Origin of the sequence: Chitinophaga sp. Ak27 (assembly GCF_012726295.1) — a bacterium.
GTDB lineage: Bacteria > Bacteroidota > Bacteroidia > Chitinophagales > Chitinophagaceae > Chitinophaga.
Window position 1 is genome coordinate 865073 of sequence record NZ_JABAOB010000002.1, and the last position, 57671, is coordinate 922743.

At 49.3% G+C, this 57671-nt stretch carries 47 protein-coding genes (2 of these 47 running past the window's edge); 31 read left to right on the plus strand and 16 right to left on the minus strand.

The window, feature by feature from the left end; translation table 11 throughout:
* Positions 1-133, plus strand: the 3' end of a protein-coding gene (locus HGH90_RS11180; RefSeq protein ID WP_168762537.1) for a helix-turn-helix domain-containing protein. Its footprint begins 977 nt before the window's first position; only the last 133 of its 1110 coding nucleotides appear in the window; its start codon lies beyond the left edge, outside the window; it ends in the stop codon at positions 131-133.
* Positions 134-210: 77 nt separating this feature from the next.
* The gene (locus tag HGH90_RS11185; RefSeq protein ID WP_169191101.1) at positions 211-1392 is read left to right on the plus strand and encodes a serine hydrolase domain-containing protein; all 1182 of its coding nucleotides are present in this window, start codon (positions 211-213) and stop codon (positions 1390-1392) included.
* Positions 1393-1449: 57 nt separating this feature from the next.
* On the opposite strand, the gene msrB is transcribed toward HGH90_RS11185, so the two are convergent.
* The 4 genes from msrB to HGH90_RS11205 all read right to left on the minus strand — a co-directional run bounded on the left by msrB (position 1450) and on the right by HGH90_RS11205 (position 3668).
* Positions 1450-1965, minus strand: coding sequence for a peptide-methionine (R)-S-oxide reductase MsrB (gene msrB, locus HGH90_RS11190; protein ID WP_169191102.1), 516 nt, complete (start codon positions 1963-1965; stop codon positions 1450-1452).
* A 124-nt stretch (positions 1966-2089) separates the two neighbouring features.
* Positions 2090-2473 carry a DUF302 domain-containing protein gene (locus tag HGH90_RS11195; RefSeq protein ID WP_169191103.1) on the minus strand — a complete coding sequence of 128 codons (384 nt, stop codon included), beginning with the start codon at positions 2471-2473 and terminating at the stop codon, positions 2090-2092.
* Complete coding sequence (locus tag HGH90_RS11200) at positions 2460-3020, minus strand: carboxymuconolactone decarboxylase family protein (protein WP_169191104.1); 561 nt, start codon at positions 3018-3020, stop codon at positions 2460-2462. The genes HGH90_RS11195 and HGH90_RS11200 overlap by 14 nt, the downstream gene beginning before the upstream one ends.
* A gap of 75 nt (positions 3021-3095) precedes the next feature.
* Positions 3096-3668, minus strand: coding sequence for a TetR/AcrR family transcriptional regulator (locus HGH90_RS11205; RefSeq protein WP_169191105.1), 573 nt, complete (start codon positions 3666-3668; stop codon positions 3096-3098).
* A 108-nt stretch (positions 3669-3776) separates the two neighbouring features.
* Between HGH90_RS11205 and HGH90_RS11210 the strand changes: the two genes are divergently transcribed.
* The 3 genes from HGH90_RS11210 to HGH90_RS11220 all read left to right on the plus strand — a co-directional run bounded on the left by HGH90_RS11210 (position 3777) and on the right by HGH90_RS11220 (position 7284).
* Entirely contained in the window at positions 3777-4907 is a 1131-nt protein-coding gene (locus tag HGH90_RS11210) for a lactonase family protein (RefSeq protein ID WP_169191106.1), read from the plus strand.
* A gap of 168 nt (positions 4908-5075) precedes the next feature.
* Complete coding sequence (locus HGH90_RS11215; protein WP_169191107.1) at positions 5076-6149, plus strand: glycosyltransferase; 1074 nt, start codon at positions 5076-5078, stop codon at positions 6147-6149.
* A gap of 10 nt (positions 6150-6159) precedes the next feature.
* Entirely contained in the window at positions 6160-7284 is a 1125-nt protein-coding gene (locus HGH90_RS11220) for a glycosyltransferase family 4 protein (protein WP_168762545.1), read from the plus strand.
* On the opposite strand, the gene HGH90_RS11225 is transcribed toward HGH90_RS11220, so the two are convergent.
* Positions 7223-8275, minus strand: a complete 1053-nt coding sequence (locus HGH90_RS11225) for a glycosyltransferase family 2 protein (protein WP_168762546.1) — start codon at positions 8273-8275, stop codon at positions 7223-7225. The genes HGH90_RS11220 and HGH90_RS11225 overlap by 62 nt on opposite strands.
* A gap of 135 nt (positions 8276-8410) precedes the next feature.
* On the opposite strand from HGH90_RS11225, the gene HGH90_RS11230 reads away from it, so the two are divergent.
* Both HGH90_RS11230 and HGH90_RS11235 read left to right on the plus strand, forming a co-directional pair.
* The gene (locus HGH90_RS11230; protein ID WP_168762547.1) at positions 8411-9463 is read left to right on the plus strand and encodes a serine hydrolase domain-containing protein; all 1053 of its coding nucleotides are present in this window, start codon (positions 8411-8413) and stop codon (positions 9461-9463) included.
* Between the two features lie 18 nt (positions 9464-9481).
* Complete coding sequence (locus HGH90_RS11235; RefSeq protein ID WP_168762548.1) at positions 9482-10639, plus strand: SGNH/GDSL hydrolase family protein; 1158 nt, start codon at positions 9482-9484, stop codon at positions 10637-10639.
* Positions 10640-10648: 9 nt separating this feature from the next.
* Here HGH90_RS11235 and HGH90_RS11240 read toward each other — a convergent pair whose 3' ends face one another.
* Complete coding sequence (locus HGH90_RS11240) at positions 10649-11530, minus strand: AraC family transcriptional regulator (RefSeq protein WP_168762549.1); 882 nt, start codon at positions 11528-11530, stop codon at positions 10649-10651.
* 156 nt (positions 11531-11686) lie between these two features.
* Between HGH90_RS11240 and HGH90_RS11245 the strand changes: the two genes are divergently transcribed.
* The 4 genes from HGH90_RS11245 to HGH90_RS11260 are packed head-to-tail and all read left to right on the plus strand — an operon-like array spanning position 11687 to position 16654.
* Complete coding sequence (locus tag HGH90_RS11245; protein ID WP_168762550.1) at positions 11687-12433, plus strand: SDR family NAD(P)-dependent oxidoreductase; 747 nt, start codon at positions 11687-11689, stop codon at positions 12431-12433.
* A 15-nt stretch (positions 12434-12448) separates the two neighbouring features.
* Entirely contained in the window at positions 12449-13774 is a 1326-nt protein-coding gene (locus HGH90_RS11250; protein ID WP_168762551.1) for an alpha-L-fucosidase, read from the plus strand.
* Positions 13775-13781: 7 nt separating this feature from the next.
* Positions 13782-15023 (plus strand): enolase C-terminal domain-like protein, encoded by a 1242-nt coding sequence (locus HGH90_RS11255; protein WP_168762552.1) that lies wholly within the window; start codon positions 13782-13784, stop codon positions 15021-15023.
* Positions 15020-16654, plus strand: coding sequence for a sodium:solute symporter family transporter (locus HGH90_RS11260; RefSeq protein WP_168762553.1), 1635 nt, complete (start codon positions 15020-15022; stop codon positions 16652-16654). The genes HGH90_RS11255 and HGH90_RS11260 overlap by 4 nt, the downstream gene beginning before the upstream one ends.
* 50 nt (positions 16655-16704) lie before the next feature.
* Here HGH90_RS11260 and HGH90_RS11265 read toward each other — a convergent pair whose 3' ends face one another.
* The 9 genes from HGH90_RS11265 to HGH90_RS11305 form a co-directional block, all read right to left on the minus strand.
* On the minus strand, positions 16705-17517 hold the full coding sequence (locus HGH90_RS11265) for an enoyl-ACP reductase (RefSeq protein WP_168762554.1): 813 nt from the start codon (positions 17515-17517) through the stop codon (positions 16705-16707).
* Positions 17518-17628: 111 nt separating this feature from the next.
* Positions 17629-18306 (minus strand): DUF2625 domain-containing protein, encoded by a 678-nt coding sequence (locus HGH90_RS11270; RefSeq protein ID WP_168762555.1) that lies wholly within the window; start codon positions 18304-18306, stop codon positions 17629-17631.
* 130 nt (positions 18307-18436) lie between these two features.
* Positions 18437-19570, minus strand: coding sequence for a TlpA disulfide reductase family protein (locus tag HGH90_RS11275; protein ID WP_168762556.1), 1134 nt, complete (start codon positions 19568-19570; stop codon positions 18437-18439).
* Between the two features lie 17 nt (positions 19571-19587).
* Positions 19588-21102 carry a RagB/SusD family nutrient uptake outer membrane protein gene (locus tag HGH90_RS11280; protein WP_169191108.1) on the minus strand — a complete coding sequence of 505 codons (1515 nt, stop codon included), beginning with the start codon at positions 21100-21102 and terminating at the stop codon, positions 19588-19590.
* An 18-nt stretch (positions 21103-21120) separates the two neighbouring features.
* Positions 21121-24582, minus strand: coding sequence for a SusC/RagA family TonB-linked outer membrane protein (locus tag HGH90_RS11285; RefSeq protein ID WP_169191109.1), 3462 nt, complete (start codon positions 24580-24582; stop codon positions 21121-21123).
* Positions 24583-24918: 336 nt separating this feature from the next.
* A complete protein-coding gene (locus HGH90_RS11290; RefSeq protein WP_168762559.1) occupies positions 24919-26100 on the minus strand; it encodes a FecR family protein in 1182 nt (393 codons plus the stop codon).
* 82 nt (positions 26101-26182) lie between these two features.
* Positions 26183-26770, minus strand: a complete 588-nt coding sequence (locus HGH90_RS11295; protein WP_169191110.1) for an RNA polymerase sigma factor — start codon at positions 26768-26770, stop codon at positions 26183-26185.
* A gap of 224 nt (positions 26771-26994) precedes the next feature.
* Positions 26995-28704 (minus strand): GMC oxidoreductase, encoded by a 1710-nt coding sequence (locus tag HGH90_RS11300; protein ID WP_169191111.1) that lies wholly within the window; start codon positions 28702-28704, stop codon positions 26995-26997.
* A 12-nt stretch (positions 28705-28716) separates the two neighbouring features.
* On the minus strand, positions 28717-29268 hold the full coding sequence (locus tag HGH90_RS11305; RefSeq protein WP_168762562.1) for a gluconate 2-dehydrogenase subunit 3 family protein: 552 nt from the start codon (positions 29266-29268) through the stop codon (positions 28717-28719).
* A 305-nt stretch (positions 29269-29573) separates the two neighbouring features.
* Here HGH90_RS11305 and HGH90_RS11310 point away from each other — a divergent pair, with 305 nt between their 5' ends.
* The 18 genes from HGH90_RS11310 (at position 29574) to HGH90_RS11395 (ending at position 53075) form a co-directional block, all read left to right on the plus strand.
* Complete coding sequence (locus HGH90_RS11310) at positions 29574-30206, plus strand: GntR family transcriptional regulator (protein ID WP_168762563.1); 633 nt, start codon at positions 29574-29576, stop codon at positions 30204-30206.
* A 471-nt stretch (positions 30207-30677) separates the two neighbouring features.
* The gene (locus tag HGH90_RS11315; RefSeq protein WP_169191112.1) at positions 30678-33755 is read left to right on the plus strand and encodes a SusC/RagA family TonB-linked outer membrane protein; all 3078 of its coding nucleotides are present in this window, start codon (positions 30678-30680) and stop codon (positions 33753-33755) included.
* Positions 33756-33774: 19 nt separating this feature from the next.
* Entirely contained in the window at positions 33775-35238 is a 1464-nt protein-coding gene (locus HGH90_RS11320) for a RagB/SusD family nutrient uptake outer membrane protein (protein WP_168762565.1), read from the plus strand.
* A 114-nt stretch (positions 35239-35352) separates the two neighbouring features.
* On the plus strand, positions 35353-36525 hold the full coding sequence (locus tag HGH90_RS11325; RefSeq protein ID WP_169191113.1) for a glycosyl hydrolase family 28-related protein: 1173 nt from the start codon (positions 35353-35355) through the stop codon (positions 36523-36525).
* A 58-nt stretch (positions 36526-36583) separates the two neighbouring features.
* Positions 36584-37900 carry an aspartate aminotransferase family protein gene (locus HGH90_RS11330; RefSeq protein WP_169191114.1) on the plus strand — a complete coding sequence of 439 codons (1317 nt, stop codon included), beginning with the start codon at positions 36584-36586 and terminating at the stop codon, positions 37898-37900.
* On the plus strand, positions 37897-39075 hold the full coding sequence (gene dgoD / locus HGH90_RS11335) for a galactonate dehydratase (protein ID WP_168762568.1): 1179 nt from the start codon (positions 37897-37899) through the stop codon (positions 39073-39075). Before HGH90_RS11330 ends, dgoD begins: the two co-directional genes overlap by 4 nt.
* Before the next feature lie 16 nt (positions 39076-39091).
* Positions 39092-39859, plus strand: coding sequence for an SDR family NAD(P)-dependent oxidoreductase (locus HGH90_RS11340; RefSeq protein ID WP_168762569.1), 768 nt, complete (start codon positions 39092-39094; stop codon positions 39857-39859).
* Positions 39860-39877: 18 nt separating this feature from the next.
* The gene (locus HGH90_RS11345; RefSeq protein ID WP_169191115.1) at positions 39878-41266 is read left to right on the plus strand and encodes a hypothetical protein; all 1389 of its coding nucleotides are present in this window, start codon (positions 39878-39880) and stop codon (positions 41264-41266) included.
* On the plus strand, positions 41263-42834 hold the full coding sequence (locus HGH90_RS11350; protein WP_169191116.1) for an SLC5 family protein: 1572 nt from the start codon (positions 41263-41265) through the stop codon (positions 42832-42834). The genes HGH90_RS11345 and HGH90_RS11350 overlap by 4 nt, the downstream gene beginning before the upstream one ends.
* Before the next feature lie 49 nt (positions 42835-42883).
* Positions 42884-44125, plus strand: a complete 1242-nt coding sequence (locus tag HGH90_RS11355) for an Nramp family divalent metal transporter (protein ID WP_168762572.1) — start codon at positions 42884-42886, stop codon at positions 44123-44125.
* 7 nt (positions 44126-44132) lie between these two features.
* The gene (locus HGH90_RS11360; protein WP_211172621.1) at positions 44133-45707 is read left to right on the plus strand and encodes a PQQ-dependent sugar dehydrogenase; all 1575 of its coding nucleotides are present in this window, start codon (positions 44133-44135) and stop codon (positions 45705-45707) included.
* Positions 45708-45711: 4 nt separating this feature from the next.
* A complete protein-coding gene (locus HGH90_RS11365; RefSeq protein WP_169191117.1) occupies positions 45712-47079 on the plus strand; it encodes a putative oxidoreductase C-terminal domain-containing protein in 1368 nt (455 codons plus the stop codon).
* Between the two features lie 6 nt (positions 47080-47085).
* Entirely contained in the window at positions 47086-48120 is a 1035-nt protein-coding gene (locus HGH90_RS11370; protein ID WP_169191118.1) for a Gfo/Idh/MocA family protein, read from the plus strand.
* Between the two features lie 30 nt (positions 48121-48150).
* Positions 48151-49491, plus strand: coding sequence for a Gfo/Idh/MocA family protein (locus HGH90_RS11375; protein ID WP_168762575.1), 1341 nt, complete (start codon positions 48151-48153; stop codon positions 49489-49491).
* Positions 49492-49515: 24 nt separating this feature from the next.
* On the plus strand, positions 49516-49653 hold the full coding sequence (locus HGH90_RS11380; protein ID WP_211092877.1) for a hypothetical protein: 138 nt from the start codon (positions 49516-49518) through the stop codon (positions 49651-49653).
* Between the two features lie 128 nt (positions 49654-49781).
* Positions 49782-50798, plus strand: coding sequence for an NAD-dependent epimerase/dehydratase family protein (locus HGH90_RS11385; protein ID WP_168762576.1), 1017 nt, complete (start codon positions 49782-49784; stop codon positions 50796-50798).
* Between the two features lie 23 nt (positions 50799-50821).
* Complete coding sequence (locus HGH90_RS11390; RefSeq protein ID WP_169191119.1) at positions 50822-51895, plus strand: dihydrodipicolinate synthase family protein; 1074 nt, start codon at positions 50822-50824, stop codon at positions 51893-51895.
* Positions 51888-53075, plus strand: coding sequence for a M20 family metallopeptidase (locus HGH90_RS11395; protein ID WP_168762578.1), 1188 nt, complete (start codon positions 51888-51890; stop codon positions 53073-53075). Before HGH90_RS11390 ends, HGH90_RS11395 begins: the two co-directional genes overlap by 8 nt.
* A gap of 1415 nt (positions 53076-54490) precedes the next feature.
* Here the strand turns inward: HGH90_RS11395 and HGH90_RS11400 are convergent.
* Entirely contained in the window at positions 54491-55498 is a 1008-nt protein-coding gene (locus tag HGH90_RS11400; RefSeq protein ID WP_169191120.1) for an RNA ligase (ATP), read from the minus strand.
* Positions 55499-55598: 100 nt separating this feature from the next.
* On the opposite strand from HGH90_RS11400, the gene HGH90_RS11405 reads away from it, so the two are divergent.
* Together HGH90_RS11405 and HGH90_RS11410 are read left to right on the plus strand one after the other, a co-directional pair.
* Complete coding sequence (locus tag HGH90_RS11405) at positions 55599-56696, plus strand: glycosyltransferase family 2 protein (RefSeq protein ID WP_169191121.1); 1098 nt, start codon at positions 55599-55601, stop codon at positions 56694-56696.
* A 116-nt stretch (positions 56697-56812) separates the two neighbouring features.
* Positions 56813-57671, plus strand: partial view of an LLM class flavin-dependent oxidoreductase gene (locus HGH90_RS11410; protein ID WP_169191122.1) — the 5' portion only. The gene runs 149 nt beyond the window's last position; 859 of the gene's 1008 nt are visible here — the first part of the coding sequence; it begins with the start codon at positions 56813-56815; its stop codon lies beyond the right edge, outside the window.

A 57671-nucleotide genomic window follows, 5' to 3' on the forward strand; every position in this document is an offset into this window, starting at 1 on the left:
CGCCCAACTTACTTTTGCGGGCATCGCATACGACTGTGGCTTTTCTTCTCCCGCTACTTTCCAACGGGTATTTAAGCAGCTCACGGGGATGTCGCCCTCCGAGTTTCGAAAAAAGTCGCTGGAAATTTCTTAAATCCTTTGCTCAAATCCGGATATGAGTAGGTGAACAGCCCATAAACAGGGACTTTTACCGGAAAACGAATGATCCGTATGATTACTTGTTCTGATACCCTCCGGGGAAAAATCGTTCCGCTTTTAGGGATGATGGCTATTTGTTTGTTTGCCTGTCGCACATCAAAGACCGGTATTGCCCCAAAAAAAATTACCGCCGCCGACACCATATGGAATAGCATCCGGATGGCTGCTTTTGCTGAGCGGATGGAAACCTTGCGGCAGCGTTACCATATTCCCGGCCTTTCCCTGGGCATTGTCAATGCCGGGCAGCTGGCATGGAAGACGGGACTCGGATACGCCGACGTAACTACGAAATCAGTGCCCGATGAAAATACGGTTTACCAGGTGGCGTCCGTCACTAAAACATTTGGCTCCATTATCCTCCTGCAACAGGTGGAAGCCGGCAAGATAAGCTTGGATGATCCTATCAGTAAGTATGGTATTAACCTGGGAGCTCGCTGGGGAAGCGATCCCCACATCAAGCTGAAACACCTGCTTACGCATACGGCCATGGGTAATACGCTCAATAGTTTTAAGCCCGGCTATGTATTCCGTTACAACGGCGCGTGGTATAACCAGCTGCAGAAACCCATTGAAAAAGCATCAGGGCATACCTTTGGGGAACTGTTGATGCAACAGGTGATCACACCGCTGGGTTTAAAGAATACGGTACCCAGCACAGATGATAGCGCCAGCTTTGCCCTGACAGGCTATGATAAAGACAGCTTCCTGCATAGCGTAGCCCGGCCTTATGATTGGAAGCAAGGGCAGTTGGTGCCGGTTACCTTCAATTATGGCTTCGGGCCGGCGGCTGGTTTGATGAGCACCGTAGCCGATCTGGCAGTTTATTCTACTGCTATTGACCAGGGAAAGTTCCTGGGAGACAGTACCTGGCGGATGGCATTTACACGGTATGTTACACCAAGGGGTAAAAAGATACAATATGGACTGGGATGGTTTATAGGGAAGTACAAAGGGGTAAAGGTGGTATGGCATACCGGCTGGTGGACAGGTTATTCGGCATTGTTTGTGAAAGTGCCGGAGAAAGACCTGGCTTTCATTGTGCTGGCTAATTCGCAGGACCTGAGCCGGCCATTTTATCATATTGTTAGCCCGATGCCGATGCTAACGATGTTTAATCCGTTCCGGAATAATCTAAACCGGCATATATCTGCGTCCGGCTTTGCAAAGGCGTTCCTGGACCTTTTCCTGGATTAAAACAGGGAGTATATTTCACGCCAGGGCACCTTGTGTTCCTGGCGTGAAAATGAAATATTAATGCGCTCCCGGGTCCGGCTCAAAATCGAGCGAGATGGAGTTCATGCAAAATCGTTTATGGGTGGGCGGTGGTCCGTCATCGAAGATATGTCCCAGGTGTGAGCCACAACGTTCGCAAATTACTTCTGTTCGCTGCATGCCATAGGAATTGTCGGCCTTGTAAATGACGCTATTGGCTCTCAGTGGCTCGAAGAAGCTTGGCCAGCCGCAGGAGCTGGCAAACTTTGCATCTGACCGGAATAGAGGATTACCACATACGGCACAATAATACGAGCCTTTCACATCGCTATCCCAGTATTTCCCGGTAAAGGCGCGCTCGGTAGCAGCCTCTCTTGCCACAGCGTATAATTCCGGTGAAAGTATTTTCTTCCATTCTGCATTGGTGACATGCAGTTTCCGGGTGTCTGTCCGTGAATAAAAAGGATTGGGAGCGGCGGGCTGTTTGCTCTCGTTTTGGCTATGGCAGGCAATCTGGCTGGCCAGGATCAGTGTGAGCAGAAATAATGTTTTCATCGCTGTTATAAACTACACGTGAACAAATATGATGATACAAATTTACCGCTTTATCTCCTTATTTGAGCGGCGGTAGGGCGATTTATCCATCGCTTGCTTATTAGACGCAATAAATGAAAAATCCTTACAGCAGTTCTTTCAGCAAGGCTGTTACCCGTTGCGATAATTCGCTGCCCAGCGCTTCCAGGCCGCTATAGTCCTGCAGCTGCAGTACAGGGTCGCTGTAGGTCACCGCCGTAGTGTGGCCGTCTACTTCCCGCAGTACCAGTTTAAGGGGCACTTCTATGACAGCGTCCGGATCGGCCTGCAGCAGCTGCTGCATATAAGCCGGGTGGAAAAAGAGCAGTTGCCGGATAGGGCCAATGACGATCTGGTGACTGGCTAATATCGCCTGTGGATTGATTTCCTGCAGGAGCAAGAAGCCATTATTAACAATGGCTTTCCTGGCGGCAGTTAATACCTGCTCAAATGGCTGGTCGATGATGGTGTTGATTTTATCTGTTTTCATGGCTGTTGGTATTGGCAGGAGTAACTAAAGGCCAGTCTACTTCTGTACCGGCTACTACGTTGAGGTAGTTGGTGAAAATATTACGTATTACGTTGGCAATGATTTCCAGTATTTCGCCATCGGTATAGCCGGCATTGCGCAGCGGTGTTACATCGGCGGTAGATAAATCGCCGGGGTTGGCCAATAGCTTTTTGGTAAATGCCATGCCGGCAGCTACTTTAGGATCGGTAGCTGTCAGTGCCCGGGCTTCCCGGATATCGGCTTCTGACAAGCCTGCTTTGGCGCCGGTGAAGCTGTGGGCCGACAGGCAATAGGTACAACCATTTTTTTCTGCTGAGGCAATAGCAATTCTTTCCGCCATAGGGGCGCCCAGGCTGCCTTTGCGCAGGGAATTACTGAATTGGGTATAGGCCTCCAGTACAGCAGGGGAGTGCGCCATAACACTATACATATTTGGAATACGGCCCAGTTGACGGTTTACCTGTTCTAATACCCGGGTGGCTTCGTGGCTGGCTTCACTCAGTGGAAGCGCGGTGATGGTACTCATAGTATTTGCTTTTTTATTATAGACCAATTTGTCTATTATTAGTGAAAAAAATAACCCTTTGCAGGGTGGTAGCTGTTATTGTTTACTCAATAAATGTTTAATCGTTTTTTTAGCTGCTTTTACAGGCCATATGTCGCGGAAAACCTTGGTTTCTACAATCGCTCCTTCAAACAGCAGGTAAATGGTATCCGCCCAGGTATCTGCAGCCGGATGTCCTTCCACTCCTGGAATAGCCAGCAGTAATTGATGCAGATACCGGCGCAGTTTCCGTTTATGTTCGGCTACCTGCTGTTGCATCTCTTTATGACTATTCCCGATTTCTGCCAGCATATTGATGAAGCGGCATCCGCGAAAGTCCTGCCGGGGCAACTGTGTTTCCAGGAAATCGAATGGGGCCAGCAGCCTTTCCAATGGCGCTGTTTTTGCATCTACCACTGCTGTTACGGCCTGGAACCAGTCTTGCCGCGCAGCCTTCAGATAAGCCAATCCCAGCTCGTCTTTCGAGCCAAAGTGGCTGTATAGACTCGCTTTAGCCACCCCTGCTTCTTCCAGTACCTGGTTAATGCCGGTAGCATTGTACCCCTGCTCGTAAAACAAGCGCGCCGCAGTGGCTAAAATCTTCTCTTTTGGATTACCTGGCCTTGCCATAACAACACAAAGATAAAGACAAAAATAATAATAGACAAATTTGTCTATTATTATTTTTTAGAGAGATGAGTATCTTGTGGTCCACCTTCATGTCTAAAACATTTACCATTGGTACGTAAGTTATTTATTCTCGTTATCAGCACTATATTCAGCAGTTTTATTGCCAACGCCCAACAATACTACCTGTTTGTGGGCAGTTATAACCGCGACAGAGCCAAAGAAGGCGTATATGTATTCCGGTTCAATGAAAAAACCGGGGCCTTGGACCGGGTATCGGCCCTGGCTGGTATCCTCAATCCTTCGTTCCTGACGGTTGCCCCTGGAGGTCAATATATCTACACCTGCTCGGAAGCGCAAACGCCCAATGTAGGCGGCGTTACCAGCCTGGCGTTCGATAGCACCAGCGGCGTACTTACTTTGCTGAGCCGGCAAGATAGCGGGGGCGATAACCCTGCCTATGTAGGCGTAGATCCAAAGGGCAAATGGCTGGTTTGTGCCAACTACAGTGGTGGAAGCCTGGGCATTTTTCCGCTGAACGAAAATGGCCGCATTGCACCGGCTGCGCAAATTATTCCCTTTAAAGACAGCAGCGTCACCAAACGGCAAACATCCTCCCACATACACGCCGCCGTATTTTCGCCAGACGGGAAATATGCATTCTTTCCCGACCTGGGCGCCGATAAAATCAGGACCTACCAGCTGAAACCAAACGCGTCGCCGGTATTACAGCCAGCTACGCCCGCATATACGGCTACGGTCCCTGGCAGTGGGCCCCGGCATATCGTTTTTCATCAACGCCTGCCTTTTGCTTACTGCATCGAGGAAATGGGAGGGATGGTATCTGTATACCGCTACCACGAAGGGAAACTGGATCGCGTACAACGGGTGAGCGCCCACCTGGACGATAAGGCGGAGGACTATAATGCCGCTGATATTCATATTTCCCCCGATGGATTATTTCTCTATGCATCTACCCGCGAGGCAGCCAACACGATTTTCATTTACCGGGTTAACCAGCAGACTGGTCAACTGAAACAGGTAGGTAAAATATCCAGTGGTGGCATACACCCACGTAACTTTGCCATCGATCCGACTGGTAATTTTGTGTTGGTGGCCAATCAACGGTCCAATAACATTGTGGTGTTTAAAAGAGATCAGCAAACAGGATTGCTCACAGCAACAGGTACCACCGTTTCCCTGCCCAATCCTTCGTCTTTGCAGCTGCGGTTGTACCGCTAGTCACTGCCCGCTTTTAAGGGAAAATGACTTAGTTTTACAGCCTTATTTAAAAAACGATCACAACACTTGAAAAGGATACTCTATTTTTTTCCGTTGAATCCCGTTGAGAAAAAAGGGGGAAGTCAAACCCGTGCCCTGCACCTGCTAAAATATTTTAAAGCAAGGGGCATGAAGGTAGATTTTATTACGAAATCTGTTTGGGGACAATATACCCCCGAAACGGTGAAAGCCTTTGAAGACAGCGGTTTGGCAGAACATATATGGGTGCTGGACCGTAAACCGGTAAAAGGCAACCCTGTAAAATATTTCTTCACTTATAAGCTATGGCATATCTTATATGAAAGAAAACTGAAGCTGGTACCCGGATCTTTTCCCAATCATACTACCCTGAACCTGCGGCGACAGTTCGATGCCATTCTGCGTCGCCAGCAATACGATTATATCATTATCAGCTATGCTTACTGGGCAGATTTTATCCGCGATAACCCCTTGGTAGGGAATGCCGTTACCATTATCGATACGCATGACCTGTTGGCTTCCCAGCATCAGAACGACACCGGTTTTGATAAAGGCGCAGCCCTGGGCGACGAATTACGCAGACTGGCACAGTTTAACCAGGTATGGGCTATTTCACCTGAGGAAACTTATTTCTTCAGCCAGTTTCTCAAGGAAAAAGTGAAGTATATCCCAATGATTATGACTGTGCCGACGCCCGTGAAAGAAACAGTGGAAAAGGATTTTGACCTGATTTATGTGGCGTCGGATAATCCGCATAACCTCCGTTCGGCCGCCTGGTTCTTTAAAGAAGTATACCCGTTGCTGTCTACCAATATCAGGATATGTGCGATAGGGGTGATTACTGCGCATATCAGTAAAGATTATCCCAACGTTACACTGATTCCCTTTGTTGATGACCTGGATGAATATTATCGTCGTGCACGGGTGGCGCTGTGCCCTATGCTCACGGGAACTGGTGTAAAAGTAAAAGTGGTAGAGGCCATGTCGCACGGGTTACCGGTGATCTGTTCGGAACGTGGCCTGGATGGTCTCCCCGATAAAACCAGCAATGGTTGCCTCTCTGCCAACGATCCGCAAACATTTGCGGCGAATATACAGCGGGTATTATCAGATAAAGCATTATATGAACAGTTGAGCTGCCAGGGACAGGCTTATTTCCAACAGCACTTTTCTATAGAAAGCGGGTATCAGAAGCTCGACAAAGCCATGGGTATTGATCGCTAAAAGCAACAACATGAAGCCAAAGAAAGCCTGGTTAATATCGTTCAATGGTAAATCTTATGCCGGTGGCGTAGAGCGGGTGGTTTACTACCTCGATGAATATTTGCATAGCCGGGGTATCGAAACAAAACTGATCGATGAAGATTACCTCATTAACCACACTTTGTTTGGCCGGTTGTTTAACGGGTTGTTCAAATACCGGCATTTCAAAAAGCGCAAGGCTATTTACCTCGCGCGGTATACATCAGCCTTTCTTTGGTTAACGCGGCAACGCGGAAGAGTAGTGATTTCCCAGGGGGAGTCGGTGCCTTTTTTTCCAGCCGATGTGGCCTTTATACACGGGAGTTACCACTGCATGGAGGTAGCGTACGGGAGAACCGCACCAGGACTGAGCCGTATGGCCGCCTTACAGCAAAGGGCTTGTAAGATAGCCAGACAGATACTGGCCGTATCTGCCAAGGTAAAAGCAGACCTGGTACAGTACTACGAAACTGCCGCTGATAAAATTACGGTAGTCAATAATTGTGTGGATACCAGCAGGTTCCATCCTTTTGAAAAGCGGCAAACGGCTGTGCGTACACTCTTATATGTAGGCCGGATGGAAAGCGCAAAGGGAATGGATGTATTATTAAAACTGGCGCCGGTAATTGAACAATCGCAACACTGGCAGTTATTGATTGCCTGTAATAAATCGCCCAACAGTGCCTTATTTAACAGTTTTACCAAAACCACCGTGAAAGAAGGTCTGCTGATAGACAACATTGCAAGGGAAGCCTACGCGTTAGGCGATTTGCTGATATTGCCTTCTAAGTTTGAGGGATTTGAACTGGTAACACTTGAAGCGTTGTCCGTCGGTATACCTGTGGTGGGTAACCACGTAGGCGCTATCGGGGAATTGAAAGACCGGGGATTTCAGGGTGTTCACCTGTTGCCGGATATGTCGGTCACTGATGCTGGTACGTTAGCCTATTTCGATGAAATACTCGCTGCGTTTGAAAAAACAAACCAACCGGAAATATTACATAGGCAAGTAATGCAGGAATTTGGTATAGATCGCTATTTTGAAAAGCTCGATACTATTTTGCGGCCATTGTTTTTTCGTACCACCGGAAAAAGCGATGCGCCAGCCAGGGGCTGAGCATAGCACCGATGTTTAAAGCAACAATTCTCTTGCGATATGCCCGGTACAATCCCTTCCTGTCCATGGTAAGATCGTGTCGATGCTCCTTCAGCAGCGCAAAAAATATGGGCCAGGCCTCCTGGTGTTGTCCATTTCCTGCGACGTATATTTCCATATAGCCACCATATTGCAGTATACGGGTGTTATGATAGGCGTAATAATAGCGCCGGTATTTTTCAAAGATATTTTTTGAGAGAAGAAATTCCTTCATTAATAGGTCAGCACTGTAAAAGCTGGAAATCTTTTCTCCATTCACACGCTGTGAAGTGACGGAATGCTGGGACACTTGTTTTTCCCGGATGAAATAAGCATAAAAAGTATCCGCCAGGAATCTGATGTTGCGGGAAGCATATACCGCTTCCAGCACGAAAGGTGAATCTTCAAAAATAGATTGTCTGAAACGAATGAAATGATCTTCGATTAATGACCGGCGATATAATTTCCCCCAGGCAGCGGTATTGAGTTTGTCTTTCCGGTGCATGGCCTCACTGAAGAAGCTGGTAATAAAATCACTGTTGGTAAAACTCGCCGGCTCATAGGTCCAGGACTCCGCTTCCACGAGGGAATCGCCCTGCTGGTAAACATTTCGGAAGCCGAAACAAACAATATCCGCCGCATGTGTTTGGGCCTCGTTGACACAACTGGCTACCGTTTCCGGGTCTATCCAGTCATCACCATCTACAAAAAGCACATAATCGCCGTTGGCATGATCCAGCCCGTTATTCCGTGCAGGACCAGGCCCGGCATTTTCCTGCGAAAGAATTTTTATTACAGGGTATTGTTGTTGCAAAGATTGAAGTACAGCCAGGGAATTATCTGTTGAGCCGTCATTAACAAATATTAGTTCAGTAAAGGTATAGGTTTGATGTATAAGCGACTCCACGCAGCGCAGCAGGTAGGGCGCCACGTTATATACTGGAACTATAATACTTACTACTGGATTCGGCATATATGCTTTATTATCTGTCAATGGCCGGTAAAGATAGCTGTTTTCACCCCTGGAACAATAATATTTGCCCATCGCACGTTGGAAAAGCTACTATTTATTTATTAGTTTCACACTTACACTGTTATACACTGTTACATGAAAAGCATTACTATCTGTCTTTATGGCTGTTTAATCGCCCTATTGCTGGCCAGCTGCACCAAAAGCGAATCTCAAACCATGGTCGCACAAGGGTATGGAGATATCGATAAAGTATTGATGGATTCCGTGCCGGCCGTATTTGGCGGAAAGGCATATGTAGCCATTCATGTGGATGGTAAAACAGTATATGCCAGGGGATTTGGCGGATACGACGGGGGAACCCGCCAACTGATCGCCTCCTGCTCCAAATGGTTGTCGGCAGCCGTGTTAATGAGCCTGGTAGATGAAGGGAAAATTAAGCTGACAGATACCGTAGGCAAATTCCTGCCGATATTCACTACCTATCACAAAGGAAATATTACCATTGCCCAACTGTTTTCCCATACTTCCGGTTTCCCGGGCAACTCCACACAGGGTTACGAATCGAATGTGCTGATCACGCTCACGCAAGCGGCCGACCTGATCGCCAAAAATGTGGACTTGCTCAATCCTCCCGGCACCACCTTTTATTATGGCGGTGTAAGCATGCAGGTAGCCGGCCGTATCTGTGAAGTGGCTTCCGGTATGGACTGGAAAACGCTGGCAGCCAACAAAATATTTACGCCCTGTGGCATGACCAATACCGACTTCGGACTTACGGCCAACCCACAGATTGCTGGTGGCGCCCGCAGCACGCCCGACGACTATATGCGCTTCCTCGACATGCTGATGAACAAGGGTGTAACGGCCACGGGTACACGGATACTCAGTGAAGCCGCTATAGACGCCATGGAGCAGAGCCAGACAAGTAATGTGACCGTAGCATATTCGCCTTACCCGGCCTCCATCATCAATACCAGAAATATTTACGGCATCGGCAACTGGCGCGATGTAACCGGCCCTGGAGATGTACTGATAGAAAACAGCAGCCCAGGCGCTTTTGGCAGCCATCCCTGGGTCAACCGCGGTAAGAAAATGACCGGGTTCGTATTTACTTTCATTACCGGCAACGGATACCTGGTAACCATGCCTACCTGCCTCAAAGTGAGAAGCCTGGCCAGAAGCAAATAGATTTAATCCACATAAGTTATGATCAGAAAGTTTGTATGGCTGTTGCTGAGTATAGCCGTTACCGTTACTGCACAGGCGCAGGATAAGTACGTTACATTTTATGGCTCACTCAATAATGCCTGGTACCATATCCAACCCGGTAAGAAAGCCACCGTTACTTTCCTGGGCGGCTCTATCACCAATATGAACGGCTGGCGCTCTAAGGTATGCGATTACCTGGGCGCTGCTTATCCCAGCACCGCTTTTCGTTTTATTAATGCAGGTATCCCTTCCCTGGGTAGCCTGCCTCATGCTTTTCGCTTCGAAGATGATGTGCTGAAAAAAGGCACTACTGACCTGCTTTTTATAGAAGCAGCCGTTAACGACCGCGTAAACGGGACTAATGAACTTACGCAGCGCCGCGCTATGGAAGGCATTATCCGCCATGCGCTGGCAGCCAATCCGCAAATGAATATCGTACTGATGGCCTTTGTGGACGAAGATAAAATGGCCGATTACCACGCGGGGAAAGTGCCGGTGGAAGTGCAGGTACACGAGGACCTGGCTAAGCGGTATCACCTGCCATTTATCAACCTGGCCAAAGAAGTTACAGACCGTATCGACGCGCACGAGTTTACCTGGAAAGAAGACTTTAAAGACCTGCACCCATCGCCATTTGGACAAACGCTCTATTTTAATACGATCAAGCGCATGCTGGATACCGCTTTTAGCCGTCCTGTTCCAAAACGGTTGACCAGCGCTGTGATGCCCAAAGCCGCCGATCCGCTCAATTATGAGCGCGGCGGATACGTGGATATTCATGTCGCCACCAATAAGAATGGGTTTACGATCAATGAGTCCTGGGAACCGTCCGACAAAGTAGGTACCCGCGAAGGTTTTGTGAAAGTGCCTATGCTGGTATCTTCCGGTGCTCATGCATCGGTGGAATTTCCTTTCACCGGCCGTACCGTGGGAATTGGGATTGTTTCGGGGCCTGGTGCCGGCACTATCAGTTACAGCATCGACGGAGGTCCGGTACAGCAGAAAGATCTGCGCACCCAATGGAGCAAAAGCCTTTACCTGCCCTGGTTCCTCATCCTGGGAGATGATCTGAAGGCTGGCAAACACGTATTGAAGATCGTAACGGGCGATGCGGCGGAAGTAACCAGGATTGTACATTTCCTGGTCAATAGATAGGAGGGTACGCTAGTAACCCTCCGCCTGGATTTCTTTTTTATAATCCCTGGGTGTTTTCCCTTTTAGCCTTTTGAAGAAGCGATTAAAATGGGTGATATTGCGATACCCGCATTTGTCCGATAGTTCGGCCATCGATATTTCTTTCTCCTGTAATAGCCGGCAGGCATAACCAATTCGCAGCTCATTCACAAAATGGGTAAATGATTTTTGGGTGCGACTTTTGAAAAACCGGCAAAAGGAGTGTACGTTGATGCCCGCTACCGCCGCTATTTCCGACAGGGGTATATCTCTCCTGAAATGACGGAAAATGTACTGGAATACATCATTCATGCGGGACTGGTCTTTGTCGTTGTACAGGTTTACATAGTTGCTGCCAGCCAGTAACCGGTATGATTTGGTATCCATCATTTTTTGCAGCAGGGTCATAAAGGAGATGGTTTTTTGAAGCTCGCCTTCCTGCAGCATATTTTGCATCAGGGCCAGTATTTCCGCTTTGGCCCTGCCCTGGAACTGGATGCCCCGTTGGGCCTTTTTTAGCCAGTTTTTAACGGCCGTAACGTTCATAAAAGGCGCCAGGTGCTCGAGGAGCTGATCCGGCGAAATATAGAGCGCCAGCGACCTTGCCTGCAATTTATCTGTTCCTTCAAAATATTTTTGTTCGTTATGCCATACATGCGGTGTTCCTGAACCGACAAAAATCATTTCCCCGCTATCAAAATATTCGACGTTGTCGCCAATAATACGGCGTCCCGCACTCTCCACCACATATACCAGCTGGCATTCCTGGTGAAAATGGAACTCGGTAGAAAAGTATGGCTGCGTAATTTCTTTGATCAGAAATACTTTCTGTGCAAGGGCTTTATCGCCCGGTATAGCAAAAACTGGCTTCATATTGTCATGTAAAAATAGATAATTTAGATAATAAAGTCAAAATAGTGTTTATTTAAGTCAATTAGGCCGGGACAAGTTGCCGTTTCACACGCTAATTTTGAATCATCCGGCGGCGTATATTTAGTGCCTGTATTTTCCACTGCTATAATCGGAGTTATGATACTGAAGAATAAAATAATTGTGATCACCGGCGGTACGGCGGGTATCGGCGAAGCCTGTGTACAGGCCTATATCCGGGAAGGAGCTACCGTGGCGGTGATCGACAAAACACCGGCTACGCTGCCGGCACCCCATCTTTTCCTGCTGGCCAACCTAAACGAAGGCAGCGCTATTCAGCAGGCCATCACTACTATCCTGCAAACGTATGGCCGCATCGACGCCATCCACAACAATGCCGGTATTGCAAGCCCGTCGAAACCCCTGCATGAAACCACAGATGCAGAGTGGGAGCAGGTGATGAATGTGAATGTAAGAGGCATTTATTATACCACCCGCTATGGTATTGAAGCACTGAAAGCCTCCAGGGGCTGCATGCTCAACACCAGCAGTATGGTGGGCGAAATAGGGCAGGAAAATCATGCCGCCTACGCCGGCAGCAAAGGAGCGGTGAATGCCCTGACCAAAGCCATGGCACTAGATTATGCTAAAGACGGGGTTCGGGTAAACGCGGTGGCGCCCGCCGGCGTATGGACTCCTATGCTGCGGCAATGGAGCCAGGAACAAGCCAATCCAGGCGACATAGAACGGTATCTCAATAACATACATGCACTCGGCTATTGCCCGGAAGCACCGGTTATCGCCGACGTATGTGCGTTCCTGTTATCTGACAACGCGTGCTTTATTACCGGCGCCATTATGCCGGTAAGTGGCGGCGCAGAACTAGGTTATAAGCACTCACTATAAAATATCTTTTCAATAATGAAGAAAGTAATCACGTTATGTTTGCTGCTATGGGCGGCCGCTGGCCACGCGCAAACCAATGCACAACTGGACCCGAAAGTACTGACCACCAAAGCGGTGATGGACCAATTCATGAGTCTGCGTTTCGGTATGTTTATCCACTGGGGACCGGTAAGCCTGCGCGGCACTGAAATAGGCTGGTCCAGGCACGTCCAGGTACCGGCAGCTGATTACGATACCTTATACCGGGCATTTAATCCTACTGAATTTAACGCCGATGAATGGGTGAAAACCGCCAGTGATGCGGGTATGAAATACCTGACCATCACCGCAAAACATCACGATGGATTTTGCCTGTGGCCGTCTGCCTATACCAACTATAACATCATGGCTACCCCCTTTAAGAAAGATGTAGTAGGATTGCTGGCCAAAGCCTGTAAGAAATATCATATCAAATTCTGTATTTACTACTCTGTGCTGGATTGGCATCACCCCGATTATCCAATCGATAATCCAAATGATACGGTGAACGGTATCCGCAAAAACGCCCATATGGAAAAGTATGTGGCCTATATGAAAAACCAGCTGGCAGAGCTGATTAAAAAATATGATCCGTATATGCTGTGGTTCGATGGTCCCTGGGAAAAGCCCTGGACACCAGCAATGGCGCTCGATATGTACGCCTATCTCAAAACACAGAAAAAAGATATTATTATCAACAACCGCTTAGGTAAAGCTTTTTCCGGAACCGGGGCAGATGGTACGCCGCATTTCCTGGGGGATTATGATACCCCGGAACAACGTATCGGCGATCTGAACATGCACACGCCGTGGGAAACCTGTATGACTATCTGCGAACAATGGGCCTGGAAACCCAACGATAAAATGAAATCATTGGCTACCTGTATCCATACCCTGGCGAAGGTGGCCGGAGGCAATGGTAACCTGTTGTTCAATGTAGGCCCCCGTCCCGATGGTTTGATGGAGCCGGAACAGGTAGCGCGTTTGAAGGAAATGGGCAGCTGGCTGCGTCAATATGGTGCTGCCATTTACAATACCCATGGCGGTCCCTGGTATCCCAACCAGCATTTTGCAGCCACCCGTAGCGGCAATAAAATCTATGTACATGTGCTGGAGGCGCCAGGGCAAACCCTCAACCTGCCTGCTTTGCCGGATGTGAAAATTACCAAAGCCTACATCATGAAAGGGGCTGCGGTAGCCATACAGCAGTCCGCCCAGTATATTACGCTGACCTTGCCGGCGACCTTACCGGATACCAATGATACCGTGATTGTATTAGAAACAGATAAACCTTCGATGAGTATTGCCCCGATAAAAATATAGTGAACACATGATTCGAAAAATAGTTGTTAAAGACGCCCGGTTCCCGCTAACGAATGGAGCTGGCAGCGATGCTGTGCACCAGCAGCCCGTATATTCTTACACGGTGGCCTGTATATACGATGATAAAGGTAACTGCGGCACTGGGCTGGCCTTCACGCTGGGGGCAGGGAATGAGCTGGTATGCGCAGCAGCCAGGTTCTACGGAGAACAGTTAATTGGTAAGGAACTAAACGAAGTGATGGCCACCTTCGGCGACTGGTTTAAGCAACGGGCAGATGAACAGCAGTTCCGGTGGCTGGGGCCACACAAGGGAGTAGTACACCTGGCGCTGGCAGCGGTTACCAATGCCTGTTACGATTTATGGGCACGGCAGCAGCAGGTGCCTTTATGGAAGTTGCTGTTGGATCTGAGCCCTGAGCAGGTGGTTAACACCCTGGATCTTTCCTATCTGGAAGAGGTATTGCCCCGTGAAGAAGCGTTGACGCTGCTCACGGACATGCAGGCTTCACGGCAGGAACGGGAAAGGATTTTGCGTACAGGTTACCCGGCCTACGATACCTCGGCCGGCTGGTTTAATTATTCCGATGACCAGCTGGAAGCCAATTGCCGGCGCGCGCTAGACAACGGCTTTAAAGCGCTGAAGTTAAAGGTAGGCGCTAAAAATCCGGACACGGATATACGAAGAGCCCATATCGTAAGAAATACAGTGGGCGCGGATATCAAGGTAATGGTAGATGCCAACCAGCAATGGAATCTTCCGCAGGCCATTGCCATTGGCAAGCGGCTGGCGGATATAAATCCCTATTGGATAGAAGAACCTACGCATCCCGATGATGTGCTGGCCCATCAAACGCTGGCCGCGGCCTTGCAGCCATTGAAGCTGGCATTGGGAGAGCATGTACCCAATAAGGTGATATTTAAAAATTACCTGCAAACAGGGTGCGCCGGCTTTATACAGGTAGATGCCGTGCGGGTAGGGGGCGTGAGTGAGTTTATTACGGTCAGCCTCCTCTGCAAGAAGTATGGTGTGCCGGTAGTGCCGCACGTAGGTGATATGGGGCAGCTGCATCAGCACCTGGTATTGTTCAATCATATTGCCATGGGGCATGAAGCATTGTTCCTGGAGCATATTCCACATTTGCGGGCACATTTCGCAGAACCGGCCAACATCACCGGCGGGTTTTACCACACGCCAGAAAGGCCGGGTAGCAGCTGTGATCTGTTGGCACTTAATACGTTTGCCGGATGATTACCACTTTAGATACCATTATCACTATTGGCTACATTGCCTTTATCGTATGGCTGGGCTTCCGGGCGGGAATGGCAGGGAAGCAGGGCGGCAATGCAGCAGGAGAGTACTTTCTGGCGGGCAAATCGTTACGCTGGCCGGTGATTGGCATGGCGCTCTTTGCCACCAATATTTCCTGCCTGCACCTGGTTAGCCTGGCCCAGAGCGGGTTTGATACCGGCCTGATAACGGGCAACTATGAATGGATGTCGGCCTTTACGCTGATCCTGTTGGCGCTGTTTTTTATTCCTTTTTATATACGTTCCGGTATTGCTACATTGCCTGATTTCCTGGAGCGCCGCTATAACCGGGCCTGCCGCGATTGGCTGGCTATCGTGTCGGTGGTATCGGCAGTGGTTATTCACATTGCTTTTTCGTTCCTGGCCGGTGGTATTGTGCTGGAAACATTGTTCGGTATCAACATGTTTACCAGCATTATCGTGATTGCTATTATTACCGGCGCCTATACAATTATGGGCGGGCTAAGGGCAGTAGTGGTCACGGAGTCGGTACAAACCATAGTATTGCTGTCAGGCGCAGTGATTATTACGGTACTGTCGTGGTGGAAGGTAGGAGGCTGGCAGCCCGTACTACAGGTATTGCAACAAGACGACGGTATGGGAAAGTTATCGATGCTGCATGGTAGTAACGATCCCAGTGGTCTCCCCTGGTATGCCATCTTCCTGGGATACCCGGTGATTGGCATCTGGTATTGGTGTGCAGATCAAACCATTGTACAACGGGTACTGGGGGCCAGGGATGAAAATCATGCAAAGGCAGGCGCTTTGTTCTGCGGGTTTATCAAAATGTTGCCGGTATTTATTTTTATCCTTCCCGGACTGCTGGCCTATGTATTATACCGGCAGGGACAACTGGATCTGAGCGCCCTGAGGGCAGCAGATGGGGTGATGCATACGAAGGGGATTTATTCGCTGATGATTACGCAACTGGTGCCACCAGGATTGGTAGGTGTGCTGGTGGCGGCGCTGTTATCGGGACTGATGAGCCAGATTTCCGGCGCGCTTAATTCTATTGCAACGTTGGTAAGTTATGATTTGTATAAACGGTATCGCCCCGAGGCGGCCGATAAGCAACTGGTGAAAATAGGCCGCTGGGCGGCAGCAATAGCGCTGGCGTTATCGTTGGCATTGCTACCGCTGCTCAACAGGTATGAGAGCCTTTTTCATGGTATCAATGATGTGATTTCACATATTGCGCCGCCCATCACTTGCGTATTTTTGCTCGGTATCTTCTGGCGCAAGGCTTCGGCGAAGTCCGCGCAATATACCTTGTGGATCGGATCTGCCCTGGGAGCAGGCGTATATGCCGTGGGTAAATTAGTGCCGGGTGGATTTATCAGCCAGGTGCCGCCGCTGATGATGGCGTTTTATCTTTTTATAGCCTGTGCGGTTTGCCAGGTAGCGCTATCATTCCTGTTCCCTGTGCAGGAGACGGCCGGAAGCGAACGCCTGTATTGGAAAAGCCCGTTGGAGCCGCTGCAATTGAAAGGATGGCCCGGGTTGGCAGATTACCGCGTACAGTCGGTACTGTTACTATCGGTGATGGCTATACTATATTGGTGCTTCCGGTAAAATGCAAAAGAGGCGGATCAATTTGATCCGCCTCTCTTTTTGCTATATTTTTATTTGGACATCTGTGCAATCACAGCTTCTGTAACCCCGGTACTGGAGAAGCCTCCGTCGTGAAACAGGTTTTGCATGGTGACCATGCGCGTGTAGTCTGAAAATAAGCTCACAGCAAATTCCGCACACTGGTCGGCGCTGGCATTACCCAGTGGCGACATCTTTTCTGAATACGCCACAAAGCCGTCAAATCCGCCAATGCCTTGTCCGGCAGTCGTCATGGTGGGGGACTGTGAGATGGTATTAATGCGTACTTTTTTCTTCATGCCATATTGGTAGCCAAAGCTGCGGGTAATGCTTTCCAGCATCGCTTTGATATCCGCCATTTCATTGTAGTTGGGAAATGCCAGGTGTGCGGCGATAAAAGTCAGCGCCACCACCGATCCCCACTCATTGATGGCGTCGTGCTTCATAGCAGTTTGCAGGATCCGGTGGAGGCTCATCCCTGAAATATCCACCGACTTATGCATGTAGTCATAGTTCAGGTTCGTATAATCGTTGCCCTTACGAACGTTTACGCTCATCCCGATGGAGTGCAGGATGAAATCTACGCCACCGCCAAAGTGTTCTTTGGTTTTGGTAAATAGATTGTCGAGATCGTCCATGTTGGTAACATCCGCGGGAATTACGGGGGCATTGCATTGTTGCGCCAGTGCATTGATTTCCCCCATGCGGACGGCCACCGGTGCATTGGTTAACACGATTTCCGCACCTTCTGCCACGCAGCGAAGAGCTGTTTTCCAGGCAATGGATTTTTCATCCAGGGCGCCGAAAATAATTCCTTTTTTACCTTTTAATAAATTGTGGGACATGACCAGATTTTAGTGTACGAGATATAATTACTACAGGGTTTAAATGTAGCCTAATTATACTTGCAGGTATCGTGGCGCCACAAATTTTAACATTTTGTGAGAAGGGTGGGGTTAATGTCCCATTTGTTGCTTCAGGTTCATTTGTAGTTGCCATAGCTCTTCCACGGGGACTGCTTTTCTGCTGACAGCATTGATATCTTTTCCTTCTTTGGAAAACAGGAAGGGATAGCTGCTGAAAGCCTGCGTGCCGTTTATTTTTGCTACGTCATTTTCCCAGCCCTGCCAGCGGAATGCCTCATAGAAGCCTGCAATATCGCCGGTGCAGCAGAAGCTGATAAAGTCGCTGTAGCTGATTTCCATATTTTCCCATTCCAGCGTATCAGGGGCAAAGTAGAAAACGCTGCCAATGCCTTCCTGTGGCGCCAATGTACCGTTGTTAATCGCAAAGAATCCCCCGATTACATCATCGGCAATCAGCAGGAAGCCTGGTTGCTCACCGCTTTGGGTAAATGATTTGCCTTCATTCCACCCTGGCAGGGTGCGGTCCAGTTTTGCATGGCCGGAGCCCAATACCCTTATCCAGCCATGATCAACGAGTAGTCCCCCGGTTTCATAAATAATAGCGCCCATTGGTGAGCGGGTAGTTACCTGCGTTTGATATAAAGCCTGTTCGGCGCGGGCCTGTTCCTTCGGAAGAATGTCAATAGGATTGCTACCTGCGTTAATCCATTCCTGCACCAGGTCCCAGCCAGGTTCTTTCGTATTAATCAATTCATTCAGCGTTCTCATGGTTGCAAGTTAAATAAAAACCGGAAGTGGGATTTAAGCAGACGATCTTTTAATAGGGAAATAATAAAAAGGCCGGTCTAAAAAGACCAGCCTTAAAATTTATTTTTATAGTTTTTTTGTTAATCACCAATCACAATCCCAGCTCCTCCAGCTTCTTGTCCAATGCGTCGCCGCGCAGGTTCCTCGCTACAATTTTACCGGTGGGGTCCAGCAGGAAGTTTTGCGGAACGGCGCGTACGCCGTATAACTTCGCTACTTCGTTATCCCAGAATTTGAGGTCGGACACATGCGTCCAGGTAAGCTGGTCGGCGTGGATGGCTTTCAGCCAGGCGTCACGTCCGTTTGGTTGATCGAGCGATACACCCAGGATGGTGAATTGTTTGTCCTTGTATTTGTTGAAGGCGGCTACTACATGCGGATTTTCTGCGCGGCAGGGGCCACACCAGCTGGCCCAGAAATCCACCAGTACGTATTTGCCGCGGAAGTCGGCCAGGCTGATGGGCTTGCCCAGGGTATCGTTTTGGGTAAATGCCGGTGCGATAGCGCCGACAGCGGTTTGTTTCCAGCTATTGATAATACTGGCTACTTCTTTTCCTTTTTTGCTGTCTTTTACTGCCGGAGACAGACTATTAAAAGCGGTGGCTATTTCATCTATATCTTCCGGGACGGAGCCGGCGAAACTCTGCAATGCATCCAGGCTCACAGGCGATTTGGGGTTGCCGGTGATGAAGGTTTTGTAGATGTTCCTTTCAGCTGCACGGATGGCCTTACCTTTTTCATCATAAGATTTTTTGAAGGCTTCTGATTTGCGGGTTTCATCGCTGGCGGCAAGGTAGTCGGTCATGAGCTGGTCCCTTTGTTCGGTAGCGCTTTTCAGCTTTGCTTGTAAACGTTGCTGATCGTCGTTCAGGCGGGAGCCTTTCACTACTGCGTTGTATACGGAGTCTTTAGCGCTCAGCGTAATGGTGCCTTTCTCAAGGTATACTGCCAGCAAATCTGATTTGTACGACATCATCCTGGTGGGAGCCGTATGGCGCAGCACCAGCGTGGCTTTTACCGGATCGGTCACTTTGCCTTTGAATTCAAAAGCGCCCTGGGTTAAGGTGGCAGAATCCCTGACTGTTTCTCCGTTGGCACGGTAGGTAAGAAACAATTTAGCGGGTTCATTCAGCGTGCCTATTTTTCCTTTCAATATAAAGTTGCCTTCCTGGGCGAAAAGCGAAGCAGGCAATACGGCCAGCATAGCTACAAAGATGTGTTTCATATTGGATTTGTTTTTGATTAAAAGGGTCTTCCATCTAACGGGATGTTCCATTGTGGATTGAATTTTAGTACCACGTTTGATATTGTGAGTATAAAGTCTTTTGAATCTACCGTTCCGGTAAATGTTGCTGTTCCCAGCTTATGTTGTATGGTTTGTTTACTCCAGGGCTTACCTGTTTCGAGGCACAGTCTTTTCAGGTCGAGGAAACGTTTGAAAGAGCCCAGTGGTAGTTCTCTTCTTCTTTCATCCAGTACCTGTTGTATCACTTCTGCCTGTGAGCCTACGGTCAGCGGTGGCGTACCCGTTTTATAACGGTAGCGGCGCAGGGTATTGAGGTCGTCGATGGCGGCAGATAAACGATTGGTGCGGGCATATCCTTCGGCGCGCATCAGTAGTAGTTCTGGATAGGAGAACCCTGCTGTCATCGTTGATTTGGAGCCGCGATAGTATTGAATGCGGTTGCCGTCGTCGTAAACAACGCCGTTGTACGTGGTTTTATAACCGGGTGCTGTTAAAAAGAAATATTTAAAGCGAAGGTCATTGGCCTGGTCATACAAGGCAATCACTTCTTCTGAAGGGTAGGAGGAAGAGGACCTTCCCGCTCCCGCGTCGATGTTGCGATAGAATAGATTTTCGCGGCTGTTGGCGGCTGTCAGGAAATTATCCTGCGCCTTAATGGTGCTGTTGATCACATTGGTAGGATCTGTCCATGAGAAGCCGTTGTAATCGTATATCAACTTATCTGTGCCGCCTGCGCTGGCAGCGGTCCAGGCTAGGTTGGCATAGTATACCACGCTGTCATATTTTTGGGTAAACAGGTGATAGTATGCCAGCAGCGCCTGTGCAGCTACTTTGGTAGGGCGCGACGGCCAGTTGGTTACCTCCGGGATATGGCCTAATGCCGCATGTACATCTTTCGAAACAAGGGCAAATGCCTGTTCTTGTGTAGATAAATCCGGTAATGCAGCGCCTACATCGGAACTGGTGACATAGGGAATCGTTTTGGTATCGTTAGGCGAGCCCGGTTTATATACCGGGCCATATACCAGGGTGGTAATAAAATAAGACCATGCCCGGTTAACCAACGCCTGCGCCACTACCCGTTTGGCATACTGCTGGTTTTCTGCCGTGAGATTGGGAATACCACGAACGCCATCTATCACATTGTTGAAATAGGCCATGGAGCGATAAGTACCCCAATCCCAGAAATAGTCGGAGGTTGACGGGTTTTTATACGGTTGCCGGTATACATAGGCCCAGTAACGATCGATGTTGGGATGGTTGTTGGCCTTGTAGCTGATGTTACCGATCCCGTCGGAAAGCGACAGGTTATCTGTTAAATATCCCAGGTTGCAACCGGTGTTATTATCGAGAAAAACCCATTGGGCAATATTTGAATTATCCAGCAGGTGGTCAAAATCCGCCACTTCCGCAGGGATCAGTTTCCCTTTGGGTTTTACGTCCAGGAATTTGCTGCAGGAGGCGAGGCTGCCTGTGATGAAGGTGAATAGAATGAGTATCGACTGTTTCATGATCGCTGCAATTAAATGTTAAAGACTGAATGATAACCCTACGTAAAACTCCGGCCTCAAAGGCAGAGAGCTGAAACCCTGTTCTGTAAATGCGCCGGTGCCGCCGGTGAGATTCAGCTCAGAAGTTTCCGGATCCCGATGATCACTGTTGGCCGTGATCATAAACAAGTTCCTGCTCTGCAGGTAGATCCGCGTGCTGGTAAAACCAATCCGTTTCAGCAGGCTGGGATTGATGTCATAAGTGAGGGTAATATCCCGCAGCTTCATATAGCTGGCGCTTTCAACCAGTATGTCTGAATAAGGGAAATAAAACATATCCATATTCCAGTCGCTGAGTTTGGGATAAATTGTTTTTGCTTCATCGCCCGGTTGTCTCCATCTTTCAGACACATGTTTGTTAAGGATATTGGATCCGCTGAAAGCATCTCTTCTCAACACGTTGCCCAGCTTGGCGATGAACATAAACGACAGGTCAAAATTGCTGATGCGGAAGGAGTTGGTCATGCTGATCGCATATTTCGGGCGCAGGGTGCCGCTGTAAAACAAATCGCCTACGGCCACATTGCCGCCGCCGCTTTTTTCTCCTTTGGCAGTATAGAACTGTGATACACCGTTGTTATCTAATCCTGCGTAACGGTAGCTGTAGAGCGCATCCAACGGGTCGCCGGCTTTTTTGATGGCGCCATTGGTAATGGAAGATGCATACTGGTAAGTGACATTATAGGTAAGTACTTTATTGTTATTGTAACTGAAATTGATGAAGGTGTTCCATATCAATCCTTTCCTGCGGATCACATCTGCATCGATGGATATTTCATAGCCAGTGTTTCTCACTTCCCCGATATTTTTGGTGAGCGAACTAAAGCCTTTGGTAGGATCGATGGCATCTGCGGCAAGCAGGTCGCTGCTGTTACGGAGGTAATAGTCGGCCGTTAAATTGATACGCCTGTTCAGCAAGGAAAGATCTACGCCAAAGTTGGTACTTTTGGTTTTTTCCCAGCGAAGGGAGTTGTTAGGGGGAGAAGAAATACCATAAGATACGTCTCCCGTATAATTGGAGTAAGATCCCGGTGCGATGATGAGGAATGGTCCTGAGTTCAGTGAAATATTCCCGTTGATACCATAGGATGCGCGCAGGTCGAGCCGGTCGATCAGCGGCACGTGGAAGAATTTCTCTTCCGCGAGTTTATAGGTACCACCTGCAGACCACAAAGGTTTGTAGCGGTAACGGGGATCGGTACCAAAGAAATTGGTTTGATCGAGCCGGATGCTACCGCTTAAAATGAAGCGGTTGTCGTACTCATACGAGCCGTTGGCATACCAGGAAACAAAACGATTATCCTGGAAGCTGTAGCTGCCTATGCTGGCGGAGGGGCTGCTGGTGCCCAGTTTATCTGCCGTGTAGTTACCAGCATTATAATCGGCATAGTTAAAAGTAGAAAACGTACCTGCCTGGTCGTTATACCCAAAGCGGGTAGGCAGGTTGTTATTGTCTGCCGTATTCCTGCTGATTTCATTACCGGCGATCGCGGAAATGCGGTGGCGGGAAGCGACCAGCTTATTGAAATTCAGTTGGGTGCGGAACATATAACTCTGGTTGAAGTTGCGGCTTTCATTCACCACGGCTCCATCCGGGATATAGTGCTTGGAAGGGTTGGTAATGGAGGTATTGTCGTCGTACCAGAGCCGTACCCGGTAAGCGCTTTTATCATACAGGGTTCTGCCCAGCAGATCGCCGCGACTCCAGGAACCGCCGGCTTCTACGTTTAGTCCTTCCAGTAGTTTTATATTAACACTGCCGCCTAAACGGATTTGAAGGGTTTTGTTGGTCGTTGTTTCCAGGCCCAGGTCTTCCAGCGGGTTATAGTATAGTGGTTTCATGCCCGACATGGCGGCGTAGCGGTCTGCTTTTTTCTGATTCTTGAATGCTATGGTTTGCGGATCGCCGGTGGCAGGGTCCGCGATCAGGTCGTAAGGCTGTATTAGCGAGGTGTTGGTAAATGCCAGCATGTCCTGCCAGCCTCTTACCGGCGCAGAAGAAGTGGCATAGTTTACGTTGGTGAATAATCTTATTCCCACACGCTTGCCGGGGCGCCAGTCGTTTTTCATGTCAAAGATCAGGCGATTGTCGGAGTTGGCAACGGTATTGTTTTGATTGGAAATATATTTTACTGCGGCATTGAGCATGCTTTTCTCGCTGCCGCCCGACATGGAGATGTTGTGCTGCTGGGTGAACTGGTTCCGGAAGTAATACTTTTCCATCTGTCCGAGTCCGTCGTTATGCTTCAGCGCTTCCAGCTGTGCGTCGGCATCTTTGTCGGTTAGCCATCCCTGTGATTTAGCCAGGAGTAGATAGTTTACGCGCGAAAGGGTGCCATAATTGTTATAAGTGGTCAGTACGTCATTGGGGTCCTGGTTATAGAGTTCAATTTCGGCATCTACAAAATCGGCTGAAGAGGCCCTGTTGAGGTACTTTAGTTCGGGTTTGAGCGTGATGCCGGTAGAGCCTTTATATTCTACCTGTAGAGCGCCTTTTCTTCCCTGCCGGGTGGTAATAACGATTACACCGTTGGAGGAGCGGGCGCCGTAAATAGAAGCGGCTACAGCATCCTTTAATACGGTGATAGATTCTATATTATCGATGTTCAGTGATTCCAGTCCGGCGGAAGTGGGATAGCCATCTACTACGAGCAGGGGGGCACTGGCGGCGGTACCCAGCAGGGTGGATACACCACGTATTTCGAGGTTGCCTTCTTTAGTGAGCACTACGCCGGTGGCTTGTCCTTCGAGGGCTGATTTTACATCCGGTTTTAATTTAGCACGGAGACGATAAGGATCGATCGTGGAAAATGAGCCGGTGGCCCTTTCCCGGGAAATCATCTGGTAGCCGGTATTCACCACATCCACGCCGGTGAGTTTGTTGTTGGAGGCTTTTAGTTGTAAACTGATAACACCACTTTTTCCTACTACCACTTCCTGTTTTTCGAAGCCGATATAGGTAAATGACAGCACGGTATTTTCATCTTTTACCACTACCGTATACTCCCCGTTGTTATTGGTTTGTGTGCCTTTGGTGGTGCCTTTTACCACTACCGAAACACCGGCGAGGGGAATTCCGTTTTCATCTGTAATGCGGCCGGAAATCACTATTTGCGCCGGTAGAACGGGTGTTGCCGGCACCCCGGCAACTGCTCTCGTTACCGTGATGGTTTTGTCGTCGATAGCATATTCCAGTCCTTGTCCCATCAGGGATACATGCAGTAGTTCCTGGATGGTTACATTTTTCAGTTCCAGGGTCACGGGCCTGGTACTTTGCAGCGCATCGTAATTATAAAATACGATGTAACCGGTTTGCCGGTTGATGTTGGTAAATACCGTTGACAGCGGTGTGTTTTTCAAGGACATACTCACTCTTTGAGCCACGCCTTTGGCGCTGATTTGCAGTGCGCCAGCCATTAGTAATAAAGCAGATAACCTCATGATCCTCCAAATTTTGGTTGGCTGATAGTTTTTTTTCATTGAACCGGCATGTGCCGGTAAGTAAGATCTGCATTGGTGGTGCGGTTCTGATGTATTGATGTGCTGATGACCAGGTTTGCGCTGTGGCGCACAAAGGTTCCCTTCTCTGTTTTGGAACAAAGCAGTTAAAATCATACATTTGATTTCGGTGATAAAAATGAGTTTACACGAATAATTTATTGCCTGTAACCAGTGATGTTTGCCCATCACTGGTTTTTTAATGGCATTGGTTTTTAGCAGTACTTTCTCAATTCAATAATTGGTTGATTTAATGTGTTAAAAAATCGGGTGTTGATGCTATCGTAAAACGGTTATTTTTCTTCCTTCTATCTTAAATGCTACCTGGTTTTTCTCCAGGATATTCAGTACGCGCGACAAGGGCAGGCTGCGCTGCATACCGCCCCCAAAGCGCATAGCGGGTGGTGCGCCTTCATATACTACTTCAATATCGTACCACCGTTCCAGTTGTCGCATAACGGTGGTAATATCTGCGCGCTCAAAAATGAAGAAGCCATTTTTCCAGGCCACCGCTTCGGATATATCCACGTTGGTAACGGTGATATTGTTATCGGCCGGAATACGGGCCTGTTGCCCTGGTTGCAGTTTTTTTACCACCCCGTTCCTGCTCACGTTTACTGCGCCTTCGAGCAGCGTCACTGCCATGGCTTGTTCGTTGGTGTACGCCATCACATTGAAATGTGTGCCCAGTACAGCGATCTCCGTTCCGTTCACTTTCACGAGGAATGGTTTCCCGGGCATGGATGCTACTTCAAAATACCCTTCTCCCGTAAGTTCCACCAACCGGTTATGGCCGGTAAAAGCAGTAGGGAAATGCAGGGAGCTGGCCGCATTCAGCCACACTTTGCTACCATCGGGCAGTGTAAGCTGGTACTGCCCGCCCCGGGGCGTGGTGAGGGTATTATAAGTCACTGTCGCCGCCGCAGCCGCGGCTTTGTACAATACCTGTCCGTTTTGCAGTTTAATAATGCTGGTGCTGCCCTGTTTACCCAGCGTATCATTCTTGGCATCATCCAGCGTGATGGAGGAGCCATCCGATAGGATGAGGATGGCTTTATTACTACCGGGTGGCACATCATTTTTATACCGTATAGCTACAGCGGGCAGGGACTTCGCGGCGGGGGCAGGCTTCATCAGCCACCAGCCGGCGGTGACCAGTATTATACCCGTAACGGCAGCCGCCGCAGCCCACCACCAACGCGCCGTCAATGGCGCCTTTGACGTACCCACAAATGGCAGGGTAATATCCGACGCGGTAATGCTTTTCAGCAATTCGTTGCGGGCAGCGGTGTTTGTTTGCTCTTCAGCGGGCGCCTGCCACATCAGGTCGGTCAGTGCGGCCATAAACAGTTCCATGTTGCTGTCGTCTTTCAGCAAATCGTACAGTTCCTCCTGTTCTGCTACCGTTTCCTTACCGGAAAGCCGCTGTTGTAATAAAAAAATAATCCTTTGCTCCTGCATGCTGATAGGAATATATTTAACAGTATACCCATTAATAAGAATGAGCAGATGACATAAAGGACCTATCTGTTTGAAAAAAAATTTATTTACAGAGGAAGACCAGGTAAATCAGCGGGATAGTGTGACCATAGCGCCGCAGGTGTTCCCTGATGGCTTTCAGTGAAATTACCAGCGCATTTTTTACGGAATGGGGAGACAGGTCCAGGGCAGTGGCTATTTCCGGGATCTTCATGCCCTGGTTACGGCTCATCTGGAAAATGCGGCGGCGTTGCGGCGATAACAGCTGCACGGCCTCCTCAATGATCGCCTGCAATTCTTTCAGGCTTAGCTGGCGGGTAACGGTATCCGCTTCATTGCCGGTAACGGCAATAGCTTCACGTAAACGGTACTCTGTGGCTTCTTTGCGGAGATAGGTATAACATTCATTGGCGGCCACCTTATACAGCCATGCTTTGGGATGATCTATTTCCGCCAGCTTATCGCGGCTAAGCCATACCCGCAGGAAAGTGGCCTGTATTACTTCCTTGGCGCTTTCGGGCGACTTCACCATCTTCTGGATAAACGGTTCCAACGACTGCAGGGATGTATTAAACAGGACACCAAACGCTGTTTCATCGCCCTCAGAGATGCGTTGAAACAATGCTTTGTCAATATAGATATTATCGTACATTATACTCGCAGGCTACTGGACTAATGATATATGGCTGGTGGTATTCCTGCTAAAGTAGTAAAAATTCTGCACTGCGGCCAGCCCTAACGTACCGTATCCAATTATAATAACGGCCTGCGGATATGGATATTTACTAAAAATAGATAGCCCACCGTGGTGAGCTATCTATTTTAATTTTTTGCAGGAGACAGACCATTGTGTCATCCCAAAAATACCAGGTATGTTTATATTTCTCCCTTCTTCAGCTGTTGTACGGCATAATCCACCGCCCGGGCTGTGAGTGCCATATAAGTAAGTGATGGATTTTGAGTGGAAGTGGAGGTCATACAGGCGCCGTCTGTCACAAACACATTTTTACAGGCATGCATTTGATTCCATTTGTTGAGGATCGATGTTTTAGGATCCAGCCCCATACGGGCGCCGCCCATTTCATGTATATCCAGTCCGGGCGCCTGTTTGGAATCGCCAGTCTTGATATTGGTAAACCCTGCTTTGGTATACATTTCCGTCATTTGCTCGAAGAAGTCCTTCAGCATTTTTTCGTCGTTATCGTCGTAGTCTACGTCGATATTGATTTGAGGAATGCCCCATTCGTCTTTTTTATTAGCGTCCAGCGTCACGGTACTTTTTTCTTTCGGAATGGTTTCTCCCATCATGTGAGAGCCTACATACCAGGGACCTGTTTCAGGATTGAACAGTTGTTCTTTCAGGCTTTTGCCAAATCCATCGGTATTGGTATGCTGTCCGCGGCCGGTGTTAAAACCAGCAGCATATCCCCGCAAGAAGTCTGTTTCCTGTTTGTGTACATTACGGAACCGTGGGATGTAGGCGCTGGTAGGGCGCCGGCCATCGGTGGTGGAGTCTTTGAAACCTTCATATTGCGCGGAGATATGTCCGCGGTAGTTATGGAAAGCAAAGTATTTACCGAGAGTGCCGCTGTCGTTGCCCAAACCGTTAGGAAAGCGGTGAGAGGTAGAGTTTAGCAGGATCAGGTTGGTGTTTACGGCCGCCGCGTTCACGAAGATCACGTTGGCGTAATATTCCATCATCTCTTTGGTGTTGGTATCAATTACCCGAACGCCGGTGGCTTTTCCTTTTTGCTCGTCGTAAATAATGGAATGCACTACTGAAAACGGGCGAAGGGTGAGGTTGCCGGTTTTCTGCGCCCAGGGAATGGTGGAGGAGTTGCTGCTGAAATATCCTCCAAACGGGCATCCGCGCTGGCAAAGGTCCCGTTTCTGGCATTGTCCTCTGCCCTGGTCCAGGTGTATCTGTTGAGGCTGGGTCAGATGCGCACAACGTGCGTAAATCACCTGCCGGTCTTTATAGTTGTCTTTTACAAAATCCTTGAAATAGTTTTCTACGCAGCTAAGTTCCATAGGTGGCAGAAATTCTCCGTCGGGCAGGTGAGGGAGACCATCTTTATTGCCGGAGATGCCTACAAACTTTTCTACATAGCTGTACCAGGGGGCAATGTCTTTATAACGTATAGGCCAGTCCGTAGCAAAGCCGTCGCGCGCAGGGCCTTCGAAGTCAAAGTCGCTCCAACGCTGGGTTTGCCGTGCCCACATGAGCGATTTCCCGCCTACCTGGTAACCGCGGATCCAGTCGAATGGTTTGGGTTGTCCATAGGGGTGGTCGTTGTCTTTTACAAAGAAGTGCATGGCATCTTCTTTATAGGCGTAGCAGCGGCTGATCGACGGGTTGGCCTCTTTGATAACGGCCGGTATCTGTCCACGGTGTGGAAACTCCCAGGGAAACTGGCTGGTAGTAGGGTAGTCTTTTAAATGTTTAACATCCCGCCCTCTTTCGAGCACCAGTGTCTTTAATCCTTTTTCGGTAAATTCTTTTGCTGCCCATCCGCCACTGATGCCAGATCCGATGACGATGGCGTCGAATGTGCGGTTTTGCAGGCTGGTATTGTTATTACTCATGTTATTTAGTAGTTAGGCGGTCTTCCTGGCCGAGGGTTTAAATGGTACACAACCTTTATAACGGGCGGGTACCAGTTCATAGATATCCACGTTGGTCATAAAGTATTTGGATTGCGTATAAGCCTGGATAGTGAGGCGTTTGGTGGTACGGTAAAAAAATGAAAGCTCGTCTTTACTGTCTTTAGCCGCTTCCAGGGAGGTGAGCAGTGCTTCCCGCTGTGGCGCAGTACTTTCGAGGAAGCTGCGACCGTTGAGTTTTTTACTCGCCTGTTCAAATGCTTTCAGTCCATTCATCCATTGTTGCTGCTCTTCTTTTTTGTAGCAGTCGTCCATCATAATGAGGGTAAACAAATGGGTGGATAGCGCTTTGGCGCCGGGAGTGGTAGTGGGGGGGATAATGGTATCTGCCAGTTCGGCCAGCATCTTCTCCTGGTCTCCGTCTACTGAAATGTTCTTTAATGTCAACGACGCCCTGCTGGTATGTTGTAAACAGGCGGGCAACAAAGCCATACCGGCTGAAACATATAGCAGCTGTTTAATTGCAGATCTTCTGTTCACTGCCATGGAAATAATTTTAGTGTAATAGAACGGGAATTTTTCATGTTTTAATAGCTCGTGTTTGCGAAAACGCTTGAAAACTGCGTTCCTTGTCGTAAAGCGGGATTAAATATATACGTTTCCCCACTTTTTTACAAGGAAATAAATATACAAAAGGAGTATTGTTCGGGCACCTCTTTGGTACCTAATAAATCAGGTAGTAATAGAATACCTTCCGGGTAACCTGGAAAAACGCCCCCAAAATGGTAGGATATGGCGGGATCTCTAAAAAATGTTTACTTTTGATGAAAATTTCGTTTACATTTTTTACTATGAAAACAGACTCTTTAGCAAATAAGGTATACGTAGAGCTCCGCCGGAAGATACTTTCCAACCAGCTGGTACCGGGAATGCGACTCAAGGAAGACATGTGGGCCAAGAAGATGGAAGTAAGCCGGATGGCCGTGAGGGAAGCCCTGACCCGCCTGCTGGGTGAAAACCTGGTGGTGTTCGGTGAAAAGGGAGGATACTTTGTAAAGTCTATGAATGTAGACGATATCCGGCAGATCCGTCAGTTACGGGAATTGCTGGAGCTGGGAGCCCTGCGGCTGGCTATACAGCGTACCGACAATGAACATATTCAGCTGCTGGAAAAAATCTGTGACGACTTTACCGGGATGGTAGAAAAAGGCTACCTGGGCGGCGCCTGCGAGGCCGATATGAAATTCCACGAAACCCTTATTGCCAGTGCCTGCAACGCCAAGCTAATGGAGTTATACCAATTTAGTAATATCCCCCTGTTTCACATGAAGCTGGGTAACCTGCAGATGGACGACTATTCCCTCACCGATGCCGAGCACCGGCAGATTGTGGCTGCCCTGAAAAAGAAAGACCTGAAACTGGCAGAAGAGGCCCTGGTAAAGCATTTGGTGCGTGGAGAGCTGACCAGCCTGGAAGTAGAATAACCCCTATTCTCTCATACATCCCTCAAAGACATATTTTTTTGGCCAATTATTAAAAACATTTTTTTGTTTACAAAAGAAAGCTATATTTGTAAACATAATCAATGTGCAGAGAATTGATATAAAGTAACGGGTATAGGTACCCGTCATGTGAGTGCCGGCTTATAACAATGGTTTTCTGATATCACCAGTCGCTAGCAGCTGTCTGAACAGCTGAACGTCCTTCCTGTGTGTTATCATACCTGGCTTTCCCAATGCCCATTGATTTACTCTCCGATCGATAAAGTAAAATGTAAACAAAATAAAGGTGATAGGCTGTAGGTGCCTGGTCGCTACACGTAGAAAAACCGTGAACAGACCAAGCGGTCTATTACGCAACATGAAAAAACTAAATAGCTGAAAGCATGTGCTGAAGCTGGTATCAACCTGGATTCGAAAATACTTTATCAAACCATTTTATCTAACCAACGCATTATGAAAGGGAAGCATTTTTATTTATTCACCTGGCTATTCATGATAGCTGTCCCGCTCTGTAGTCCACAGCTGCTCTTTGCGCAAACAGCGCATGAAATTAAAGGAACGGTACTCGATGGTCAAAACAAAGCCGCCCTTCCCGGTGTAACCGTTATGGTGAAAGGCAGTACCACCGGCGCTTCTACCGATGCCAAAGGCCAGTTTACTATTCATGCTGCGGCCAAGGATATACTCGTTTTTTCCTTCATCGGCTATGATAAAATAGAACAGGCCGCAGGCAGCACAGGGCATCTTAATATCTTCTTACAACCTTCAAAAACTACGTTGAATGAAACTGTCGTAATCGGCTACGGGGTAGTAAAAAAGACCTCCGTGACGGCTTCAGTATCCAAAGTAGAAAATACTAATCTTGACCAGATGCCCGCCGGGCGGCCAGAAGCCGCACTGGTAGGTCGTTTGGCAGGAGTTAATATTTCCCAGACCCGCGGCACCGCCGGGTCGGCTCCGTTGATCCGTATCCGTGGCGCCGGCTCTATCAGCGCGGGAAATGATCCCCTCATCGTCATCGATGGTATCCCTGGTGGTAACCTCGGCAGCGTCAACATGAATGATGTACAATCGATCGAAGTGCTGAAAGACGCCTCCTCTGCAGCGATCTATGGCTCCCGTGCTGCTGGCGGCGTAATCCTGGTAACCATGAAAAAAGGATTGGCTGGTAAAGCGAAATTTAACTTCAACGGTTACGCCGGATTATCGAAAGCGATCGTGCACCACGACTGGCTCAGCGGACAGGAATATTACGACTATGCCGTAAAATACCAGAACCGCGAATTCGCCTGGGCCGGCGGCGATGTATCCATACCGGTATGGGGCGATCCGAGGAGACCTGTCGCTTACCAGGTAAGTGATACCATCCGTAAAGGAAATCCGGTCAACTGGCAGGACGCGGTGCTGCAAACCGCGCCCATACAGAGTTATAACCTTTCGGCCAGCGGAGGTACCGATAAAGTATCCTACTATGTTTCCGGCACTTACAAAGACGAAAAAGGAACCCTGCACAATACCTGGTTTAAAACCTATGGCGTAAGAGCCAATGTAGATGTGAAAGCCAGCAAGGTGGTAAGTCTCGGTTTCATGCTCAGCCCCTCTTACTCCAAACGCCGCTTCAATTCCGTAGATATCGCCAACTTTGCCAAGTATCCCAGCTTCGTACAGGTACGCCGCTCAGATGGTACCTATCCTAAAGCCCGTGATTACTGGGGCGCCGTAGTAAGCGGACAACTAAACCCCATGGCTACACTGGATGGCACAGAATATTATGGGGCTACCTTCGGTAACCTCAGCGACATGTACCTGAAACTGAACCTTGCGAAAGGATTATCGTTAAGGTCTTCCGTAGGAACTAATATTGCCTTCAATCAAACAGACCGCTTCCAGGCTTCCTGGGCCAATGGCGGCGGGCAAAGTAACGGCGGCCAGGACAAGTCTTCCACGATCAATATACTCAACGAAAACGTATTAAGCTATACCACTACTTTCAAGGGGGGCCACGACTTGTCGGCCATCGCCGGCATGTCGTTCCAACGCAACGACGGAGAATCTTCCAGCTATTCCGCTATGCCCGGGTCCTATAATAACGACATTATTCATACCCTCAACAATGCATTGATCAATCCCGCCGCCACGGTGATCTCCAAATCCAGCTGGGGACTGGTATCTTACTTCAGCCGGGTTAACTATGCCTATAAAGACAAATACCTGTTGTCGGCGTCCATCAGGACAGATGGTAGCTCCCGCTTCGGCCCCAACAGCAAATGGGGGTACTTCCCTTCCGCCTCTGTGGCCTGGAGAGTGAAACAGGAAGATTTTATGAAAGAGATCAATGCCATTACCGACCTGAAATTGCGCGCCAGTTATGGGGTGACCGGTAACTTCAATATCGGCGACTTCGCCTACCTGGGCAAAATGAAAGATGCTATTTACGCACCTAACAACACCATTGCCAAAGGACAGGCACAAGCCAACTACGGTAACCCGGACCTGGGCTGGGAGAAAACAAGCGGTATCGATCTCGGTGCAGAATTGAGTGTACTTGATAATCGCCTCAGTTTCGTATTCGATTACTATAACAAACGTACCAACAACCTGCTGTATGAAGTGTCGGTGCCCATCACTACCGGCTTTGCCAGCGGCTTAACCAATATCGGGCAGGTGAGCAATAAAGGAATTGAGCTGGAACTGACTTCGAGGAATATTGTCGGGAAATTTAACTGGACTACCTCGTTCAACTTCTCCAAAAACAAAAACAGGGTAGAAGACCTTGGAGGTGTAAACGAAAGAACTACCAACGACCAGTTTGGTATGAGCTGGATACTGAGAGTGGGAGAGCCCATGTTTTCCTACTACGGGTACAAAACAATCGGGGTGCTGAAAGATGCGAGTGATGTAGCCAATTCGGCTGTGCTGGCAGGTTCTAAACCAGGCAATCCCAAATACCTGGATGTTGATGGGAGTAAGACGATTGATGCAAAAGATAAAATGATCCTGGGTAACTTCCAGCCCAAGTCCATATTTGGAATGGTGAACAATTTTTCCTGGAACGGCTTCGACCTGAGCGTAGCCATGCAGGCATCGCTGGGTGCCAGGATATACAATTTCGAAAACGAATATTACCAGGGCGCGCTGGTAGGTGCTATGCGCCGCTCATTAGTAGCCACCCAATGGTGGTCGCCCACCGATCCCGGTGATGGTAAAATGCCGGCCAGCGCTTTGAGTACGCTGAGCTACCAGGCGGGTTCCGATGTATATATTGAAGATGCTTCCTTCCTGTCGATCCGTAACGTAAACCTGGGATACACCCTACCCGAATCGCTTACCAGGAAGCTGCGCGTCAACAACTGCCGGGTGTACTTTTCTGCCAGCAACGTGCTGATGCTGACAAAGAAAGGATTCCACGGGTATAACCCCGAAGGGTATACGAATGGAGAGATCAGCGGTATCAATAGCAAGCCGGGGTATAATACCGGTTCCGAGCCTATTAACCGTGTATATGCTTTAGGATTCAATTTTAATTTTTAATCCGCAAAAAGAAACACAGATGAAAAAAACGCTCATAGTTGCACAGATCGCATTATTGCTGGGTGTTTCCGGCTGCACGGATAAGCTCCTGAACCTGAAGCCGGATGATACATTGACCACCGGCAATTTCTATAAAACGTCGAACGATATGAACCAGGCTGCCCTGGGGATCTACAACAGCCTGCAGCAGCGGAAGCAAAACGACTACCTGATCATGGAAGTGCCCTCCGATAACCTGTACATGTCGAACAACACTTCGGTGGCCGGCGCCAATGATATGGACTACCTCACCGTTAACCAGGACAATAACATCGTAGGCGATTTCTGGGAAGCCACTTATGTAGGGATAGGCAGGGCTAATGCTTTGCTGCAAAATATCGACAACCCGAAAGATTACGCTGCTGGCATGAAGGACCAGTATACCGGCGAAGCTAAATTTATGCGGGCCCTGTTCTATTTCGACCTGGTACGTTTGTTTGGGGGCGTGCCCAAGGTAATTGCCACATTATCTATCGCAGATGCCAGGAACATGCCCCGCGCTGCCGCGAGCGATATTTATGACCTTATTGTCAGCGACCTGAAAGACGCGGCCGATAAACTACCCGCTCCTTCTGCCATTGCGAAGGGCCGCGCTTCCAAGGCCGCCGCACTGGGCATGTTGGGGAAAGTATATGTATACCGGAAAGACTACGCCAATGCCAAAGCTTGTTTCGAAAAGCTCAACAGCGACTATACCTACCAGCTGGAGCCCAGTTTTGCGACCCTCTGGAGCCTGGCCACAGAAGATAACCGCGAGGTGATCTTTTCCATGAAGTACATCGAAAACTCCGCCGGGCAAACGCTGTCCACTGCCTATACGCCCAATGGCGGATTGTTTGGACTGGTAGACCGTGGCAATGAAATTGCCCTGCCATCCTGGAGCCTCGATAAACTGTATGTTACCGGCGATACCCGCAAGGCCAATACCATTTCCGATATGTATGTTCCCGCTACCGGCGGTAGCGCTATCTGGTACCCCTACGTAAACAAGTACGCGGTGAAACACTCCGTAGGTTCTTCAGGGTTAGATCTCCCGGTATTACGTTTTGGAGATGTGGTACTGTTGTATGCAGAAACGTTATACAACCTGGGCGATAAAGCAAATGCTTTGATACAACTCAACAAAGTAAGGGAAAGAGCTTTTGGTGATAACTCCCACGATTACACGGCGACGGATATTGCCAGCGCCGATGCTTTTCTTGACAAACTGTTGCTGGAAAGACAACTGGAGCTAGCCTACGAAAATGAGCGCTGGATGGACCTGGTACGGACTGGCCGCTTTATTACCGTGATGACAAAAGAAGAAAGGCTGTATAACAACGTCACCAACCAGCCATTGACGGCTATTTTAACGCCTAAATCTTACATGGCACTGTTTCCAATTCCTAAACGCCAGATAGATCTGTATACGCCGGGCGTATTAAAACAAAACGACGGCTACTGATTTTTTGAGTATGAAAAACAAATAAGCATGATGTTGAAAAGGTCCGGAATGTTATATAAAATGATAGTCTGCATAGCAATAATGGGTAGTTGTATAACATCCCGGGCTCAACATATGACCGGCACCAATGTAAAATCATTTGGAGCAAAAGCAGATGGCAAAACCGACGATAGCCGCGCCATACAGGCAGCAGTTAACAAAGCAAAAAAACAAGGCAGCCATCACACGTTTATACCGGCAGGGCATTACCTCATTTCCAGGGCTATCCGCCTGCCTTCAAACTTTACGCTTACTGCCAGCAAAGATGCATACATCAGTTTGCAACCAGGATCGAACCAATACCTGGTGGTAAACGATGATCCTGAAAATGGGAACGAACAGATTACGGTCACCGGAGGGAAGTGGAACGGCAACGGGTATACGCAAACAAGAACCGTGGGCAGTACCATAGCCAATTCTGCTTTCTGCTTTGGTTTCTTCTTTTATAAAGTGAAAAAACTGGAGGTCGCCTCTTTACAGATAGACAGCACCCGCAGCTGGGGAATTGCCTATATGGAATGCGACAGCGTGCATATTCATGACATTCACTTCCAGCAAAATCCTTTCCGGGATGCTGCCCATACCAGTGCACTCATGAATAACGGCGATGGCGTTACCGGTGGCGGTAACCATGTGCTCATTGAAAATATTTCCGGCTTTACCAACGATGACCTGGTGGCATTTGCCGCTGGTGGCGCCTGTTTCCAGGGAAAGATGGCGCCTTTTGCGGCACATGACTACCGGGATGTTACGGTAAGAAATATTTTCCCGCAGCCGGCATTTGATTCTATCCCCGCGTTGAGAGCTGTATCTTTTTACACGTTCGAAGGAAAGCAGGTATCCCGTATTACCATCGACCACGTACAAGGAAACACCGCTAATGGGTTGGTATTGTTTTACAGCCTGTTTGGCAAAACAGGTAGCTTTTCCCAGGTAAAGGTGTCCCGCATCCGCGGCGGCAATATTTATTCCAGGTCATCGCATCCTGCGTTTCCCATGATGTATGGCGTGATTGGCGTAAAACAGTCGCGGATAGATCACCTGTCTTTTCGCCATGTTCAACGCACAGAAACCCGTTACCCTAATCCGCAGTTTGTATTTGATGAGCATACGGAAATCGATACACTAACGATTCAGGACGTGGATATTCAACATAAAAACATTTCCGGCAATCTTTTATTACAGGCGCAGGACGCCGTAATAAAGCATAGCCTGTTCACAGATATTAAAGTTACCAATATAGAATAGCAGCGTACAAACGCTGATGAATATTTTCATCTAACAAACATTTTAACAGTATCGTATTATGAATGCATGGCCCAAATCATCAGCGCTGTTGAAGAACAACGAACAGTGGATACCCGGTGGCGTTGTATCGCTTAACCGGAAGTCAGACCCCAATATTTGTTTTGAGAAAGGCTTGGGAAGCCATGTGTATGACCTGGAAGGCAATGAGTATATCGATTACCAGGCGGGATTTGCGGCTGCTTTCCTGGGACACAACGACCCCGATGTAAACGAGGCGGTAAAGCAAACGCTGGAGGATGCCACCTTGCTTATGGGGGCTGGCCCTACCAACCTGGAGGGGGAGTTTGCCCGGTTGTTTTGCCAGTGTGTGCCTACGGCAGACAGCGTACAAATTACCACTACCGGGTCCGAAGCTACCTACCATGCACTTCGTATAGCCCGTGCCGTTACCGGCAAAGATCACGTTATCGTGATGCAGGGTGGTTACAACGGCTGGCACAATGATGTGGCCTGCAATGTAATCAGCCAGCTGTCGGATGTAGGTGAAAGGGTAAGTCCCGGTGAATATCCGTACGACTCCCTGTCGGCCGGCATTCCAGCTCCGCATAAATCACTTGTGCATATCGTTAACTTCAATGACATTGCCTCCATAGAATATATCCTCCGGCGTTACCCGGTAGCAGGTATCCTGCTGGAACCTATCCTGCAAAACGTGGGTATTGTGCAACCTTTGCCGGGCTACCTGCAAACCTTGCGCAAACTGGCGGATCAACATGGTTTCCTGCTCATCTTCGATGAAGTGAAAACAGGCTTCCGTCATGCGCTGGGAGGCTACCAGGAAATCTGTAGCGTGCGCCCCGATCTGAGCACCTTTGGCAAGGCGGTAGCCAATGGTTATCCAATGGGCGTGATAGCCGGGAAGAAAGAATACCTCGACTATTTTGTACATCCTGAGCGGGAGAAGCGGGTGCTGATTGCCGGCACATTCAATGCCCATCCCTTAACTACGGCGGCGGCCATCGCTACACTCCATAAACTGTCGGCCGGAGGGGTATATGAGCATGTCAACAAGCTGGGACAAATGCTGGAAGACGGGTTGAAGGACATTTTTGCGGCTACCGGCCGTGCTTTCCATATAGCCCGCCAGGGATCTGCTTTTTGTGTGTATTTTATGGATCATGCGCCGGTAGATTACCACGATATTGCGAGTCACCATGATTTTGCTTTTGACAAACAGTTCCGGTTAAAATTGATTGAGCAGGGCATCTTTAATTTCCCATTGCCAATTAAACAAGGAAGCATATCTTTCGCACACACGGTGAAAGACATTGAAGAAACATTAGACAAAACCAACACCATCATAGCACGTTTATGAAAATTACCGCGATAGAAACACAGGTATGCCATGCCCGCATGCGCAACTGGATCTTTATTAAAGTAGTAACGGATCAACCGGGATTATGGGGTTGGGGAGAAGCCACCCTGGAATGGCATACCCGGGCGGTGGTGGGCGCGGTGGAAGATATTTCACAACTATTGGTAGGCGAAGATCCGCGGCGTATTGAGTACCTGTGGCAGATGATGTATCGCCAGCATTTCTGGCATGGCAACGGCATTGTGCGGGGTACGGCCATCAGTGGCATTGACATCGCGCTCTGGGATATCCTGGGAAAAATCCATAACGTCCCCTGTCACGAGCTGTGGGGAGGAAGGGTAAGAGACTATATCCGCTTGTATTGCCACCTGGGCGGCGGTAAGATGGAAGACTTCTATGAAACCCGCCCGGACGATGCCGCCCGTTTTGGAGAGCTGGCGCAACGTGCCGTGGAAGATGGGTTTACAGCCTTTAAATCAATGGCAGTACCGGAAACCATGCCTTTGGAAGGATTAAAGCCAATCCGCTATGCAGAAGCTTGTGTAAAGGCCATGCGTGATGCCGTAGGCGAGGATATCGATATTATGGTAGACTGTCATGCCCGTCCCAGTCCGTTGATGGGAATGCAGTTTGCCAAAGCCCTGGAGCCCTATGGCCTCTACTTTTTTGAAGAGCCCTGCTGGCCCGAAACCATGGAAGATATTGCCCTGATACAGCGGGCCGTAAAAACACCGATTGCCAGTGGCGAGCGACTGGTGGGCATTCATGCTTTCCGCGACTTGTTGGAAAAGCGCGCCGTCAGCGTGATACAGCCAGATATCACCCATTGCGGTGGACTGAGTGAGGCGCGTCGCATCGCCACCCTGGCCGATGCCTACCGTGTAGCAGTAGCGCCGCATAATCCGCAGGGGCCCGTAAGCACGGCGGCATCCATAGAACTTGGCTTTGCCACCCCTTCTTATGCTATTTGTGAAAGCGTGCATAACGATGTGCCCTGGAGAGCGGAGGTAGTCAGCGAAGGCTTTACCGTGGAAAAGAAAGGACGTATTGTACGGCCAAATCATAGGCCAGGATTAGGAATAGAGATCAATGAAGCGGAGGTGAAGAAACATCCGTTCCAACAGGAAGTGCTGCAACGCACATTTTATAAAGATGGGAGCGTAGGCGATTGGTAAAAAAAACATACCGGCTATGAAGAAATTATTTGAACAGAAAACGGTGCTGATCAGCGGGGGACTGGGCGACATTGGCCGGGCTACGGCCCTGGCATTTGCCGCGCAGGGCGCTCAGGTGGCTATCGGCGATATACAGCCGGCGGCACAGGCCCAGCCGCTATTACAGGAGCTTTCAGAGCTGGGTGTACAGGGGCATTATACCTGTGTAGATGTGGCTGATGCCGCTGCAGTAGACGCCTGGGTAGCGGAAGCCACCGCGCAGCTGGGACTTATTCATATGGTAGTAGCCAATGCGGCTACAGTTACCATTGCCGGGTTATATCATATCACGGCGGAACAGTGGACAAAAGAGTTGCGCATCAACCTGGATGGCGCATTTTATGTTTCCCGTGCAGTCACCAGCCACTTGTTGTCGTCGCAGATGACCGGCAGCGTGGTGTTTGTCGGCAGTTGGGCGGCGGAGGCAGTACATCCGAATATTCCTGCCTACGCCGTTTCCAAAGCCGGTATGCGTATGCTGTGCCAGTGTATGGCGTTGGAGCTGGCGCCCCATGGTATCATGGTCAATGAAATTGCTCCCGGCTATGTAGATGCGGGGGTAAGTCGCCAGGTATGGGAACAGGCGCCTGCGCAGCGGGACGAAGCCCGTAAAAAAGTACCGGTAAAGGCGTTGATCACGCCGGAGGAAGTGGCGCAGCAGGTGCTGCGGCTCTGTGACCCCGGCAATAAACATATCACCGGCAGTATTCTCCTGATGGATGGCGGTCTTTCTTTGTTGAGGTAGTATTAAAGCATTTCGGTTATGACGCAGCAAACACTGATGCCTGTCACCCAGCCCTCCTTCAAAGGATGGATAGGAATAGGCAGAGAAGATATTACTCCGCCCACAGGGATTTATGCCCGGAACTGGGGAGCCGCCACCCACGAGGTAGCGGCGGGAATACATTTACCTTTCACCCTTACCGCCATCAGCTTCCGGCAAGGGCCGGAACAACCGCCCCTATTGTTAATATCGGCGGATTTGGGCTGGTGGAAAAGCGTAGCGGATGAACGCAGGTTGCGGGAAGGTATCCTGGAAGCACTGGCGTTACAGCCTTACCAGCTAATGTTTTGTTTAACGCATACACATGCAGGTCCGAGTACTTTTACAGAAGATAGCCATAAGCCCGGCGGGCATTTCATTGCACCTTACCTGGAAAAGGTACAACAGGCCGCTATCGCGGCGGCAACACATGCGCTGCAAACTGCTGTGGAAGCCACCCTCACCTGGCATTACGGCAAATGTGATCTGGCTGCCAACCGCGAGTTGCCCGAGCCTGGTAGTAGCCGCATCATCACCGGTTTAAATCCTGCTCTAGCTGCGGATGATACGCTGCTGGTAGGAAGAATAACGGGTGCTGACGAACAAATACTAGGAACGATTGTCAACTACGCCTGTCATCCTACTACGCTGGGAGCGGCCAATACATTGTTGTCGCCCGACTATCCGGGCGCTATGCGTGTTGTAGTGGAAGCCCACACCGGCGCCCCCTGCGCCTTTTTGCAGGGCGCCTCAGGCGAGCTGGCGCCGGCAGAGCAATACAGCGGCGATGTGCAACTGGCTGATCATTACGGCCGCCAATTGGGTTTTGCCGTGCTGTCGGCCCTGGAAGCAATGTTGCCACCGGGAAAAGCACTGGCCTTTACGGGTGTTGTGGAGTCGGGTGCATCGCTGGCCATGTGGCAGCAAACCGTTCACCAGCCTGCAACAGCCTTGCAGAGCGAACTGTCGGTGGTGAACCTGCCATTGAAGGACTTACCCTCGCTGGCCGATATTGAAGCAGCCTGGGAGGTATGCGAAGATCATGTGGTGAAAGAACGCTTATGGCGGCAACGCGGCATCCGCAAAACCATCGGCGATGGCGCTACTGCCAGCATGCCGTTGTGGGTATGGCGATTGGGCGATACCATCCTGGTAGGTCAACCCAATGAAGCTTATTCCACTTTTCAGCAGGAACTGCGTAAGGCATTGCAACCCGCCGCCGTGGTGGTGATGAATATTGTAAATGGCTATGCCGGTTACCTTCCCCCGGAAGGTTCGTATAGCCAGGAGAGTTATACCGTATGGCAAACTCCCTTTGCACCCGGTGCATTAGAACGGCTGATAACGTCTGCCACAGCTATTTCCCAACGATTGATCTTATCTGCATGAACCTGAATCTTACGGCTTTAGATGCTGTTATCTTTGGTATTTACATATTGGGTGTAATTGGCCTGGGGCTATATGCATCCCGCAGGGGCCTGCAAACCAAACGCGATTACTTCCTGGCAGGAGACAAGCTGCCCTGGTGGATGATCGGTGGTAGCATTATTGCCGCCAATATCAGCAGCCACCACCTGGTTGGCGCTATGGGCGTGGCTTATAGCCGCGGCTTTGTAGCCATCGCTATGGAATGGGGCGCCATACTGATGGGCTTTAATGCACTGCTTTGGATCTTTTTACCTTTTTATATCCGCAATGGATTTTATACCGTGCCTGAGTTTTTGGAACGGCGGTATGGCACTGCCGCCAGGGCTACCTACGCCGGCCTGATCCTGCTCACCTATGTACTGGTGGAAATCAGCGCCGTACTTTACCTGGGGGCCTTATCGCTGCACTCCCTGCTGGGAATTTCTGTGATGACCAGCGTGATCATACTGGCCGTGATTACCGGGATCTATACGATTGCCGGCGGTTTACGCGCCGTTATCTGGACGGAGATGCTACAGCTGGTGGTATTGGTATTGGGAGGCCTGGCCCTCACCATCGCTACTGTGAGAGCCGCTGGCGGTGTTTCGGCAATCACGGATACCATGAAAGACTGGGACCTGATCCTGCCTGCCAACGATCCCGATTTCCCCTGGACCATGTACCTGGGTGGCGTACTTTGCATCAGCGTTTTCTACTGCGCCACCAACCAGTTTATTGTACAGCGGGTAATGGCTTCCAAAAATGAATGGCATGCCCGCATGGGCGTAGTGTTTGGTGACTACCTGAAATTCCTGGTGCCTATTATCATCACCGTGCCAGCGCTGGTAGCGCCTAAACTCTTTCCCCACCTGGAAAAGCCTGACCTGCTGTTTCCTACGCTGGTAGAAAAACTATTGCCTTCCGGCCTGGTGGGACTGGTCATGGCAGGGCTGATTGCCGCCGTGATGTCGCATCTTTCCGGCGCCATCAATTCCTGTACGACCATTCTGACGGTAGATATCTACCTGCCTTATATCCGTAGGCAAGCTACGGAAGCACAGGCGGTACGCTTTGGCCGTATAGCCGGCGCCGTTATTATCGTATTGGGGATACTTTGTACGAGCCTGTTTCTGACGCATTCCAATAAGCCGGTATTTCTTTACCTGATGAATGCATATGGGTTGTTTACACCTGGCATTGCGGCCATGTTCCTGTTGGGCATCCTCTGGAAAGGTGCTACACATGCGGGCGCGCTGGCAGCGGGTATGCTCACCATCCCTTTGTCGATTCTAATGGAGATGGTATACCCATCCATGCCTTTTTTTAACAGAACAGGCATCGTGTTCTGGAGTTGTATGGCGCTTTGCGTAGTGGTAAGCCTCTTTACCAGGCGTAAGCCGGAAGCCGAACTGGCTGGCCTCATATGGAATAAAGCCAGTCTTTCGCTGCCACCGGAGCAAAAAGCCCTGCAGCAAGGGTGGCGGAATCCCACCGTCTGGTGGGCCATTATCACCGCTATCGTTTTATTCTTTTATATCCGCTTTGCATAAGTGATACCACGACCATAAAATTTGTCAACCAAGAGGAAAATAGTCAGCTATGTCAGTAACACAAACGCAAATACCCGGTAGTCCTACGGTTAGGCAGCAAACAAAAGGCTGGTGGCAGTCGCTCGGGCCGGGATTAATTACCGCTGCGCTGGTATTTGGTCCCAGTAAGGTGACCATTGCCTCTATCATGGGCGCCAATTACGGATTTTCCCTGTTGTGGATCGTAGCCGTAGCCATCTTCTTTATGATCATTTTTACGATGATGGCGGCCAGGGTAGGGATTGCCACGCAGCAATCGCTGCTCAGTACCATCAGCAGCAAATGGGGGATGCCAGCGCGTATAGGCATTGGCGTGGGTGTTTTCCTGGTGACGGCCTCTTTCCAGGCAGGTAACTCCATTGGTGCCGGCATTACGTTGGCAGAGGCCACTCATACTTCCAAAGAAATTTGGATCGTGGTATGTAATGTACTCGGCATCGGTATCCTGTTTTTCCGCGGGTTTTATAAGAAACTGGAGAAGATTATGATCACGCTGATAATCATGATGCTGGTGGCTTTTATCGTAACCATGACACTGGCTAAGCCGGCGGTATCCGCTGTGGCGACAGGTTTCGTACCACAAGTACCCGCTGGATCACAGCAACTGATCATCGCCTTTATGGCCTCTTGCTTTTCTATCGTAGGGGCTATCTACCAGTCATACCTGGTACAGGAAAGAAAACGGGTACGCCCGGAGGTAATGCAAACAGGAAGAGAAACCTTACCTGGTATGCTGATACTGGGGTTTATGAGCGCAACCGTCATGATTTGCGCCGCCACGGTACTGCATCCTGCCAACATTAAAATTACAACTGCCACTGATATGGCTAAAGCGCTGGAACCCGTTTTCGGCAATGCTGCCGCAGGCATGTTTCTCGTGGGACTCTTTGGCGCTTCTTTTTCTTCCCTGCTGGGTAATGCCGCCCTAGGTGGTACGCTGCTGGGCGATGCATTGGGATTTGGGGGACAGCTCAATTCAAAGATGGTACGTTTATTCATTGCCGTTATCATGCTGATAGGCGCCAGCGTAGCCATCATATTTGGTAAACTGCCACTGGAACTAATTGTGCTGGCGCAGGCGGTCACCATCTTCATTGTGCCTTTCATCGGTATTGCACTGTTCCTGGTGGCCAATGATGTTGCAATAATGGGTCCGCTGAAAAACAACCTATTTGTAAATATCGCAGGGAGCATAGGTTTGCTCGTGATGCTGGGATTAGCCATCAGCAATGCCATCACTTTATTCTTTTAAGAGAGATATGAAACAGCTTATCACAAACGGATGGATGCTCCTGCTCGCAGCAGGAGCGGGAATGCTGGCCAGCTGCCACCGTGGGGCAGCATTTGAGCAGCCGCTGGAAGGGATACTACAGCTGGATTCCACCAAAGTAGGTATCAGTACGATCATTTCCGACTTAAATGTTCCCTGGGAAATAGCCTGGGGGCCTGATAGCCAGATATGGTTTACGGAGCAGGGTGGTACCATCAGCAAAGTAGATCTGCATACGGGGCGGAAAAAGCTATTGCTCACCATCCCGGAAGTATACCGGCAGCGTACCCTGGGCCTGTTGGGGATGGCGGTATCAGCCGATAAAGCGCAGCCTTATGTGTTCGTGGACTATACCCATCTCAATAAGGATTCGTCGATTGTATCACGGTTGGTGAGATATACCTACACCGCCGATACGCTGAAAGACCCGCTGGTATTGCTGGAATTGCCCGGCAATACGGGGCATAACGGCTCACGCGTAGCCATATCTCCCGATGGAAAAGTAATATTGTCTACTGGCGACGCCGCCAATGGCCTTAATGCGCCGGATACCGCTTCCATTAATGGAAAAACACTGCGACTGAATTTTGATGGCAGTATCCCGGCCGATAATCCGTACCCAGGCAGCCCGGTATGGTCGAGAGGACACCGGAATATACAGGGACTGGTATACACGCCACAAGGCCATTTATTTGCCTCCGAACACGGCGATGCCACCGACGATGAAGTGAATCTCATCCGGAAAAAGGCATTCTATGGATGGCCGGGAGTTGAAGGATACGCAGACCGGGCCGGCGAAAAAGCTTATGCCGATTCTTTCCCGTTTACACCTCCGCTTAAAGCGTGGACGCCCACCATAGCACCCGCGGGCATTGACTACTATGGATCCGCCCGGATACCGGAATGGCAAAACAGTATTTTACTGGGTACCTTGAAAGCAGCCAGCCTGCGGGTATTGAAGCTTAATCATGCAGCCGGTACAATTACCCGGGAAACAATTTATTTCTCCGGGAAGTTTGGAAGGATACGTGATATCTGCGTGTCGCCGGAAGGGGATATATACATAGCTACCAGTAACCGGGACTGGAACCCGGGAAAGGGCTTTCCCTTACCGCATGACGACCGGATTATCCGCCTGCATGCGTTGGAAGCGGGAGAGCACCTGCCGGCTAATATCCCGGTAGAAAAGGCCACCATGCCGGTAGTTGCCGTTGCATCGAAAGGCGCTGTGGTGTATAAAAGTTACTGTGAAGCCTGTCATAAGCCAGACGGTAAAGGCGTGCCCGGATCTTTCCCGGCACTGGACCAAAACCCGTTTGTAAACGGCGCCGCTGCGCCGTTAATACAAACGGTGATCAAAGACCGTACGGGGGCGGATAAAGCAAAGAACAGCCGCTACGGTGAACAAATGCCTGCATTTGGATTTTTAGCCGATGAAGATATTGCGGCAGTGTTGTCGTATATCCGTACCAGTTGGGGCAACCACCAGGATAGTATAGCCGTTTCCGTAGTAGCGCAAACAAGAGCACGCGGGGCCGGTAACGTTCTCAATGAAAAAAAATAACCCGATGAAGCAAAGCATTATCTTTATTGGTATCGCAGCATTATCGCTGTTGTCTTGCACTCATCAGCAAAAGAAGCAAATGCCCATGCAACTGATAGCCCTTGATCCAGGTCATTTCCACGCGTCCATGGTACAACAGCAAATGTATCCGGATGTAGATTCCATTATACGTGTATTTGCCCCGGAAGGCCCGGGAGTACAGCAATACCTGCAACAAGTGGCGGCCTATAACCGGCCTGATAGCCCGGCTGTCCACTGGACCACCCAGGTGCACACCGGCGCCGACTACCTGGAGAAAATGTTGTTATGCCCTCGGGGAAATATCGTGGTGCTGGCTGGTAATAACCGCCTGAAGCCACTGTACATACGCCGCGCCGTTCACGCTGGCATGCATGTATTTGCCGATAAGCCCATGGCTATTGATGCCGCCGGGTTTGACTCCCTGCGTGCTGCCTTTACAGAAGCTGCTGCCAACCACTTGCAGTTGATGGATGTGATGACGGAGCGCTATGACATTCATAATGTATTGCAAAGGGCGCTATCCCAGTTGCCTGCGTTATTTGGTACACTGGAGAAAGGCACCGCCGGGGAGCCGGCGGTGATCAAGAAGAGCGTACATCATTTCAAGAAAACAGTTGCCGGTAAAACCCTGGTTCGCCCTTCCTGGTATATGGATGTAAAGCAGCAGGGAGAAGGTATTACAGATGTAACCACGCACCTGGTAGACCTGGTGCAATGGACCTGTTTTCCCGAAAAAGTGCTGGACTATCAAAAAGATATCCAGGTAAATAGTGCTACCACCTGGCCTACTGTGATGACCTTGCAGCAATATAGCGATGTAACAGGAGAACGGCAGTTTACACCTACCCTGCAGGCGGCTGTTGATAAGGATAGCTTATTAAACGTATATGCCAATGGTGCTTTTGATTATACCATTTGCGGCGTACATGCCCGCATTGCCGTACAATGGGATTATGAGGCGCCGGCAGGCACAGGGGATACGCACTACTCACAGATCCGTGGGAGTAAAGCTTCCCTGGTAATCCGCCAGGACAAAGAACAAAATTATAAGCCGGTTTTATACATCGTACCGGTATCGACGGATACCGCTTACACGCAGCAAATGAAAGCGGCGTTTCAGCGAGTGGAACGGCAGTACCCCGGTATTGCGCTAAAATCGGCGGGAGAGGCCTGGGAGGTAGTGATTCCACAACAGTATGCCACTCAGCATGAGTCGCTGTTTGCGCAGGTAATGCAGCAATTTCTGCAATACATCCGGTCGGGCCATATGCCTGCCTGGGAAGTACCCGGGATGCTGGCCAAGTATTACACTACCACGCAGGCATTAGCCATCGCAAAGAGAATAAAATAGGGTACCATGATAACAGACTTTAATCGCCGGAAGTTTATCCGCAATGCCGCTATCGCTGGAGTAGGAGCGGGCTTACTGGGTAGCTGGTATTCCCTGTATGGACGAACACCAATAGATCCCGTTATCCGTATTGGTATTATTGGATTGGATACCACACACGCTATTGCCTTTACAAAAGCATTTAATAGCAGTACACCGGTACCCGGACTGGAAGGCATGAAGGTGGTAGTGGCGTTCCCGCAAACGAGTCCGGATATTGCGTTGAATCAGAAGCGCTTACCCGGATTCATAGAAGACGTGAAAAAGATGGGAGTAGAGATCGTGGACTCCATTGCTGCGTTGTTAGAGAAAGCAGACGTGGTATTGCTTGAGTCCAACGATGGAAGACCACACCTGACCCAGGCATTGCCGGTACTGCAGGCAGGGAAGAAAATATTTATCGATAAACCGCTGGCAGCCTCGCTGGCAGATGGTATGGCCATCTTTACCGCCGCAGAAAAATACCATGCTCCTGTGTTTTCCGCGTCGTCACTGCGTTTCATGGAGAGCGCGCAAAAGGTAGCTAAAGAAGGCGCTATTGGCAAAGTGTTGGGTGCCGATACTTACAGTCCCGCCGCCATTGAAAAAACACATCCCGATTTATACTGGTATGGCATTCACGGTATAGAAACGCTTTATACCGTGATGGGAACTGGTTGCAAGACCGTGACCCGCTTTCATACGGGGGACACCGATGTGGTGGTAGGCGTCTGGGGCGACGATCGTATCGGGACTTTCCGGGGTACCCGTAGTGGTCCAGATGATTTCGGCGGGCGTGTATTTGGTGAAAAGGGAAGTATGTTGCTGGGGCCCTTCAAGGGATATGACCTGCTGTTGCAGCAGATAGCCACCTTTTTCCGGACAGGCGTTTCGCCTGTGAAGCCGGAAGAAACGCTGGAGATACTGGCCTTTATGGAGGCGGCTGAGGAAAGCAAGCGCAGAAACGGTGCGCCGGTACAACTGGAAGAAATATACCGGAAAGCTAAAAGAGACAAGAAATAATAGTCAATTCCACTACCAAAATCACTGAGTATGTCAGCATCCCGTAGAGACTTCATTAAGAAAACGGCCCAAGGAACGGCCGCCATCACATTGAGCGGTTTGATTCCTGGGTTGAGCGCAAAGAGCTATGCCCGGATAATGGGCGCCAACGACCGTATCCGCATTGGCATGATGGGCGTTAACTCCCGCGGCCTGGCGTTGGCGGGTAACTATGCCAAACAAGCCAATTGTGAAATTGTAGCTGTATCAGATGTAGATAGCCGGGCAGCGGCCAGGTGTATTGACAGCGTGTATAAAATTTCCCAGCTGAAACCTGCAGCGGTACCCGATTTCAGGAAGGCGCTGGAGAATCCGCACATGGATGCGCTGGTGATAGCAGCGCCTGATCACTGGCATGCACCTGCCGCTATTCTTGCTGCCAAAGCCGGAAAACATGTATACCTGGAAAAGCCATGCAGTCATAATCCCCATGAAGGAGAGCTCCTGGTAAAGGTATCTCAAAAGTATAAAACCGTCATACAAATGGGTAACCAGCGCAGGTCCTGGCCCAATGTGATGGCGGCCATCAAGGAAGTGAAAGACGGCACGATTGGCAGGGCTTATTTTGCCAAAGGCTGGTATACCAATAACCGGGAGTCGATTGGCTTTGGAAAGGAAGCGCCGGTACCGGAGTGGCTGAACTACGACCTATGGCAGGGGCCCGCACCCCGCCGCGCATTCAAAGACAACCTGGTGCATTACAACTGGCATTGGTTCTGGAACTGGGGCACCGGCGAAGCGCTGAACAACGGCACGCATATGATCGATCTTATGCGTTGGGGACTGGGTGTAGATTATCCCAACCGTGTTACTTCTTCGGGGGGCCGTTACCGATATAAAGATGATTGGGAAACACCGGATACCCAGGTGATCACGCTGGAATTTCCTAACAATACCCTTATGACCTGGGAGGGCCGCAGTTGCAACGGGCGTAACATAGAAGGTAATTCCGTAGGTGTTATCTTTTATGGGGAAAAAGGATCACTCGTGATAGACGGTAATGCCTATACGATTTATGATCTCGATAATAAGATCGTAAAGACGGTGAACAACGATGTGGTAATTGATCCGCGCAACCGCACCAATCCTGCGGAAACGCTGGACGCGTTACATATTCATAATTTCTTTGACGGCATCCGCAAGGGTACAGCTTTAAATGCCGATATCCTCAGCGGATACCAGAGCACCTTGCTCTGCCAGCTGGGTAATATTGCGCTGCGCAGCGGTAATACACTGCATATTGATGCCACCAATGGGCATATACTCAACGATGCGGCGGCGCAAAAGCTGTGGCAGCGGGAGTATCAGCCAGGATGGGAGCCTACGTTATAACTGGTTGCTGTAAAAATAATTGCCATGACACAACATACTGCTACCGTAGCGGCGGGATCGCTCAGCCATCGGGAGACCGTTATTTCGATATTGATAGTAGGCTTACCGTTCTTTGTTTTCGGCTTCGTTACCTGGGTCAACGCGATACTGTCTCCATGGTGAAGTAAGATTGCTGGGGCATATATTTCCCTGCTATTTGTACCTGGTGTTTTACGCCTTTTATGGTTACCGGTTGAGATACTGGAACCGGTCGTAACACTGTATCACATCTTCCGGAAAATAAATATAACATGAAACAATTGGAAACTTTGGTTGACAGCCTGCTGCAACCCTCTGCTGCATTGGTGGCAGATATGGCCGCGTTGGAAGGAGATATCCTGATTTTGGGCGTAGGCGGGAAAATTGGCCCCAGCCTGGCTAAGCTGGCCAGGCAGGCCATTGACCGTGCAGGCGTGAAGAAGCGCGTTATTGGCGTATCCCGGCTCACGGAGCCGGGGCTGAAAGAACAACTGGAACAGGATGGCATTGAAGCCATTGCGGCCGACCTGATGAATGATGCCGACCTGCAGGCCTTGCCAGACGTGGAGAATGTATTGTACCTGGCGGGAACCAAGTTCGGGACTACCGGCAAAGAAGCCTTTACCTGGGCCATGAATACGTACCTGCCGGGCAGGGTGGCCGAAAAGTATAGGCATTCCCGCATCGTGGTATATTCTACCGGCAATGTATATCCCTTTACACCGGTAGCTGGCGGCGGGGCTGACGAAAGTACCGCGGCATCGCCCCTGGGTGAATATGGACAGTCCTGCCTGGGCCGGGAACGTATCTTCCAGCATTTCTCGGGGAAATACCAGACACCGTTGCTGGTATACCGGCTCAACTATGCCAACGACCTGCACTACGGCGTATTACTGGAAATAGCCAAGGCGGTCAGGGAGGAGCGGCCCATCGATATCCGCATGGGGCATGTGAACGTGATCTGGCAGGGTGATGCCAATGAAATGGCGTTGAGAGGTTTGTTGCATTGCGCTGCACCGGCTAAATTATTAAATATCACCGGGCCGGAAACCGCGCCGGTGAAGTGGATTGCCCGGGAGTTCGGAAAGTTATTCGGCAAAACGCCGCAATTCACCGGGGAGGAACAGCCTACGGCTTTGCTGAGCAATGCTGCAGAAAGCTTCCGTTTGTTCGGCTACCCCAAGGTGTCGCTGAAACAAATGATCGGTTTAACAGCGGCCTGGCTGGAACAAGGTGGTCGCACGATACAGAAGGAAACACATTTTCAGGAAAGAGAGGGCCAGTATTAAGTGCATTCACTAAAAGAATTACAATGGAAGCTGCAGTTGAACAATTATTACATAGCGGGACCATTATTCCCGCCCATCCGCTGGCATTGACGGAGCAACGCCAGTTAAATGAACAAAGACAACGCCTGCTCACGCGCTATTATATCGCCAGTGGCGTGGGTGGGGTGGCCGTGGGGGTGCATACTACCCAATTTGCCATTCGCCGGCCGGATATAAACCTCCTGGAGCCGGTATTGAGGTTCGCGGCGGAGGAAATTGCCGCTGCCGGGCTCGACCGGCCCTTTATCAAAGTAGCGGGTATTTGCGGGCCCACACCCCAGGCGGTTGCAGAAGCCAGGCTGGCCCTGAAGTACGGTTATCATATTGGCTTATTGAGTTTAGGTGGATTACAGCAGCATTCAGAAGCCGAACTGCTGGCCCATGTGCGGGAGGTGGCAGCCGTAATTCCCGTGTTTGGATTTTACCTGCAACCATCTGTAGGCGGTCGTATTTTAAGTTATTCCTTTTGGGAACAACTGGTAGAGATCCCAGGGGTGAAAGCCATTAAAACAGCTCCTTTTAACCGCTATCAGACCCTGGATGTAGTGAGGGCCGTAGCCTGTTCGTCCCGCCCCGGCGAAATTGCTTTGTACACCGGCAACGACGATAATATCGTGGCTGACCTGCTTACCATTTACCGTTTCCAGGTAAACGGGAAAGTGGTAGAGAAGGGATTTGCCGGCGGCCTGCTGGGACATTGGTCAGTATGGACGCAAAAAGTGGCCGGCCTGTTTGGGCAGATAAAAAATTGTATCATTGAGGATTATAAAGATGCGGGGGTGTTGTTGAAGGAGGGGACGGCGGTAACAGATATGAATGCTGCCATTTTTGATCCTTCCCATGCTTTCAGGGGCTCTATCGCCGGGATACATGAAGTATTAAGGAGACAGGGATTGCTGGAGGGTACCTGGTGCCTGGAAGATCACGAAGTACTATCTCCCGGGCAGGCAGCGGAGATCGACCGGGTAACTGCGGCCTACCCGCATCTGACAGATGATAGCTTTATCAAAGAATTTTTATCACAAGACAGCATAAAAAAATTATTGTCACATGCTTAAAGAACGAATCCGGGAATTAGCCAGCAGTTTGCTGGGGGAGGCCACTGCCAACCGGCGCCACCTGCATACGCATCCAGAACTTTCCTACCGGGAATACCAGACGGCGGTTTTTATTGAAGAAAAACTGCAGGCGCTTCAGATTCCTTTTGAAAGGATGGCTGATACCGGCATCGTTGCTTTATTGGAGGGCACTGCGGCGCCATCTGACCGGGTGGTGGCTTTGCGGGCAGACATTGATGCCTTACCCATTTATGAGTTGAATGAGGTGTCGTATCGCTCACGGAACAACGGGGTGATGCATGCCTGTGGCCATGATGTTCATACCGCTTCCCTGCTGGGGGTAGCAGGCATCCTCAGTCGGATGAGGCCGGAGTTTTCCGGTACGGTGAAATTTATCTTTCAGCCGGCAGAAGAAGTCATCCCTGGCGGAGCCAGCTTGCTGATTAAGGCGGGCGTGCTGGAAAATCCACGGCCACACCATGTACTGGGGCAGCATGTAATGCCGGAGCTACCGGTAGGGATGGTGGGATTTCGCGCGGGCTGTTACATGGCCAGCAACGACGAAATTACCATCACCGTAAAAGGAAAAGGGGGCCATGGCGCCATGCCTCACCTGGGTATAGACCCGGTGCTGATTGCCAGTCATATGGTAATTGCACTGCAGCAGATTGTCAGTCGCCGCGCCAATCCTTTATCACCTTCGGTATTGTCTTTCGGTAAGATGATTGCCAATGGCGCCAGTAACGTGATCCCGGATGAGGTGAGACTGGAAGGCACTTTCCGTTCGCTGGATGAAAACTGGCGTAAGGCGGCACATGAAAAGATTAAAAAAATGGCCATATCCATTGCAGAAAGCATGGAAGGGAGTTGCGATATTAAAATTGAACGCGGATATCCTGTGTTGATCAATGAAGACAAGCTGACGGCTGCCAGCAGGGCGCATGCAGTCGATTTCCTGGGAGCCGAACGGGTCACTGACCTCGACATCTGGATGGCGGCGGAAGACTTTGCGTCCTATTCGCAGGTAGCCGATGCCTGTTTTTACCGCTTAGGGGTACGTAATGAGGCCAGGGGCATTGTATCGGGCTTACACACCGCTACTTTCGACGCCGATGAACAATCGCTGGAAACCGGCGCAGGCCTGATGTCTTACCTGGCATTGAAAACCCTTGGCAACTAGTGGCTGTTTTTGTTAATGATTGGTTAACATCAACTAATCTGCGACGTTCACGGACAATAATAAAGCGTTTGCCAAATTAAGCGTATAGCTAACGTCTATGAATATATCTTTGCATCGGTTTTTCATAGGATATGGTTAAAAATATTAAAGGGGAGGTATTCTTACCACCTCTTTTTTTATGCCCTGAAAGATAGCCAGAGAGCTGTTTTTTAAAGCGTTGCTTTAACGCCTTCTCTACGATACTTACACATGGAGATCATGCATGTTTGCGAATATGGAACGTTTACGAATTATAATGAAGCGTTCACGGAAAAAGTAATTGCCCTGTGATGCATGTGATTATCTTTGTATCAGGTTTTTCATAGGATATGGTTAAAATATTAAAGGAGAGGTAGTCTTGCCACTCCTTTTTTTATGCCCTGAAATGTAGTGTGGTAAAGTGTTGTACTGGATGCTACTTTCTTTTGCAAGTGTTGTTTAAACGTTTTCTTTCACCTGTCATTTTGCGAATATTTATTGATGCATGCAGATATCGTACGTTTACGAGTTATAATGATGCGTTCACGGAAAAAGTAAATTCACTATGAGGTATGCGTCTATCTTTGTATCAGGTTTTTCATAGGATATGGTTAAAAAATTAAAGAGGAGATATTCTTATCACCTCTTTTTTTATGCCCTGAAATTCCCTATACGTCTATGTTCTATCAGAATGATAATTTCTGTTGCAAGCATCTTTATCACCGTTGAATTTCAAATCTTAAGTTAATTACCGGTTAATGCTGACCGATATCATGCATTCACGAGTTATAATAATGCTTTCACGGAAAAGACTATTTAGCAATGATGTGGGTCGTTATCTTTGTATCAGGTTTTTCATAGGATATGGTTAAAATATAAAAGGGGAGGTATTCTTACCATCCCTTTTTTTATGCCCTGGAATGCTCGCGGTTACAGGGTTTTGGCGAACTGTGAAATGGCGGAAGCTTATGATGCTTTGTGTTAATCATTGGTTAAGGCAGGTCTATTTGATACATTCCCTTGAAATAATGATGCATTCACGAAGTTCACATTAGTACGTATTACAGATGAGTGTATCTTTATAACAGGTTTTCATAGGATAGGTTAAAATATTAAGGGGGAGGTAGTCTTGCCACCCCCTTTTTCATGTCCCAAATTTCGTGATGATATCACCGGTATTTTCTCCCCTTCATTTTAGTAGTAGTGTACAATTGTTAAGTGTTGGTTAACGCATGTCTTTTTAGCGCATTCACCGACAATAATAAGGCGTTCACCAAATTCCTGTTTAAACTACCGGTAATGGGTATATCTTTACATCAGGTTTTCATAGGATAGTTTAAAATATTAAAGGGGAGGTATTCTTACCACCCCTTTTTTTATGGACGCTGCTTTTGCAACTATCTTTCTTCCAACAAGAATTTATTGGATATCACTTTGAAAGATACACGCCGGTCGGCTGAACGGATGACCAGTCCTTCGCGTTCTACTTTGTGATGATCGGAGCTCAGCACGGAAGAGCCTTCGGCCTGGGCGAGCAGCGCATCAATTGTTGCTGGCAGCTGGAAAGCGCTATCCAGTAGCGGTACATGCTGTAAGCCGCTGTCGTTGATAAGCGCCAGGAAATCGGGCATAGACAGGTATTCCTGCGTGTCGATGTTGAATGCATTGAAGAAGTAAACGGCCTGTCCATGCAAAGCATACGGATTACCCTGAATGCCTTCCCCAATCATTTCTCCCTGCAAGGCGATATTCTTTCCGATTGCTGCCAGTTTTCCGGCTATATCCAGCTTTCTTGCCATCTTCCAGAGCGTATTCTCCGGGGTATCGGTCAGCTCCAGGTTACGGGAGCATACGCCAAATTCCCCGTTGTGGTGATAATAGGTAACAGAAGAGCCATCCAGCTTTTCTGTTACAAAGCAGGTATGTGACAGGTAGGTATCATAAAAGACACTCAGGTTCTGGATTCTTTCTTCATCCGTTTTGGGAATAAAAGAAGGAAATCCGCCTTTCATAATACCGGCCAGGGCAGCGGGTATGGGCGCCTCATACTTAACGATCTGCAACTGTGCAGCTACATCTTCTCCCAGCTCATACTTATTGGTGTTGAGTACATTGATAGGCAACAAAAGGCCCTGGGATATCTGTCCACGTAGTTTCATTGTCTTGAGGCGAAAGCCTGCTGTTGCCCCCATTTTCCGGTAAGAGCTTTTCCTTAGAAATTCAAAGGCCGGTGTAACGGGCAAGAAAGAATCTATTTCGCAATATACGGCATGATCGCCTGGCTTGAATTCACCTTTTCTGATAACCAGTTTCCATCCTTTTACGGTGGCTACTTCTATCATGTCTGCGCCTGGTATGGAAGCAATGTCGTCGACGACGACTACGGACGCGAGTTTTCGTTCCATTGGGGTTAAATAATTAATCTGGTTAACAAATATTCGGGCGCAAATATATATTTTTTTTCATTTAAGGAACGGAAAAAAATGTTATTTATCTTCGCGCACTATGTTCACAAGTACTGATTCCATTGATATTATCATCCCTTCCTTCCGATTGGATGAGCAGTTTTTATTGCCGTTGATTCGCTTGCCGAAACCGGGCGGATGGCGGGTGAACTATTATATCGTGGCAGATAATCCTGGTGTAAAGCCAGGGGCAACACTCCTGCAAATGGCGCAGGAAGGTGTGATACAGCTTATTATTAATACAAAGAATATCGGTCCGGGTGAAACCCGCAATAAAGGGATAGACGCTGGAAACGGCAGCTGGATACTATTCCTGGATGATGATATTGTAGCAGATGAAGATTTACTTTTCCAATATGTAAAAGTAATCAACGAAAAAAGAGAGGCCATCGGTTTTATTGGATTAACAGATTTTCCGGCGCCGGAAAATTCGTTTACACGCGCATTAACGGTGGCGGGTCTTACCAGCATATTTACCATCGCTAACAAGAAAGATCAGTTTATGTGGGGCGTAACTGCCAACATTATGTATAGGCGCAGTGCGTTGAGTGACTTACGCTTTTCGCCGGAGTTATCGGCGATTGGCGGGGGAGAAGATGTGGACCTGGGCGCCAGGCTAAGTATGCAGCATCACAGCCAGTTTACCTGTGTGAAGGAAGCGCGGGTAACGCATCCCTGGTGGAATCATGCCCGGCCGCATTACGATCGCTTTATGCGCTACGGGGCCGGTATGGCTTTGTTGCTGTCCCGCTTTAAGCAGTTCAGCTGGTACGCATTTCCCAATCCCATAGAAGGGATGCTGCTGGCTTTGTTGAGTGCTCCGTTATTTTTTATTTATCTCAGCTGGCAGAAATGGCTGATATTATTAGTGGCTATCCCGTTGATCGATATGGTGATCAACTATATCCGTGCGGCTGGTATGGGTTACAAGGACCTGAGCGTAGGATATTATATGACGTTGATCCGGTGCAGTAATGAATGGGGGCAGCTAAAGACATTATTGCAAAGAGGGCAACTGCAATATTTCATGAAGCGCATTAATATTGATTTCACGCGTCCCCGGCATTTTCGTACCAATCGGTGGCGGATCATTAAACTGGTGATCTATATTATCCTGCTGGCTGTATTGATTTATTAAAAAAGGCCACTGCTCCATTTATCCGGGGCTGCTCGCTTACCTACAGGTTATCAACCTGCCTTCGGGCAGGGGCATTGTTGTAAATTAGCACAACGAATCAACAAATAGTTTGTAGTATGAGTAAGCAAGGAATAAAACGTCCGTTGTCGGTATTAGACCTGGCGCCGGTATTGGAAGGACAAACGCCCAGCGATGCTTTTCAGAATAGTATGCGCCTGGCTAAGCACGTTGAAAAATTAGGATATAAACGATTCTGGATGGCAGAACACCATAACATGGTGAGTGTAGCCAGTTCTGCTACGGTTGTTTTACTGGGTTATATTGCCGGTGGAACCAGCACCATCCGGGTAGGTTCCGGCGGTATTATGCTGCCCAATCATGCGCCGTTGGTTGTAGCAGAGCAATTTGGTACGCTGGCTTCCCTTTATCCCGGACGCATAGACCTCGGATTGGGCAGGGCGCCGGGCACCGACCAGGTGACGGCCCGCGCATTGCGCCGCGACAGGCTTGGCGCGGGACACGATTTCCCTGAGCAGGTGGAGGAATTACAACAATACCTTTCTTTCGATAATCATACCAGCGCCGTCAGGGCTATTCCCGGCGAGGGTCTGGACATCCCAATTTGGATATTGGGCTCCAGTACCGACAGCGCTCACCTGGCAGCCGCTATGGGCTTGCCTTATGCATTTGCCAGCCATTTTGCACCGGCACAGCTGCATGCCGCCCTTAAAATTTACCGGGAACGGTTCCGTCCTTCAGAATACCTGCAGGAGCCCTACACCATGGCTTGTGTGAATGTGATCGCCGCAGATACCGATGCGGCAGCCAACCGCCTGGCGACTTCCTTCTACCAGCTTTTCCTCGGTATCATACGTGGAAAGCTGCGCCGCATGGGTCCTCCGATCGATAGTATGGAAGGAATATGGACGGAATATGAGGCCGCACACGCGCAGCAAATGCTTTCCTGTTCCTTTA

Excerpts from the sequence above, each read along its gene's own strand:
- HGH90_RS11275 (WP_168762556.1), bottom strand. The coding sequence starts at position 19,570 with ATGAAACACATCTTTGTAGCTATGCTGGCCGTATTGCCTGCTTCGCTT.
- HGH90_RS11225 (WP_168762546.1), bottom strand. The coding sequence starts at position 8,275 with ATGCCGAATCCAGTAGTAAGTATTATAGTTCCAGTATATAACGTGGCG.
- HGH90_RS11375 (WP_168762575.1), top strand. The coding sequence starts at position 48,151 with ATGTCAGCATCCCGTAGAGACTTCATTAAGAAAACGGCCCAAGGAACG.
- HGH90_RS11215 (WP_169191107.1), top strand. The coding sequence starts at position 5,076 with ATGAAGGTAGATTTTATTACGAAATCTGTTTGGGGACAATATACCCCC.
- HGH90_RS11250 (WP_168762551.1), top strand. The coding sequence starts at position 12,449 with ATGAAGAAAGTAATCACGTTATGTTTGCTGCTATGGGCGGCCGCTGGC.
- HGH90_RS11305 (WP_168762562.1), bottom strand. The coding sequence starts at position 29,268 with ATGGCAGTGAACAGAAGATCTGCAATTAAACAGCTGCTATATGTTTCA.
- HGH90_RS11315 (WP_169191112.1), top strand. The coding sequence starts at position 30,678 with ATGAAAGGGAAGCATTTTTATTTATTCACCTGGCTATTCATGATAGCT.
- HGH90_RS11260 (WP_168762553.1), top strand. The coding sequence starts at position 15,020 with ATGATTACCACTTTAGATACCATTATCACTATTGGCTACATTGCCTTT.
- HGH90_RS11405 (WP_169191121.1), top strand. The coding sequence starts at position 55,599 with ATGTTCACAAGTACTGATTCCATTGATATTATCATCCCTTCCTTCCGA.
- HGH90_RS11290 (WP_168762559.1), bottom strand. The coding sequence starts at position 26,100 with ATGCAGGAGCAAAGGATTATTTTTTTATTACAACAGCGGCTTTCCGGT.
- HGH90_RS11295 (WP_169191110.1), bottom strand. The coding sequence starts at position 26,770 with ATGTACGATAATATCTATATTGACAAAGCATTGTTTCAACGCATCTCT.
- HGH90_RS11345 (WP_169191115.1), top strand. The coding sequence starts at position 39,878 with ATGACGCAGCAAACACTGATGCCTGTCACCCAGCCCTCCTTCAAAGGA.
- HGH90_RS11240 (WP_168762549.1), bottom strand. The coding sequence starts at position 11,530 with ATGAAGCCAGTTTTTGCTATACCGGGCGATAAAGCCCTTGCACAGAAA.
- HGH90_RS11230 (WP_168762547.1), top strand. The coding sequence starts at position 8,411 with ATGAAAAGCATTACTATCTGTCTTTATGGCTGTTTAATCGCCCTATTG.
- HGH90_RS11365 (WP_169191117.1), top strand. The coding sequence starts at position 45,712 with ATGAAGCAAAGCATTATCTTTATTGGTATCGCAGCATTATCGCTGTTG.
- HGH90_RS11255 (WP_168762552.1), top strand. The coding sequence starts at position 13,782 with ATGATTCGAAAAATAGTTGTTAAAGACGCCCGGTTCCCGCTAACGAAT.
- msrB (WP_169191102.1), bottom strand. The coding sequence starts at position 1,965 with ATGAAAACATTATTTCTGCTCACACTGATCCTGGCCAGCCAGATTGCC.
- HGH90_RS11235 (WP_168762548.1), top strand. The coding sequence starts at position 9,482 with ATGATCAGAAAGTTTGTATGGCTGTTGCTGAGTATAGCCGTTACCGTT.
- HGH90_RS11280 (WP_169191108.1), bottom strand. The coding sequence starts at position 21,102 with ATGAAACAGTCGATACTCATTCTATTCACCTTCATCACAGGCAGCCTC.
- dgoD (WP_168762568.1), top strand. The coding sequence starts at position 37,897 with ATGAAAATTACCGCGATAGAAACACAGGTATGCCATGCCCGCATGCGC.
- HGH90_RS11325 (WP_169191113.1), top strand. The coding sequence starts at position 35,353 with ATGACCGGCACCAATGTAAAATCATTTGGAGCAAAAGCAGATGGCAAA.
- HGH90_RS11245 (WP_168762550.1), top strand. The coding sequence starts at position 11,687 with ATGATACTGAAGAATAAAATAATTGTGATCACCGGCGGTACGGCGGGT.
- HGH90_RS11300 (WP_169191111.1), bottom strand. The coding sequence starts at position 28,704 with ATGAGTAATAACAATACCAGCCTGCAAAACCGCACATTCGACGCCATC.
- HGH90_RS11360 (WP_211172621.1), top strand. The coding sequence starts at position 44,133 with ATGAAACAGCTTATCACAAACGGATGGATGCTCCTGCTCGCAGCAGGA.
- HGH90_RS11380 (WP_211092877.1), top strand. The coding sequence starts at position 49,516 with ATGACACAACATACTGCTACCGTAGCGGCGGGATCGCTCAGCCATCGG.
- HGH90_RS11195 (WP_169191103.1), bottom strand. The coding sequence starts at position 2,473 with ATGAAAACAGATAAAATCAACACCATCATCGACCAGCCATTTGAGCAG.
- HGH90_RS11205 (WP_169191105.1), bottom strand. The coding sequence starts at position 3,668 with ATGGCAAGGCCAGGTAATCCAAAAGAGAAGATTTTAGCCACTGCGGCG.
- HGH90_RS11285 (WP_169191109.1), bottom strand. The coding sequence starts at position 24,582 with ATGAGGTTATCTGCTTTATTACTAATGGCTGGCGCACTGCAAATCAGC.
- HGH90_RS11370 (WP_169191118.1), top strand. The coding sequence starts at position 47,086 with ATGATAACAGACTTTAATCGCCGGAAGTTTATCCGCAATGCCGCTATC.
- HGH90_RS11340 (WP_168762569.1), top strand. The coding sequence starts at position 39,092 with ATGAAGAAATTATTTGAACAGAAAACGGTGCTGATCAGCGGGGGACTG.
- HGH90_RS11220 (WP_168762545.1), top strand. The coding sequence starts at position 6,160 with ATGAAGCCAAAGAAAGCCTGGTTAATATCGTTCAATGGTAAATCTTAT.
- HGH90_RS11385 (WP_168762576.1), top strand. The coding sequence starts at position 49,782 with ATGAAACAATTGGAAACTTTGGTTGACAGCCTGCTGCAACCCTCTGCT.
- HGH90_RS11200 (WP_169191104.1), bottom strand. The coding sequence starts at position 3,020 with ATGAGTACCATCACCGCGCTTCCACTGAGTGAAGCCAGCCACGAAGCC.
- HGH90_RS11395 (WP_168762578.1), top strand. The coding sequence starts at position 51,888 with ATGCTTAAAGAACGAATCCGGGAATTAGCCAGCAGTTTGCTGGGGGAG.
- HGH90_RS11270 (WP_168762555.1), bottom strand. The coding sequence starts at position 18,306 with ATGAGAACGCTGAATGAATTGATTAATACGAAAGAACCTGGCTGGGAC.
- HGH90_RS11265 (WP_168762554.1), bottom strand. The coding sequence starts at position 17,517 with ATGTCCCACAATTTATTAAAAGGTAAAAAAGGAATTATTTTCGGCGCC.
- HGH90_RS11310 (WP_168762563.1), top strand. The coding sequence starts at position 29,574 with ATGAAAACAGACTCTTTAGCAAATAAGGTATACGTAGAGCTCCGCCGG.
- HGH90_RS11390 (WP_169191119.1), top strand. The coding sequence starts at position 50,822 with ATGGAAGCTGCAGTTGAACAATTATTACATAGCGGGACCATTATTCCC.
- HGH90_RS11320 (WP_168762565.1), top strand. The coding sequence starts at position 33,775 with ATGAAAAAAACGCTCATAGTTGCACAGATCGCATTATTGCTGGGTGTT.
- HGH90_RS11350 (WP_169191116.1), top strand. The coding sequence starts at position 41,263 with ATGAACCTGAATCTTACGGCTTTAGATGCTGTTATCTTTGGTATTTAC.
- HGH90_RS11330 (WP_169191114.1), top strand. The coding sequence starts at position 36,584 with ATGAATGCATGGCCCAAATCATCAGCGCTGTTGAAGAACAACGAACAG.
- HGH90_RS11355 (WP_168762572.1), top strand. The coding sequence starts at position 42,884 with ATGTCAGTAACACAAACGCAAATACCCGGTAGTCCTACGGTTAGGCAG.
- HGH90_RS11400 (WP_169191120.1), bottom strand. The coding sequence starts at position 55,498 with ATGGAACGAAAACTCGCGTCCGTAGTCGTCGTCGACGACATTGCTTCC.
- HGH90_RS11185 (WP_169191101.1), top strand. The coding sequence starts at position 211 with ATGATTACTTGTTCTGATACCCTCCGGGGAAAAATCGTTCCGCTTTTA.